44 protein-coding genes (1 of these 44 only partly in view) are annotated in these 57,671 nt (G+C 56.5%); 24 read left to right on the top strand and 20 right to left on the bottom strand.

Annotated elements, in window-relative coordinates:
• The first annotated feature begins 138 nt into the window (after positions 1-138).
• The 4 genes from ACZRN6_RS15905 (at position 139) to ACZRN6_RS15890 (ending at position 5,253) form a co-directional block, all read left to right on the top strand.
• Complete coding sequence (locus ACZRN6_RS15905; protein WP_045060514.1) at positions 139-1,272, top strand: nucleoid-associated protein; 1,134 nt, start codon at positions 139-141, stop codon at positions 1,270-1,272.
• Between the two features lie 2 nt (positions 1,273-1,274).
• Positions 1,275-2,537, top strand: coding sequence for a hypothetical protein (locus ACZRN6_RS15900; RefSeq protein ID WP_115146710.1), 1,263 nt, complete (start codon positions 1,275-1,277; stop codon positions 2,535-2,537).
• 375 nt (positions 2,538-2,912) lie between these two features.
• Positions 2,913-3,215, top strand: coding sequence for a hypothetical protein (locus tag ACZRN6_RS15895; protein ID WP_045061356.1), 303 nt, complete (start codon positions 2,913-2,915; stop codon positions 3,213-3,215).
• A 712-nt stretch (positions 3,216-3,927) separates the two neighbouring features.
• Positions 3,928-5,253 carry an OprD family porin gene (locus tag ACZRN6_RS15890; RefSeq protein ID WP_045061357.1) on the top strand — a complete coding sequence of 442 codons (1,326 nt, stop codon included), beginning with the start codon at positions 3,928-3,930 and terminating at the stop codon, positions 5,251-5,253.
• 377 nt (positions 5,254-5,630) lie between these two features.
• Here ACZRN6_RS15890 and ACZRN6_RS15885 read toward each other — a convergent pair whose 3' ends face one another.
• The 5 genes from ACZRN6_RS15885 to ACZRN6_RS15865 form a co-directional block, all read right to left on the bottom strand.
• Positions 5,631-5,963 (bottom strand): DUF2790 domain-containing protein, encoded by a 333-nt coding sequence (locus ACZRN6_RS15885; protein ID WP_017341680.1) that lies wholly within the window; start codon positions 5,961-5,963, stop codon positions 5,631-5,633.
• Positions 5,964-6,105: 142 nt separating this feature from the next.
• A complete protein-coding gene (locus ACZRN6_RS15880) occupies positions 6,106-6,303 on the bottom strand; it encodes a co-regulatory protein PtrA N-terminal domain-containing protein (RefSeq protein WP_017341679.1) in 198 nt (65 codons plus the stop codon).
• A gap of 143 nt (positions 6,304-6,446) precedes the next feature.
• The gene (locus ACZRN6_RS15875) at positions 6,447-9,620 is read right to left on the bottom strand and encodes a CusA/CzcA family heavy metal efflux RND transporter (protein WP_045061358.1); all 3,174 of its coding nucleotides are present in this window, start codon (positions 9,618-9,620) and stop codon (positions 6,447-6,449) included.
• Between the two features lie 26 nt (positions 9,621-9,646).
• Positions 9,647-10,876, bottom strand: a complete 1,230-nt coding sequence (locus ACZRN6_RS15870) for an efflux RND transporter periplasmic adaptor subunit (protein WP_045061359.1) — start codon at positions 10,874-10,876, stop codon at positions 9,647-9,649.
• Positions 10,877-10,964: 88 nt separating this feature from the next.
• Positions 10,965-12,251 carry a TolC family protein gene (locus ACZRN6_RS15865; RefSeq protein ID WP_152644308.1) on the bottom strand — a complete coding sequence of 429 codons (1,287 nt, stop codon included), beginning with the start codon at positions 12,249-12,251 and terminating at the stop codon, positions 10,965-10,967.
• A gap of 365 nt (positions 12,252-12,616) precedes the next feature.
• Here ACZRN6_RS15865 and ACZRN6_RS15860 point away from each other — a divergent pair, with 365 nt between their 5' ends.
• The 4 genes from ACZRN6_RS15860 to ACZRN6_RS15845 all read left to right on the top strand — a co-directional run bounded on the left by ACZRN6_RS15860 (position 12,617) and on the right by ACZRN6_RS15845 (position 17,282).
• Positions 12,617-13,291, top strand: coding sequence for a heavy metal response regulator transcription factor (locus ACZRN6_RS15860; RefSeq protein ID WP_045061360.1), 675 nt, complete (start codon positions 12,617-12,619; stop codon positions 13,289-13,291).
• Positions 13,288-14,715: a heavy metal sensor histidine kinase gene (locus ACZRN6_RS15855; protein WP_045061361.1), complete on the top strand. Its 1,428-nt coding sequence runs from the start codon at positions 13,288-13,290 to the stop codon at positions 14,713-14,715. The genes ACZRN6_RS15860 and ACZRN6_RS15855 overlap by 4 nt, the downstream gene beginning before the upstream one ends.
• A gap of 483 nt (positions 14,716-15,198) precedes the next feature.
• Positions 15,199-15,873 (top strand): heavy metal response regulator transcription factor, encoded by a 675-nt coding sequence (locus ACZRN6_RS15850; protein WP_045061362.1) that lies wholly within the window; start codon positions 15,199-15,201, stop codon positions 15,871-15,873.
• Entirely contained in the window at positions 15,870-17,282 is a 1,413-nt protein-coding gene (locus ACZRN6_RS15845) for a heavy metal sensor histidine kinase (protein WP_115146708.1), read from the top strand. The genes ACZRN6_RS15850 and ACZRN6_RS15845 overlap by 4 nt, the downstream gene beginning before the upstream one ends.
• Before the next feature lie 41 nt (positions 17,283-17,323).
• On the opposite strand, the gene ACZRN6_RS15840 is transcribed toward ACZRN6_RS15845, so the two are convergent.
• Both ACZRN6_RS15840 and ACZRN6_RS15835 read right to left on the bottom strand, forming a co-directional pair.
• Positions 17,324-17,656 carry a DUF2790 domain-containing protein gene (locus ACZRN6_RS15840; protein WP_045061364.1) on the bottom strand — a complete coding sequence of 111 codons (333 nt, stop codon included), beginning with the start codon at positions 17,654-17,656 and terminating at the stop codon, positions 17,324-17,326.
• A gap of 285 nt (positions 17,657-17,941) precedes the next feature.
• Complete coding sequence (locus tag ACZRN6_RS15835; RefSeq protein WP_090470194.1) at positions 17,942-18,619, bottom strand: heavy metal response regulator transcription factor; 678 nt, start codon at positions 18,617-18,619, stop codon at positions 17,942-17,944.
• A gap of 523 nt (positions 18,620-19,142) precedes the next feature.
• On the opposite strand from ACZRN6_RS15835, the gene ACZRN6_RS15830 reads away from it, so the two are divergent.
• Positions 19,143-19,949 carry a hypothetical protein gene (locus ACZRN6_RS15830; RefSeq protein ID WP_147282609.1) on the top strand — a complete coding sequence of 269 codons (807 nt, stop codon included), beginning with the start codon at positions 19,143-19,145 and terminating at the stop codon, positions 19,947-19,949.
• Positions 19,950-20,143: 194 nt separating this feature from the next.
• Positions 20,144-21,844, top strand: a complete 1,701-nt coding sequence (locus ACZRN6_RS15825) for a phosphoethanolamine transferase (protein ID WP_045057964.1) — start codon at positions 20,144-20,146, stop codon at positions 21,842-21,844.
• Between the two features lie 249 nt (positions 21,845-22,093).
• On the opposite strand, the gene rloA3 is transcribed toward ACZRN6_RS15825, so the two are convergent.
• The 4 genes from rloA3 to ACZRN6_RS15805 form a co-directional block, all read right to left on the bottom strand.
• On the bottom strand, positions 22,094-22,609 hold the full coding sequence (rloA3, locus tag ACZRN6_RS15820; RefSeq protein WP_090470184.1) for a retropepsin-like aspartic peptidase RloA3: 516 nt from the start codon (positions 22,607-22,609) through the stop codon (positions 22,094-22,096).
• A gap of 72 nt (positions 22,610-22,681) precedes the next feature.
• Complete coding sequence (locus ACZRN6_RS15815; protein ID WP_045058199.1) at positions 22,682-23,596, bottom strand: cation diffusion facilitator family transporter; 915 nt, start codon at positions 23,594-23,596, stop codon at positions 22,682-22,684.
• A gap of 181 nt (positions 23,597-23,777) precedes the next feature.
• Positions 23,778-24,134: a TFIIB-type zinc ribbon-containing protein gene (locus ACZRN6_RS15810; protein ID WP_232392850.1), complete on the bottom strand. Its 357-nt coding sequence runs from the start codon at positions 24,132-24,134 to the stop codon at positions 23,778-23,780.
• 90 nt (positions 24,135-24,224) lie between these two features.
• Positions 24,225-26,579 carry a heavy metal translocating P-type ATPase gene (locus tag ACZRN6_RS15805; RefSeq protein ID WP_045058201.1) on the bottom strand — a complete coding sequence of 785 codons (2,355 nt, stop codon included), beginning with the start codon at positions 26,577-26,579 and terminating at the stop codon, positions 24,225-24,227.
• 361 nt (positions 26,580-26,940) lie between these two features.
• On the opposite strand from ACZRN6_RS15805, the gene ACZRN6_RS15800 reads away from it, so the two are divergent.
• From ACZRN6_RS15800 to ACZRN6_RS15760, 9 genes are all read left to right on the top strand, one after another.
• A complete protein-coding gene (locus ACZRN6_RS15800) occupies positions 26,941-27,282 on the top strand; it encodes a hypothetical protein (RefSeq protein WP_045058202.1) in 342 nt (113 codons plus the stop codon).
• A 99-nt stretch (positions 27,283-27,381) separates the two neighbouring features.
• Positions 27,382-28,638 carry a TolC family protein gene (locus ACZRN6_RS15795; protein ID WP_090470168.1) on the top strand — a complete coding sequence of 419 codons (1,257 nt, stop codon included), beginning with the start codon at positions 27,382-27,384 and terminating at the stop codon, positions 28,636-28,638.
• Positions 28,635-30,119 carry an efflux RND transporter periplasmic adaptor subunit gene (locus ACZRN6_RS15790; protein ID WP_045058204.1) on the top strand — a complete coding sequence of 495 codons (1,485 nt, stop codon included), beginning with the start codon at positions 28,635-28,637 and terminating at the stop codon, positions 30,117-30,119. The genes ACZRN6_RS15795 and ACZRN6_RS15790 overlap by 4 nt, the downstream gene beginning before the upstream one ends.
• Positions 30,116-33,274 (top strand): efflux RND transporter permease subunit, encoded by a 3,159-nt coding sequence (locus ACZRN6_RS15785; protein WP_115146705.1) that lies wholly within the window; start codon positions 30,116-30,118, stop codon positions 33,272-33,274. Before ACZRN6_RS15790 ends, ACZRN6_RS15785 begins: the two co-directional genes overlap by 4 nt.
• The gene (locus ACZRN6_RS15780; RefSeq protein WP_045058206.1) at positions 33,271-33,621 is read left to right on the top strand and encodes a copper-binding protein; all 351 of its coding nucleotides are present in this window, start codon (positions 33,271-33,273) and stop codon (positions 33,619-33,621) included. The genes ACZRN6_RS15785 and ACZRN6_RS15780 overlap by 4 nt, the downstream gene beginning before the upstream one ends.
• A 409-nt stretch (positions 33,622-34,030) precedes the next feature.
• Positions 34,031-34,684 carry an antitoxin Xre/MbcA/ParS toxin-binding domain-containing protein gene (locus tag ACZRN6_RS15775; protein WP_082069125.1) on the top strand — a complete coding sequence of 218 codons (654 nt, stop codon included), beginning with the start codon at positions 34,031-34,033 and terminating at the stop codon, positions 34,682-34,684.
• A 446-nt stretch (positions 34,685-35,130) separates the two neighbouring features.
• A complete protein-coding gene (locus tag ACZRN6_RS15770; protein ID WP_464008376.1) occupies positions 35,131-36,369 on the top strand; it encodes a class I adenylate-forming enzyme family protein in 1,239 nt (412 codons plus the stop codon).
• A gap of 71 nt (positions 36,370-36,440) precedes the next feature.
• On the top strand, positions 36,441-37,022 hold the full coding sequence (locus ACZRN6_RS15765; RefSeq protein ID WP_010168443.1) for a LemA family protein: 582 nt from the start codon (positions 36,441-36,443) through the stop codon (positions 37,020-37,022).
• Positions 37,019-38,185, top strand: coding sequence for a hypothetical protein (locus tag ACZRN6_RS15760; RefSeq protein ID WP_464008375.1), 1,167 nt, complete (start codon positions 37,019-37,021; stop codon positions 38,183-38,185). Before ACZRN6_RS15765 ends, ACZRN6_RS15760 begins: the two co-directional genes overlap by 4 nt.
• Here ACZRN6_RS15760 and pbpC read toward each other — a convergent pair whose 3' ends face one another.
• From pbpC to ACZRN6_RS15745, 3 genes are all read right to left on the bottom strand, one after another.
• Positions 38,186-40,483: a penicillin-binding protein 1C gene (gene pbpC, locus ACZRN6_RS15755; RefSeq protein ID WP_464008374.1), complete on the bottom strand. Its 2,298-nt coding sequence runs from the start codon at positions 40,481-40,483 to the stop codon at positions 38,186-38,188.
• Positions 40,464-46,307, bottom strand: a complete 5,844-nt coding sequence (locus ACZRN6_RS15750; protein ID WP_464008373.1) for an alpha-2-macroglobulin — start codon at positions 46,305-46,307, stop codon at positions 40,464-40,466. Before ACZRN6_RS15750 ends, pbpC begins: the two co-directional genes overlap by 20 nt.
• 79 nt (positions 46,308-46,386) lie before the next feature.
• The gene (locus ACZRN6_RS15745; protein ID WP_464008372.1) at positions 46,387-47,016 is read right to left on the bottom strand and encodes a LysE family translocator; all 630 of its coding nucleotides are present in this window, start codon (positions 47,014-47,016) and stop codon (positions 46,387-46,389) included.
• A gap of 145 nt (positions 47,017-47,161) precedes the next feature.
• Here ACZRN6_RS15745 and ACZRN6_RS15740 point away from each other — a divergent pair, with 145 nt between their 5' ends.
• A complete protein-coding gene (locus ACZRN6_RS15740) occupies positions 47,162-47,635 on the top strand; it encodes an Lrp/AsnC family transcriptional regulator (protein ID WP_322148778.1) in 474 nt (157 codons plus the stop codon).
• Between the two features lie 142 nt (positions 47,636-47,777).
• Here the strand turns inward: ACZRN6_RS15740 and ACZRN6_RS15735 are convergent, their stop codons facing one another.
• The 6 genes from ACZRN6_RS15735 to ACZRN6_RS15710 are packed head-to-tail and all read right to left on the bottom strand — an operon-like array spanning position 47,778 to position 53,462.
• On the bottom strand, positions 47,778-48,710 hold the full coding sequence (locus ACZRN6_RS15735) for a phosphatidate cytidylyltransferase (RefSeq protein WP_063033761.1): 933 nt from the start codon (positions 48,708-48,710) through the stop codon (positions 47,778-47,780).
• Position 48,711: 1 nt separating this feature from the next.
• Positions 48,712-49,332 (bottom strand): lysophospholipid acyltransferase family protein, encoded by a 621-nt coding sequence (locus tag ACZRN6_RS15730; RefSeq protein WP_464008371.1) that lies wholly within the window; start codon positions 49,330-49,332, stop codon positions 48,712-48,714.
• Between the two features lie 9 nt (positions 49,333-49,341).
• Positions 49,342-49,785 carry a hypothetical protein gene (locus ACZRN6_RS15725; protein ID WP_322148488.1) on the bottom strand — a complete coding sequence of 148 codons (444 nt, stop codon included), beginning with the start codon at positions 49,783-49,785 and terminating at the stop codon, positions 49,342-49,344.
• Positions 49,775-51,073 (bottom strand): phosphatase PAP2/dual specificity phosphatase family protein, encoded by a 1,299-nt coding sequence (locus tag ACZRN6_RS15720; RefSeq protein ID WP_464008370.1) that lies wholly within the window; start codon positions 51,071-51,073, stop codon positions 49,775-49,777. Before ACZRN6_RS15720 ends, ACZRN6_RS15725 begins: the two co-directional genes overlap by 11 nt.
• Before the next feature lie 3 nt (positions 51,074-51,076).
• The gene (locus tag ACZRN6_RS15715) at positions 51,077-52,831 is read right to left on the bottom strand and encodes a bifunctional alpha/beta hydrolase/class I SAM-dependent methyltransferase (protein WP_464008369.1); all 1,755 of its coding nucleotides are present in this window, start codon (positions 52,829-52,831) and stop codon (positions 51,077-51,079) included.
• 10 nt (positions 52,832-52,841) lie between these two features.
• Entirely contained in the window at positions 52,842-53,462 is a 621-nt protein-coding gene (locus tag ACZRN6_RS15710) for a CDP-alcohol phosphatidyltransferase family protein (RefSeq protein ID WP_464008368.1), read from the bottom strand.
• Positions 53,463-53,645: 183 nt separating this feature from the next.
• On the opposite strand from ACZRN6_RS15710, the gene hflK (ACZRN6_RS15705) reads away from it, so the two are divergent.
• The 4 genes in view from hflK (ACZRN6_RS15705) to ACZRN6_RS15690 are tightly spaced (at most 9 nt apart) and all read left to right on the top strand, a layout consistent with a single transcriptional unit that may run on beyond the window.
• Positions 53,646-55,577, top strand: a complete 1,932-nt coding sequence (hflK, locus tag ACZRN6_RS15705; RefSeq protein ID WP_464008367.1) for a protease modulator HflK — start codon at positions 53,646-53,648, stop codon at positions 55,575-55,577.
• Between the two features lie 9 nt (positions 55,578-55,586).
• Positions 55,587-56,585, top strand: coding sequence for a protease modulator HflC (gene hflC / locus ACZRN6_RS15700; RefSeq protein ID WP_322148777.1), 999 nt, complete (start codon positions 55,587-55,589; stop codon positions 56,583-56,585).
• The gene (gene hflK / locus ACZRN6_RS15695) at positions 56,582-57,616 is read left to right on the top strand and encodes a protease modulator HflK (RefSeq protein ID WP_464008366.1); all 1,035 of its coding nucleotides are present in this window, start codon (positions 56,582-56,584) and stop codon (positions 57,614-57,616) included. Before hflC ends, hflK (ACZRN6_RS15695) begins: the two co-directional genes overlap by 4 nt.
• A protein-coding gene (locus ACZRN6_RS15690) for a cation-translocating P-type ATPase (protein WP_464008365.1) crosses the window boundary here: on the top strand, positions 57,613-57,671 show its start. The gene runs 1,837 nt beyond the window's last position; only the first 59 of its 1,896 coding nucleotides appear in the window; the start codon lies at positions 57,613-57,615; its stop codon lies beyond the right edge, outside the window. The genes hflK (ACZRN6_RS15695) and ACZRN6_RS15690 overlap by 4 nt, the downstream gene beginning before the upstream one ends.

The raw sequence follows: 57,671 nt of genomic DNA, 5'->3' as shown, positions 1-57,671 counted from the left end.
GTTCTTGCGGCCTTACTCATTGCCTAAGTGTTGAAGCCCTTAGGCGGTGTCATGTGCCGAGATAAGCCCTGAAGTTTGTTGGGTAAGGTGTTATTTTCAGTGATTCCATATTGATACTATCGGAACGGAATTCGACCTATGATCACACTGAAAACTGCCATTATTCACAGCTTCAAGAAGCTGGCCAAGACCAGCTTTATCTCCGAGGTGGTCAAGAAGGATGTGGCGCTCGATACTGAAAATCCTGCGTTGCATTTTCTGGTCAATGGCATCCACGGCCTCATCGGCAAAGAAGGCAACAGCGTGGTCTATGGACAGTTTGCCAATGATGACCGTCAGGGGCCGTTTCCAGAGCGCTTCACCGCGTTCGTAGAAGTACAAGATGATGAAGCGCAATTTATCGACTTGACCCACTTGGCAATGGACCAACTGGTGGAGCAAGCCGGTAATCAAGTCTTGTCGACTGGTGGACACATCCTTTGCGCCCAGTACACCTCGGGCGCAACCGACTTTTTCCTGGTCGCCAGCATGAAGGAGCGCGGTGGTATTCAGCTGGACGAAAACTATGTGCCGAAGGAAATTCAAGAGGTCGATCTCAACAAGGTTCAGCAGGCCGCCAGGATCAACTTGGCTAGCTTCGTGGCCATAAAGGCTATGGCTGCTGCGGCCGCTGCTGCGCCTGAGCAGGATGAGGATGACGCGGAGGATGAAGTGGATTCAACCTACCTGTGCTTCATCAGCCGCGGCCGTGATAGTCAGGCATCTGACTATTTCATTTCTGCACTGGGTTGTGCGAAAGGAGTGGCCTCCGGACGCGCTACCAAAAATGCCATTGATAACGTTGCCCGGTTTTTTCGCGACAACAAAGCGTTAAAAAGCTTTGGTTATAAGGCCAAAGAGGCGGTGATCAAATATCTGGAGGAGCAGTTGGCCGCAGGTAAGTCCGCACGCCTGGACGCCATCTGCCACGTCGCTGTCGCACACGTACCCGCTGACTTAGTGGATGAAATCGTTGGGCTGAAAGACTATTTGAATAGTGAGAAACATAAGGTGCCGGACGACTTTACGGTCAATGCGAAATCGCTGAAAGAGAAGACCCGTATCAAGGGGGACGCTGCTAACTGGTCGTTGCAATTCGAGCGTGGAGCGTTAGGTAAGGATCCGGCCGCAGACGTTTACTATGATGAGGGACGGAAGAAGTTGACCCTGTCCAATCTGACTGCCGAACTGGTTGGTGTGATCGAGAAAGAATTGCTGGCTAGGGCTGGCTAAGAATGTTTTCCAATGTGGTAGCTCTCTACCGTACCCTCGGAGCGCCCACCATTGAGGATGGGGTCATCCGCTATGAGGGGAGGCCAACGCCCGACATTATCGGTGCGTTGCGAATGTGTGATGACCTGCCCGCAGCTTATGGCAAGTTCGAGCATTGCTCTGAAGAAGCTGACTCTCTCGATATTGAGTTTCGCTTGCCATCGAACGAGTCGGGCCGGTTCTACGCGAACTTAGGCGAGTTTGTCGCTCGCAATGGCTCATTGGGCAAGGGCCAATTTCCGAGCAACGTGTACATTGTTGAGCTCAGTTGGGCGGATAGTGATGACACCGAACCTTCGGCGATTAAGGCGCTCAGGCGCGTCTGCCGGATGATCGAGCTGCTTGCACTGCTAGCGATCGGCGTCGACAAAGACAGCAGTCCAGATGGTTATAACCTGTTTTTTGCCTTGCCTCCCGATGGGGCTAAGCCTCCGAGAACTTTTCTGTTGCCTACCCAGGTTGACGTCAAGGTTCTTGACTATGAGCTCAACCACCTGAGTTTGTTGGAAGAAATACTCAATCGAAAAAACGAAAACAAGGCGCACCTCTCCGAACGAAAATTGATGATTCGGATGGCGGTGGCGAGCGTCATCGAGAAGTTTGAGAGCGAGCCGAATCTGTTCTTGGTGATCGTGCGGGAGTGGCGGGAGGTCCTCGCCACGTACCGTGCGAATCTGCAAACCTACGTCTATAGCTTCTCGTTTGAGCGGGCCCGGCGCGAGGTGGCCCAGGCTGAAATCGACTATGGCACTAAGCTTAGTGGAGTACTGGGCGACATCGCGGGCAAGATGCTTGCCCTGCCGATATCGTTAGCGGGTCTGGTCGTGCTGGAGAAAACAACCTCAAAATTCGAAGGTTTTATTCTTGTCCTTGGGCTAGCAGTGGTCTCTGTGGTTCTGCTTGCGATCCTGCACAATCAAATGCTGCAAACAGAGCGCCTGCTACACAGTTTCAATGTCATCTTCGATGATTTTAAGGACAAGATAAAAACCTATCCCCCAAAACTTCAGGGCTTGCTCAGGATCACCATCGACCAGGTCGACAAGCAGGGCCGAACGCTAACCAGGACCTTTCGCTTGCTGAAGGGGCTGTCCTTGCTGCCAATCGTCGGGGCCTTGCTGCTGGCCGCGATAAAATACTGGGATGGTTTCGTATGGCTATTGATGACCATCCTGTCGATCGTGTTTTCCGCGCTCAACGTAGCCCCGAACTTTCTCAGCCCGTAAAGGCTTTGCCTCATTTCTATGGAAAATTTTAAGGTGAAATAGGATTAGTAAGTTCAAACTGTTGAATAATGATCCACGCTGCCTACAATTGATCGAGGAAAAAATTTATGCTCGCAACAAACAGATGGCAGCTGAGCACGCAGCATCCTCAACGGAGCTGGAGCGTGCGGCGGTTTTCATAAAGGCTGCGCTTTGCAGGAAATCTGGCTTATCCCTCGGCCACGTCGTTTTCAATCGCTCAGTGATGAACGTTAAGAGATGAAAACCCACCATTTGAAACTCCTGAGGCCATCACAGTTGGCAGTCAGCAGGAGCTTGCCACGTAGTCTACGTAATGAAGGTCCCGCGTCTTACATTAGCGACGAGAAATCCCAGATGAGCGTTGAACTGAATGAGGAGGATATGCGCTTGGCGCTATTCGGCTCCCCAAAACAATCCGACCCCGTAGTACTCGCAAAGCCGCAGCCGAGTCCAACGTCCCGACTAAACTCTAAACCGCTATCACTGAAGCTGAGGGTGACACTGCACGTTACCAAGGACTTCGAAGGCGACGTGAGCGTGTTCATTTATGATGCGAACACGCTGAGTACTCTTATCGCGGAACAAGAGGCTAAAAAAGAAGCTAAAAAAAAGAAATTCAAATATTTCGATGTGGTCTCGGTCAAACCCATCCAGTAACTATCGTGTCGTTAAAGAGCGTGCTTCATTGCACTGCTCTTGCTCCCTATGCAATACCACTGACCAGCCAGTTGTTTTCTTGCAGACATTCGTTTGCATGTAACTTGACCAGTATGCGCCGTAATAGGGACTGGCTGATAAAGTCCAAAAGCAACAACTCCAGCAGTATTAAAAAATACTCGGTTTTTTGAACAAGCGGATGGGGAACTCCACAACACTACATCCGGAATATTTCCGCTATTGCTATCCCATTTTGGTTAGCGGCCACCGCCTTCCGGGTACAGCTATTACCGCATCCCAACTTGACCGCGGTCACTGCTTGAATCATATAAAGCTGTGTGATGGTCAGATTGGTCAGGTGAGCCAAAAATCTAAACGATCTCGGTTCGACTTCACTGTGACGATGCATCGAGAACTGATTTCAGCTCCTGAGCATGCGCACTTTCAGGTGTGGATTCGTGCTGCTGGTTAAGAGAATTCCTGAGAAAAGCCCTAGTAAAGGTAGAGCCACCCATCGGTTGGGGGCATGCCGCAAAAGTTAATTTTGAAAAAACAGGCGAACATTACAGAATTGTAATTTTTCAATCATCTCCCCGTTATCTTCAAATTGCAACGATACAAGTCGGCGACGATACGGGAGCAGAAACTGCTCCCGTAAACAATAATTCCAGCCGAAGAGCTTTCTAGTTCTGCCGAACCTAAGGAGTGATTAATGGATAACAATACGAAATTTTCGATGGCCGCTTTGGCGTTGGTTGTCAGTTCTGGGCCTTCTATAGTGTTTGCGGAGGAAAAGACTGGGGGGTTTATCGAAGACAGCAGCCTTACCGTGCTCAATCGAAATTTCTACTTCAATCGTGATCATCGTAACGGTCAATCAAGCCCCACGGGCAATGGCTACTCCGAAGCTTGGTCGCATGCGATTATCAGTAAGTTCGAATCCGGGTTTACCCAAGGCACTGTAGGCGTGGGCGTCGACGCTTTCGCGATGATCGGTTTGAAGCTTGATACGGGTGACGGTCGTAACGGCGGTCGTAGTTCATTCGATGTGCTACCTGTCAATGGCGACGGCGAAGCTCGAGATGAATACACGAAAGTCGGTGGCGCGGCAAAAGTTCGCGCTTTTGACACTGTGGTGAAAGTAGGTGATGTATTTCCCGCCAACCCTGTCGTGGCTTCTGGCGACTCAAGGCTTTTACCGGAAAGTTTCCGTGGTGTGACCGCTACCAATACCAGCATCGAAGGGCTGACAGTTCAGGGTGGTCGCCTGCATGCTATGAGTCAACCAGTCTCCAGCAATATGCGCGACAACTTCGCAACCTTCTATGCAGGCCCAGTTAACTCACCTTGGGTCGGCTATTTTGGTGGCGACTACAATGTGAATAAGAATATTATCGTTAGTCTTTACTCCAGTCGTCTCAAAGACGCCTGGAATCAATACTATGCTGGCACCGGGTTGAACTACTCCTTCTCTGATGAGCTTTCCGTATTCGGCGGTGTGAATTACTACAAGGCCGTTGACGAAGGGAAAAAACTGCTGGGCGAGTTCGACAACAATATTTGGAGCGCTAAGGTTGGCGTGAAGTATGGCGCACACTCACTTGCACTTTCTCACCAGCGAAATAATGGTAACGACGACTTCGACTATCTGCGTCAGTCGGATTCCATCTTTCTCGACAACTCAATCCAGTACAGCGACTTCAACTCGCCAAAAGAACGTTCATGGATGGTGCGTTACGACCTCGACATGAGCTCGTATGGTGTACCTGGCTTGTCGTTTATGACACGTTATGGTCGTGGCACCGACGCCGACTACTCCAACGCCAACGCCACATACATGCGGCGCGATGCGGATGGAAACCCGTTGACCGATCAGAAACGTTGGGAGCGCGACATCGAAGTAAAATACGTCGTTCAGACAGGCTCCTTGAAAGATATGTCCTTCCGCTTGCGACAAATGAACACCCGTGCAACCGCGTTTGAGTCTGATTTGGATGAAGTCCGTGTGATCGTTGAGTACCCACTAGCGATTCTGTAATACCTGAACGGGATAATTCGTTCTTCACGAATATCCCGTTTTCGCTAGAAAGATTTCAAAAATGTAATTTTTCAATCATCTTCATGTTAACTTGAATTGCTTATAGTGAGTGGGAGTTAATAGGAATCTAGCTAGCGCATCTGGTTGGAGTCCTATAGACAAGTAGCTAGTATGTGAAAATCTGAAACTCATCGCTGTTCAGTTAAAAGCTCCAAGCTCACCTTTAGAAGCTCCTTTGGAAAAAGGTGAATTTTTAAGACGTCCCTCGGGGCGTCTTTTTTATGACCGTTAAAACACGAGCATATAAAAAACGCCCGATACCTCTAAGTATTGAGGTTAATCGAGCGTTATAAATCCCTCTGACAGCAGCATAGCTGCTAGCCGCCTCGTTTACGACACTCTCCAGCCACAGTGTACCTAATTGTATTTAGCTGTCCTTTTGAATCTTCATAGGTCATTGCGGCGGGCACCACTGCGCAGACTTTTGCAGGCCGCACCACACTGATAACCTTCACAACATCCACCTTCATCCCGTACTCGTATTCTTTCGACACAGGGGCGCTTTTCCCCTGGCTAATTGCATACTGCTCCATGGCTTTAGCATTCGCCACCATCATCTTTTCAAAGGCTTTGTCTCCTCCCCCTTCCGCCAGTACGAGAGAGGATAACGTCAGAGCTCCAGCGAAAGTAATAATACTCATGAACTTCATATTTAGTACCTCATATATTAACTGTTACAAGGATATCAATTCGAACATTGCGATGGCGTGGCGGCTAGGTTACGAATGTGTAATAAAGCCGTAAAAAAAACCGCCGCCGGAAACCGGAAGCGGTTTTTTATACGCAGTACTACTACATTTTACCTGTCTCATCTTTAGCATCACTTGAAACCACGGGAACGCTCTTCCCTTCTCTAGCAACATATGCCTCCATTGCCACATCTCGCGCCGCCATCATTTTTTCGAAGGTTCTGTCCCCCCCACCTTCGGCTAAAGCAACTGAAGAAAGGATTAAAGCACCCGCAAGAGCGCAGATTTGAGCAATTTTCATACTGACACCTCATATAGTTAACGCTAGTAGGGTATCAATTCGAACCTATCAACACGGTGGCGCCAAGATTACAGATTCGTTATGTAGCTCACATAAAAAAGCCCACTATCGAATCTCGATAGTGGGCTTTTAAAACTAAAGAATTATACGGCTTCTATTTTATCGTCTTCGTCTTCGGCTTCTTCCTCGTCTCGGCGGTGCGCCCATTGATAAAGCGCAGGCAATATCAGCAGGGTCAACGCAGTTGAGGATAGGATGCCCCCGATCACCACGGTAGCCAGGGGTCTCTGGACCTCTGCCCCCGTTCCGGTGGCCAGTGCCATCGGAATAAAGCCAAGAGAGGCCACCAGAGCTGTCATCAACACTGGGCGCAAACGGGTAAGAGCCCCTTCATTGATTGCGGAACTCAACGAATGTCCTTCCTCCCGAAGATTGCGGATGAACGCAATCATCACCAGACCATTCAGCACCGCCACGCCCGACAACGCGATGAAACCAACACCTGCCGAGATCGACAGCGGGATGTCTCGGAGCCATAAAGCCATGACTCCCCCCGTCAATGCGAATGGAATACCGGTGAACACCAATAGGCCATCCTTGAGGTTGTTGAACATCATGAACAAGAGTGCGAACACCAAGAGCAGGGCCACCGGGACTACAATCTGTAGTCGCTTGGCAGCGGATTGGAGCTGCTCGAACTGTCCTCCCCAGTTGGTCCAGTAACCGGCCGGGATCTGCACTTCTTTATCAATGGCGCTACTGGCCTCCTGTACAAATGAGCCGATATCACGCCCACGCACGTTGGCGCTGACGATCACCAGACGTTTGCCGTTTTCACGACTGACCTGGTTAGGTCCCAACACTAGATCGAGGCTAGCCACCTCTGAAAGAGCAATAAACCCGATCTGATCGGCATTGGTGTTAAGCAGCGCCGGTACCGGGATTAGCAGTGTGGACAATCCCTCGAGATCCTTACGCATGGCGTCGGATAAACGCACCACCATGTCGAATCGGCGGTCTCCCTCATACATCGTACCGGCTTGACGACCACCGACCGCCACCGCAATGGTGTCTTGTACGTCGCCAACGTTCAGTCCGTAACGGGCGGCTTTGTCACGGTCGATGTTGATGGTCAGTACCGGCAGTCCCGACGTTTGCTCGACTTTGACCTCGGAGGCACCATTGATCTTCTGCATGGACGCGGCAATTTTTGCAGCGGTGCTGTTAAGCACCGCCATGTCATCACCGAAGACCTTGACCGCCACATCACTGCGCACGCCTGAAATCAGCTCGTTAAAACGCAATTGAATAGGCTGAGAAAGCTCATAGTTGCTTCCGGGCATTCCGGCTGTAGCTTTTTGGATATCAGCTACCAACGCCTCTCTGGATTTATTCGGATCAGGCCATTGATTCTTCGGCTTGAGCATCACGTAGCTGTCAGAGATGTTTGGTGGCATTGGGTCTGAGGCAATTTCTGCTGTACCAGTACGAGCAAACATCCGCTTGACCTCCGGTACCTTTGCTAACACAAGTCTTTCCAGACGTTGCTGCATTTCTACCGATTGCGTCAGGCTGGTACCTGGTACACGCAGTGCTTGTAACGCGAAATCCCCTTCACTGAGGCTCGGCACAAACTCGCTGCCCATTCGACTGGCGACCACACCGCACACCGCGATAACGGCTAGTGCTATGGCGAATGCCATTGATCGATGGCCCATGACCCATTCTAGCGCTGGCGCATACACCCGACGGGCGCCACGCATGATGATGTTCTCTTCTTCCTTGACCTTACCGGTGACGAACATCGCAATCGCCGCCGGGACAAAGGTCACCGACAACAGCATCGCGCCGAGCAAGGCAATCACCACAGTAAACGCCATCGGGTGAAACATTTTTCCTTCGACGCCGGTGAGGGCAAAAATCGGTAGGTACACGACCATGATGATCAACTGGCCGAAAATCAGCGGTCGGCGTGCTTCCTTGGCCGCCGCGAACACTTCGTGAAAGCGTTCGGAGCGGGTGAGGATGCGTCCGTGGTGTTGCTGTGCATGGGCCAGACGACGGATGGCGTTTTCGACAATGACCACCGCGCCATCAACGATGATGCCAAAGTCCAACGCTCCGAGGCTCATCAGGTTGGCGCTGACCTTGTTGGTGAACATGCCAGTGAATGTGAATAGCATCGCGAGCGGGATCACCATGGCAGTGATCAGAGCGGCGCGAATGTTGCCAAGGAACAGGAACAGAATCGCGATTACCAGAATCGCACCTTCAATCAAGTTCTTCTTAACGGTGGCAATCGCCTTGTCCACCAAATTGGTACGGTCATAGACGGTGACTGCCACCACCCCTTTTGGCAGTGAGCGGTTGATTTGCTCAAGCTTGCTGGCAACGGCCTGGGCCACGGTGCGGCTGTTCTCACCGATCAGCATGAACACTGTGCCGAGCACCACTTCACGACCGTTTTCGGTCGCGGCCCCCGTGCGCAATTCACGGCCGATGTCCACGGTTGCGACGTTCTTGACGCGGATGGGCGTACCGTCGACGTTGGCCATGACGATATTGGCGATATCGTCGGTGGTCGCTACTTGGCCGGGTGCGCGAATCAGTAACTGTTCGCCACTGTGTTCGATGTAACCGGCACCGACGTTAGCGTTGTTGCGCTCCAGCGCTGTAACAAGGTCAGTCAGCGTAAGCTTGTAAGCCGCCAAGCGTTTTGGATCAGGCGCAATCTGGTACTCCTTGGCGAACCCGCCAATGGTATTGATTTCGGCGACCCCGGGAACATTGCGCAGCTGAGGTTTTATGATCCAGTCTTGGATCACCCTCAGGTCGGTCGGCGTATAGGGGTTGCCGTCCTCCTTGACAGCACCTTCTTCAGCCTCGACCGTCCACAGGAAAATTTCACCCAGACCGGTTGAGATCGGCCCCATGACGGCTTCCACACCCTCGGGCAGTTGCTCCTTGGCCACCTGCAACCGTTCGTTGACCAATTGTCGGGCGAAGAACAGGTCAGTGCCTTCCTTGAAGATCACTGTGACTTGCGACAAACCCGAGCGTGACAGCGAGCGAGTTTGTTCTAGAGCCGGCAAACCAGCCATTGCAGTTTCGATGGGGAACGTGATGCGCTGCTCGGTTTCCAGTGGTGAAAAACCTGCTGCCCCTGTGTTGATTTGCACCTGGACGTTGGTGATATCGGGAACGGCGTCGATCGGCAGCTTCTGGTAGCTGGCTATACCGAGGCCGGCCATGAGGAGAACCGCGAGCAGCACGATGATGCGCTGCTCGATGGCAAATTGGATCAGGCGTTCGAACATGAGAACCTTCTCGTGGAAGTGGCGGATCAGTGGGCGTGTTCAGCCGAGGCTTTACCCAGTTCTGATTTCAGAATGAAACTGCCGGCAGCGGCGACTTGAACACCGGGCTCCAGGCCCTCCGTGATCTCGACCAGACCCGCCGAACGGCCACCTGTCTCCACTGGCTGAGCTTTAAACCCGTCGTCCGTTCGAACGAAAACAGTTTGCTTGTCCTCGACCGTCTGGATAGCCGCTTCTGGTACTGCGACCTTTGTTTGCCGAGTATCAGTGTCAACCTGCACGGTCACGAATAGCCCGGGACGCCATGCACCTTGTGGATTGGCCAAGGTCACGCGGACCGTGGCTGTACGAGTTTGCTCGCCCAACAAACTGCCGACATAGGCCACGGTTCCAGTGACTTCGGCATTCAGTTCCGGCGCACTGACCGTGACCGACTTGCCCACCAGTACCTTGTTTAAATCCTTTGGCGAGACACCAAAGGTCACCCACACACGCGACAAGTCGGAGAGGGTGAAGGCATTAGTGGTTTCGCTGACAACCTCACCGAGGCCCAAGTGTTTCTCAACGACAACCCCGTCAAACGGCGCACGCAATTCATATCGGTTACCCCCGCTGGTGACCGAGCTGCCACTGAGTACGCTGATTTTTTGTCGAGCATTGCTGAGGGCGATTTCGGCTTCTTGCAAAGCCTGGCGGGCTTGCAGGAAATCCTGTTCGGCAGAGATTTTGTCCTGCCATAACTGTCGCTCTCGCTCGTAGGTAGTACGGGCCAACTCAAGACGACGTTGCGCCGCGGCTTGTTCACTACGCTGATCAGAAATTTGTTGGCTGGCGATCACGGCCAGCAACTGGCCTTTTTTCACCGGTTGACCAAGATTGACATGGACCGACTCGACGACACCGGGTACGCGGGGCACCACATGCGCAGTGCGGTCTTCATCAAAACGGATTTCTCCAGGAAAGGGCAATGAAAGGCTAATACTCTGCGCCTTGGCTTCGACCAACTGGATGCCGGCTGAGCTGATCTGCTCTTCGCTCAGAGTCAAGTGACCTTCTTCCGCTTCGCCTTCGGCGTGTTCGCCCTCGGCCGATTTCTTGCCAGTAGTTTCATCGCCGTGATCGTCATGGCCTTTGCCCTCCTGAGCCTGAGCCTGAGCTTCGGCTGAGGGCACCGATGGGCTGCCCATCCACAACGAGCCGATGCCTATACCCACCGTCAAGGTCAGTGCAGTGACGAGAATTAGTTTTTTATCCATGGAAACTCCCTGCGCAGCCCAGTCGGCAGTCACGGATTACCGTGGTATTGCGATGCTGAGCAGCGGTAAAAAAAGCGTTATATGAAATTCACGGAGTACGAGTGAGAAGGGCGACATCTCCGAAAATTCGCTCGATGCGCACCCAGGCGTCTGTCGCCTCGGCGATAGCCTGGATGTATTGCGTGCGGGCGCTAATCAAGGTGCGCTGAGCATCGAGTACGTCGAGGAAGTTAAACTTGCCCATTTCGAAACCTCGGGTAGCGGTGTCGACGGCACTTTGCGCGGCAGGCAGGATGGTTTGATTGAACGACGCGACTTCAGTGTTAGCCGTCATCCACTGATCCAGGGTGGTCTGGATTTCTGTGCGCAGGCGTAACTCACTGGCGTTACGAAGGTCGCGGGCTTGATCGGTACGGCGGGCAGCGGCTAGTACGTTGCCCTGGTTACGGTTAAACAATGGGATGGGCATAGACAGCCCCACAACATTCACCCGCTCGCGCTCGCGCTCGTCGTATTGGCTCCCGATACTCACGGTGAGGTCGGGAATTCGCTGAGCCTTCTCCAGGCCAAGGGAGGCTTCCCGCTGATCTATTTGCAGTTTTGCCAATCGTAGCTCCGCGGTTTCACCTATGCGATTAAGCAGCAGTGACGAATCCGGTACGGTTGGCATCGACCGGCCTGGATCACCCACAGACACGAATGCAGGCAAAGGCGCGCCCATGACCTGAGCGAGTCGCTGGTAGGCACTGGCCTCATCCCGCTCAGCCCGCCTCAGCTCCAGACGCACTTCTGATAGCTGAACCTCTGCGCGAGTACCTTCAACGGGTGAGGATTTACCACTCTTGATGCGACCTTGAGCTACACGCAAACCGCGCTCGGCGAGCTCAAGTGATTGACGTGATAACAGCAGCCTTTGCTGAGCCGTCGAGGAGCTGTAAAACGCCTGAATGACATCGGCACGCAGAACATTGCGTTTGCGTTCCAATTCAATCCCGGCCGCGTCTTGAGCTCGACTGGCCACCTCGATCCTAGCCCCGCGCTTACCGCCAAGCTCGATCGGCTGGTTGATCATTACCGTCGTAGTGCGCGAGTTTCGCCGAGTATCTTCAGCCTCCCAGGAAACCTCAGGGTTAGGGATCAACCCTGCCTGCTGTCGCTCTCCCTGAGCAATACCAGTCTCCCATTGAGCGGCCGCCAGATCAGGGTTATTGGCAAAAGCAGTTTCAAGCGCCTGATCCATTGTGAGCATTTGAGCGGTCGCCGCAAACAAAGGACTAGTAAAAAGCGCAAGGATCGAAATGAGACCTGCTCTTAGCATGGTCTTATGCGTGATTGGGTGAGCAATAAACTTTCTACACCGAAGTAATTCCATCATTCCTTAAACCTTTAAAACAAAAAGAATTTCCCATGAGGCAAATGTAATTCTCCGCACCTATCAACAAGGTGACTGAAAAATTACAAATACGTTATCCAGCGGAAAAACCTCAATTAATGCATTAGGATGAAGTCAATAAGTGCTCGCGCCAAGAAACAACCCGAAACAAAAAAGGGGCGCCGAACCTAATACTTTGGGAGGTAAAGGAAACATGACGAACCTTGCAAAGCTTTAAAAAGACCATATTGCGAATAAAATTAAAGATGTAGCCAGAATCGAAACGTTTATACAGATTAATAATGCCCTTAAACCATGTTTAACGAGCATCAAATCATTCCGATACATTTACCAGAGGGTGAAATCCTATGCGAATCCTTGTGATAGAGGACGAGCTGAAGACTGCTGAGTACTTACATCAAGGCCTGACTGAAAGTGGCTATATTGTAGACTGCGCATCGACCGGGGCTGATGGACTCCATCTAGCACGTCAGCAAGCTTATGATCTGGTAATACTAGACGTAAATCTACCTGAAATTGACGGTTGGGACGTTCTTGAAAATATTCGGCAGACTAGTAGCACTCGGGTAATGATGCTGACTGCAAGAGGGCGTCTGGCAGACAAAATCAAAGGATTGGATTTGGGAGCCGATGATTACCTGGTCAAGCCATTTGAATTCCCTGAGTTGCTTGCAAGAGTACGCACTTTAATGCGTCGCAGCGAACATATTCCAGTTCCGGAGGTATTAAAAGTCGCTGACCTTGAACTTGATCAAGGCAGACATCGCGCATTCCGCGGAAAGCAACGCATAGATCTGACGACAAAGGAGTTCGCGCTGCTTCATCTGTTGATGCGTCAATCAGGAGAGGTGTTATCTCGCACTCAAATTATCTCTTTAGTGTGGGATATGAACTTTGACTGCGACACAAACGTTGTCGAAGTTTCGATACGAAGATTGAGAGCAAAAATAGATGATCCATTTGAAACAAAATTAATACATACCCTTCGTGGCGTAGGCTATGTATTGGAGGCGAGGAAATGAAACCGGTCAGCCTATCGATGCGGCTGGGGTTGACAGTTAGCATTATGGGAGCGGTACTAGTAGTGCTTTTAGCGATACTAGCTTTTTTAGCGCTTACTCACGAACTTGATTCGCGCGCAAAAAATAGCTTAGAGAAGAAGATGAGTCAGATTGAGCACAGTCTACTGATGGATATTAGTACCCGCGACATGAGTTTAAAACCACACGTGCTATTAGATCAAGTGCTGGGACACGACAATCTTAACCTGACCATCTTTGATGATGACAACATGAGTGAACCTCTGCTGAGTTTTGGAGCAGATATACCTGAAGTATCTACGAATCAAGCCGGAACAGCCGCCAGTAATAAGCTGTCGTACTATTCCCCAGCCGAAGAGTCCGGAATCCACATCCTCACCGCCTCTAAGCTCATGAAATTAAAGGATGGTGAGTTCGTATCGGTCCTACTGTCTATTGATCGCTCGAATGATGAAACGCTATTGAGCGCCTACCTGAGTTCGACCATTGTAGCGGTTCCACTGTTGCTGATTCTGATTGGTATCAGCGCCTGGGCTATTGTGCAACGTGGCTTATCCCCCCTTCGGGAATTCCGGAAAGTTGCAGCAATGGTGTCGGCCCAGGATTTAAGTCATCGACTCTCAGTTGTCAAGATGCCCCAAGAACTCAGTGAGCTTGCTCACGGTATAAACTTCATGCTGCACCGTCTTGACGGCGGAGTTCAACAACTATCGCAATTCTCTGATGACTTGGCGCATGAGCTGCGGTCACCGATTACGAACCTTATGGGGAAAGCTCAGGTAACACTTTCTCGAGAACGCCCGGCAAAAGAGTACAAGGCTGTTTTAGAGTCATGCACCGAGGAACTAGGACGAGTCACCAGAATTGTTTCAGACATGCTTTTCTTGGCCCAAGTTAGTCATCCGGCCGCACTCGTGCCGTTTGAAAGCATTTTACTAGAGGATGAAGCCCTAAAAGTCATCGACCTTTTTTCGCTATCGGCTGAGGAAAAGAGCGTTGGTATAACTGTCAGCGGATGGGGTAAAGTTTTAGGTGATCGGCTCATGATTCAACGGGCTATTTCCAATCTTTTATCAAATGCCATTCGTCACTGCCCAGCAGGGCAGTCCATTGCTATAGCGATTGAAACGCAATCTGAAAAAGTCTCCCTATCAATAAGCAATCCTGGGGTAGGAATTGAGCACCAGCACTTGTTTCACATTTTCGATCGCTTCTATCGTGTGGATAACAGTCGCTCACGAGCTGAAGGTGGTACTGGATTAGGGTTGGCCATTGTCCGATCCATCATGAGCCTGCACCAGGGAATGGCAGAGGTCCAAAGTATGCCGGGCCATCTGACAGTTTTTCAACTTACATTTCCAAAATATAATGCACAAAGCAACTTAAAAGCCCAAAAACAAAAGTAGTGATTTTAGTAAAGCCGTAACTAAAATCACGATAAACAATAGTCCAAAAACGCGAATCCGAAAATGCATAGAGCATAGATAGCGCGGGGTACTTAAAAATCGCAAAGCGAGATCAACTCCCCTTGGTACATCCTGCCAGTCTCCCCAAAAAATGCGTGCAGCATTAAATTGACTATCTGCGCCGTAACACTTCGAAACGATTCCCCATAGATATCAGCCGAGCGGAGCTTGGCTTCTGGCTGAAATAAATGTACGGGAGTCGCGCATTAACATGCCTGCGACATATAGTCGCAAATACTTTTATCGTAAAATGTCCTCCTCCTGTTGACCCTGTAGCAGCTTCAGGCTTGATACTGATCACTTGAGCAATGCGCGGTTTTGAGATTTTTATGATCGAATAGTTCTACATCATTTCTTAGTCGGGCACTTAAATAAACTTCGAAATTTTATTATTCAATTCATATTACATAGGGCGGCACTACCATGCGAATGCTTGTAGTTGAGGATGAGCTTAAAACTGCCGAATACCTGCATCAGGGTTTGACTGAAAGCGGCTATATAGTAGACCGCGCGGCGAATGGTACGGATGGACTTCACCTTGCGCGTCAACAAACCTACGACTTGGTAATACTTGACGTCGATCTACCACAACTTGATGGCTGGGGTGTGCTCGAGCGACTGCGCCAAAGCAGTAACACCCGGGTCATGATGCTAACCGCTCGCGGGCGCCTGGCGGACAAGATCCGCGGCCTGGACCTGGGTGCCGATGACTATCTGGTCAAGCCATTCGAATTTCCGGAACTGTTGGCCCGGGTACGAACTTTAATGCGTCGCAGCGAACAAGTTTCCGTCCCTGAGGTCTTGAAAGTCGCCGATCTGGAACTCGACCAGGGCCGCCATAGGGCCTTCCGGGGCGAGCAGCGTATCGACCTGACGACCAAGGAATTTGCTTTGCTGCACCTTTTGATGCGCCAGTCGGGTGAGGTGCTTTCCCGCACTCAGATCATTTCATTGGTCTGGGACATGAACTTCGACTGCGACACCAATGTGGTCGAGGTTTCAATCCGCCGCCTGAGGGCCAAGATTGATGATCCTTTTGACAAGAAGCTAATCCATACCCTGCGCGGCGTTGGCTATGTACTGGAGGCCCGGGAATGAAGTCGGCAAGCCTGTCGATGCGGCTGGGTTTGGCGGTGAGTATCATGGGCGCATTGTTGGTGTTATTTCTGGCGGTTCTTGCGTTCCTCGCGCTAACGCATGAGTTAGATAAACTGTCAAAAGACAACTTGAGCGAGAAAATGCGGCAAATCGAGCACAGTCTTTCGCTGTATGAAAAACCTGTCGACATCAACATTAAACCGCACGTTTTGCTGGATCAGGTGATGGGGCATGACCACCTCAACCTTACCATTTATGACCTGATAAATATGAGGACGCCGCTCTTGAAGTCAGGCTTTGGCTTGACGGACCCCAGGGCGGAGTTGAAGGCGGCAGGGGCTGCCACCGACAAGGTGTCGTACTCCCGAAGCACCGATGATCAGGGCCGGCACTTCCTGACTGCATCCAGACTGATCCGCTTGCCGAACGGTACGAATGTCGCCGTATTGCTGTCGCTTGATTGCGCCAACGATGAAGCGCTGCTCAGCACATATCTAAGCTCGACGATCATGGCCTTGCCGTTGCTGCTGCTACTTATCGGCCTCAGTGCCTGGGCAGTGGTAAAACGGGGGCTCGCGCCGCTGCGGGAGTTTCGCAAGGTGGCCGCCATGATCTCTGCTCAGGACCTCAGCCATCGACTCTCGGTGGTCAAGATGCCGCAGGAGCTCAGCGAACTGGCCCATGGCATCAACTTCATGCTGCACCGACTAGACAGCGATGTTCAGCAGTTGTCGCAGTTCTCCGATGACTTGGCCCACGAACTACGAGCACCCATTTCCAACCTGATGGGCAAAGCCCAGGTGACGTTGTCCCGGGAGAGGCCGGCCGAGGAGTACAAAGCGGTTTTGGAGTCCTCCACCGAAGAGCTTGGGCGCGTAGCCCGGATTGTCTCGGACATGCTTTTCCTGGCACAGGTCAGTCATCCCGCTGCGCTGGTCCCGTTTGAGACCATTGCTCTGGAGGATGAAGCCTTGAAGGTCATCAATCTGTTTTCACTGTCGGCGGAAGATAAACAGATCAGCGTGAGCGTTACTGGCAGGGGGTCGACCATTGGTGATCGGTTGATGATTCAGCGGGCAATTTCCAACCTGATGTCCAATGCAATCCGCCATTGCCCAGTAGGCCAAGCCATCACAATCACCATCGAAGTCCATGCCACAGAAGTCTCGCTACATGTAGCCAACCGAGGCGCAGGTATTGAACCTCAACACCTACCGCACTTATTCGATCGCTTTTATCGAGTTGACACTCATCATTCGCGCGCTGGAGGAAGTACCGGGCTTGGTTTAGCCATTGTGAAATCAATCATGAGTTTGCATCAGGGAGTCGCAGAAGTTAATAGCCGCCCGGGTAAGATCACGACCTTCAAGCTGGGTTTTCCAAACATCCATGGACACACCAACTGGTGATACCAACCATTGAAAAAACAGCCCTTATTCACGTCATTCGTTCATTCGTGCGTGTTACGACACACACCAATAATTTGGTATTCAATAGTGTGAAGCTTTCCAGCTGAGTCCTCATAGGTCATTCGAAAAGGTACAATGTTGCAAGAGCGAATTGGTGGGGTCATACTCACCACTTTTGCGATATCAAACTTCATTCTATAGTGATATTTCTGAATTTCCGGAGCGGTCTTGCCTTTTTGCGCAGCGTAGGCGGCCATTGCTTTCTGATTTGCTTCCATGGCGTTGACAACGTTGCGATCACCACGGCTTTCAGCGAATTCTATCGAAGGCAATGATTGCGTCAGTGCAACAATACTTAGTTTTAACAGACTCATAGCAGAGTCTCTTTGAAGTAGTTACAAAGCTGTTAAACTTAAGTACGTTAACGAGGTAAATCTTTATTAATTGTCTAATGAGAATTACTTATTTGTAATTTCCAACCGTTATCCTCACAAGCTCAGTGAAGTAACATAATCAGCCAAGCACAGTGCTTCCCCACCCCGAAGACGATTTTCGTAATCTAATAGAACTGTGATTTTAGAGTGGCATTTGTGTGTTCTGTTTATAAAGTTGTTGCCGATTATTTCACATAACTTCAAAATTCGAGGGATTAAGAGGGCTCATTGATCACGCTTTTCGAGAACATATCCAACACCGCGCAAGGTATGGATTAGCTTGTTGTTGAAAGGATCATCAATCTTGGCCCGAAGCCTTCTCATCGACACTTCAACAACATTGGTGTCGCAATCAGCACTCCGCCCCCAGACAGAGGACATGATTTGCGTGCGCGACAGCGCCGTACCAGTCTGGCGCATCAAGAGGTATAGCAGGGCGAACTCCTTGGTGGTCAGCTCAATCCGCTGCTCGCCTCGGAAGGTCCGGTGTCTACCAAGATCGAGTTCCAGGTCCCCGACACACAGCACGTCGGGCAATGCCGACAATACAGCGCGACGCATCAGAGTGCGTACTCGGGCCAGCAGCTCTGGAAACTCAATTGGTTTGACCATGTAATCGTCCGCGCCTAGGTCGAAACCCTTGATTTTTTCCTCCAGACTACCTTTAACGGTAAGTATCATGATGGGCGAAATAGTGACCTTGCGAATACTTACAAGTAGGCCCCAATCGTCACGTTGCGGTAGGTTTGCGTCAAGCACTACAAGATCATAAGCCTGTTGGCAGACCAAGCGTAAGCCATCGATTCCGCTGGCGACGCAATCAACGATAAATCCGCTTTCGGTCAGCCCCTGGTGCAAATAATGGGCAGTTTTCGGCTCGTCTTCTATTATCAAAATACGCATTTTTCATAAAGTCTCGACACTAAATAATAAATCATCCTTACACACGTATAGAAAATTTTATTTACCGATAAACTTCAACATATTTGCGTTGTACGATTTTAGTCAGTAAGGAGCTATTGCGCGCTGTTGTGGCTCCGTTATGTTATCGACGTCAAACATACAAATATACAAATATACAAATATGCAAATATACAAACATACAAACCTACACACTAAGTAGATCTTAGACTAATTGTCCGCGGCAGAGGGGGGATAACAAATTTGTAATTCTTCTGTCACCCTTCTGATAACTGTTCAGCAGTACATTGAGCCTGCAAAAAATCTATGCGTCATAGGATCCTGCGGTCGTGTCGACTTCTGATCGAATTCAGCCGGCAGAAATCGATCAGAAGTCTTTTAGACCATCAAATATTTATGAGTTAACAAAGAAACTGCGCACTTTGGGGGCGTAAATCTCGTTATGCCATCTCGCATTAGAAAAATGTTGTGGGCGGCTGGCCCACCGTCTCGTGTTTCGTCGTTGATGACGGCGTTGCTTCGGGCAACCCACGCCGAGGCTGTGACCAAACCTCAAATAGCATTGACCAATAACCCAAGCCTCGCAGATGCACAGTGGGAAATCCAAACTGCCCAAGCCGGGCAGCAACAGACTGATTTGATCCCCAATCCAGTACTAATAATAGATGCCCAAGCCTTCCGCGAAAATTCGAACACTACCAACGTTAAGCTCCGCCGGACACCGAAAAGGTGCCGCAAAAGTCACGCATGGATTGAGGTCGCATCTAAGAGTAAAGGCATAGTGGCGCTGGAGTCTAAACACTGCCGTAATGACTTGCGCCCCGATGATCGAAGTTTTTTACGGCGTCATGCTTGCACAGCAAGGTCTGATTTCAGCTCAGAGTTCGCACTGTCTGGCGGAACGATGACCAGCATCCGGAAGCGGTTGAACCTGGTGGGCGCTTCAACGCCGATTTTGTTTTTCGGCCGCAAACTAAAAAGCATTTCGTCGGAGGCTAGCCGCACCTATCAGTCTCGTGATATGCACAACGTCGCCGAACCGCGCCTGCGGTACGAAATCCATCTTGCTGTAGACAAGCGCTCGATGGCCCACAGAGAAAAGAAGTTCTTCAGTCAAGTGATCCTTCCCGCCGCACGAAGCGCCAAGGACTCCAACACTAATTTCTTTGAAATATCCAACCGCAAGTTTACGGGTGTTCTGGGCCCTCCGCGCACCCGTATCCAATACCTCGCTTCAGCACAACTACTGGCGTTCAAGGACGAATCGAGCGGATCTACAGCCACGTCACTTACTTGGGGTGCTACCTCATGAAAAAGATTTTCATCAGCGTGGGGTGTCTGGCGGTTTGGCTAGTCGCAGATCGCCAACTAGCTGACGAGAACGTTCAGGGTCACTGGTGCATCCACGAGTTGCACCGCGCTATTGGCGATTTTTTCTTACCTAAAATGTAGTGACACTCCAGTGGCAGTTCGCGCCTGGATACGTCGAGATTTTCCGGAGTACCCATGAATAACAAAGTACCAATTCGCAGTTGGGAAATCACACTCGGCAGCAATCAGTTAATTCTTGCAGTTTCGACTTGGCTTCTATTGTTTAGTAACTGGCCATTTTGGCGTGCTGTCTGGCAAGGCGTGGGAGGCCTACAAGACGGAAACACCATATTCGTGCTTAGCCTGCCTTGGTTCGTGTTGATTTGGCTCTACGTATTACTCAGCGTGATGGCTTGGGGACGATTGATAAAACCTGTGCTAGCTATCGTGTTGCTGGTTGCGGCAGCAACGAGTTACTTTATGAATAGCTATGGCATAGTAATTGATTACAGCATGCTAACGAATGTGATGCAGACGGACAGCTCCGAAGCCACGGAGCTGTTGAACTCGGATCTACTGCTGTGGATGCTGGGCTTTGGTGTTATGCCGGTGCTGGTTATCACTCGAGTCCGTTTGATTCAAAGATCGTGGTCCCGCGCACTTGCTCATCGATTCATGGGGGTGGCGGTAGCGCTCACCTGCTTGGCGATCGTCGTATTTACGCTTTATCAATCCTATGCATCGCTGATGCGTAATCATCGCGAACTCAGGTTGATGTTGGTTCCGTCGAATGTGGTTTCGGCAATTCATGGGTACACGCGTCGCCAGCTAGCAGTTCCCGCCGAATTAAAAACCATTGGTGCTGATGCCCGCCGTGAAGAAGCTACTGCTGGTGTACGCAAACCACGGCTAACGGTACTGATGGTGGGTGAAACCGCCAGGTCCGCGAATTTCTCCCTCAATGGCTATTCCCGGGATACCAATCCGGAATTGGCCAGTCGTGGTGTCTTAAGTTTTACCAATGTCAGCTCATGTGGAACAGCTACGGCCGTTTCCTTACCCTGCATGTTTCTGGATGTGGGTAAAGAAGGCTACAAAGACGGTATGGCGTTGCGCAGAGAAGGACTATTAGACGTGTTGCAGCGGGCCGGCGTATCGGTCCTGTGGAGAGACAATAATTCGGGTTGCAAAGGCATTTGCGACCGAGTACCAAATGAAAAATTGAACAATCAGAAATCGACGGGATTATGTAGAGCTGACGAGTGTTACGACGAAGTCTTATTGCAAGATTTACAAGCCTACTTGGATCAACAGCAGCGGGATTCAATCGTGGTGCTACACATGAAAGGCAGTCACGGCCCATCCTATTCCAAGCGCTATCCACCGGCGTTCGAACGATTCGGTCCCGTTTGCGATAATAATCAACTTGAACGTTGTACGCGCGAAAGCATTGTCAGTGCCTATGATAACAGCCTCGGTTATACGGACTATGTACTTGGGCAAACGATCGACCTGCTAAAGCGTAACGCTGAGCGTTTTGATACGGCGATGCTTTATGTCTCTGATCACGGTGAGTCCCTCGGCGAGAATGGGCTTTACTTGCACGGACTTCCTTATGCCATGGCTCCCAGCGAGCAGACTAGTATCCCCATGGTAATCTGGATCTCCAAAAACATGCAGTCGCGTCAAACCCTCGACTCCCAATGTTTGAAGGATCAGCGAGACGTATCACTGTCCCATGACAACTTATTCCATTCTATATTGGGGTTGATGGGTATTCAAACTACAGCATATCGCCCAGAGCTTGATCTGTTCAGTACCTGCCAGTCCAAAGCGTCAACACCGTTAAAGCTCGCGCAGACATTTGAGCGTCAATCAATGAAAACACCGAAATAAGTGGAGCTGCGAGAAAGATCTAAAATGACCCTATAGTATGAGCATACTTTGATTAGAAGCCATGCAACTAAATACTAATCGTTGCATGGCGCCACTTCTAACTCTTCCTAAAAATCGGCATCCGGGTGAGCTTTTTTTAAGACTATTTAGTCAGCCACATCAAGCATCAAAAAAGCTGCAAAATTCTGCCGAGCTATTTTCTCAATACATTCACCCTGCACGTATAGATAAAATGTATAATTCAGGTGTTTAATTACAGTTTGGTTCGTTAGTGAATGTGCGTGAAACATCGACCGCGCCCAAGACCCCCAAAGTTTTGCGACCAATCAATACGGGGTAGTTCATGTCGCCTCGATCCTTCAGTGAAAACTCTTCCTTATAAATTTTATCACCTATGCACATCGTCATCATGACTACTGGACGATGTTCAGCGCCACCGGCGCCTCGAACCTTTACATTTCTTTCGACGCGTCGCTCGAAGAGTGCGTTACTCACCTTCTTAGTTTTTGTGTCTTTTACTTTAACGTTGAAACGAACCCATTCCTCTCCATTTTTACGGAATCGTTCTAAGTCTTTCGCATCCATCGAGGATGTAAGAGCCCCTGTATCTAACTTTACTTTCACAGCAATATTTTCTGGTAAAAGTATTCCTTCCTCAATCCACCCGTATACCCTTTCTGGATTAGCAGGTGTTGAAAAAGCTGGCTGCGCAACAAAAGCCAAAAACAAAGCCAGCCCAGAATAACTTAAAATATTTCTGACCATTTTAATCGACCCTTTTGATCTGTATCACGACGTATAAACGTTCATCCAGCTTAAATAAATACCACGACTCAGTTAGTGGACCATACCCTCATGATCGTCAGCCAGTTGATCGTGAAAATCAGATCCTTCCATTTGGACGGTAGTATGGCTGATGTGGAACTTATCACTCATAAGGCTGGTTACTTCAGCCAAGATAGCTTGCTCGCTGCGGGAAGCCGAGTCAGCGACAAGATGGACGCTCATAACACTTTTACCACTGGTCAAAGCCCAGATATGCAAATCGTGGATATTCTTGACCCCCTCAATGCCATAAAGCGTTGCCTCTACCTTCTCAATATCGATGCCCTCTGGAACCCCTTGCAGCAATATGTTCATGCTTTCCTTGAGCAATGACCAAGTCCTGGGCAGCACCCAGAACCCGATGCCAGCCGCGACAAGTGAATCAACCCAAGTCCAGCCGGTGAAACGGATCAAAAGAGCTGCGATGATGACGCCAATAGACCCCACCATATCGCTCCAGACCTCTAAATAAGCGCCCTTCACATTGAGGCTTTCCCCACTGGCAGCACTCAGTAGGCGCATTGAAACAAGGTTGACGATGAGCCCGAACACCGCAATGACCAACATGCCAGTCGACTGGATTTCCGCCGGGACTTTAAGTCGCAGATACGCTTCATAAACGATGTACATAGCGACTAAAAACAGCAAGACCGCATTGAAGGTGGCTGCAAGTATTTCAAATCGTGCGTACCCGAAGGTCCGCTTCCTATCCGCAGAGCGTTTGGCTATATGAATAGCGACCAAGGATATCGCCAAAGCCGCAACGTCCGTCAGCATGTGGGCCGCGTCGGATAATAAGGCCAGGCTGCCGGTGACAAAAGCTCCAATGACCTCCGCGACCATAAAGCTTGTCGTCAGGGTGAGTGCGATCCACAGCAACTTTTCGTGACCGGCGCGTACTTGGCCGTGACTGTGTCCTGAACTCATAACCTTTTCCTCAAACGCCGCTCGCTGAAACTCCAACCACCCAGGTAGCACCCTTGCTACGAGTCGATTGCAGGATATAAAGACCAGCTAATACCCAAAACCGTTCCATCTCATGAAACACCCTATTTCAGAATTGGTGCTGGTTCGAGGTATATCCCGATCAAAGCGCGAAATCGCAGCCTTAATCGAACATCTCCTGCAAAAATGATTTTTTGCGGTACGACTGTTGCCCCTGATGCCCACTCTGGTTTTGATGTCCACCATGACTTTGATGGCCGCTCTGGTGGCCACCTTCTCTCCAACCGCCACCGTGACTTCCTCGCTGATCTCCATGAGCTTGGCTATCTCCATGCTGGCTGTAACCGGGTTGTACTGCTGGAGGAGCATTCTGTACGGGTGGAATTGGGTTCTGTGGAAGAAACCTAACGGCCTCCTGTTGTTGGCTGCGCTCGATGATCTTGTCGAGTTCACCTCGGTCGAGCCAAACGCCACGGCATTGAGGGCAATAATCAATTTCGATGCTTTGGCGCTCAGTCATTACGAGGGCAGTATCTTTGCAGATCGGACATTGCATGATTTGATTTCCTTGTGTGGGCATGTAATTGAACACGAAGTCGCAGCTTTCGTATCACCGACGCAGTAGCCGCAGTCCGTTGAATACGACCAGCAGGCTCGCTCCCATATCGGCGAAAACAGCCATCCACAACGTAGCGTGGCCGGACAATGCAAGCGCCAAAAATACAACTTTGATACCCAAGGCCAGTCCGATGTTTTGCTTCAAAACAGAGGCACATCGACGACTCAGGCTAATAAAATCAGCAATCTTGCGTGGGTCGTCATCCATGATGGCGACATCAGCCGTTTCAAGGGCTGTGGCAGTCCCTGCGGCCCCCATCGCAAAACCAATGTCGGCTTGCGCCAATGCTGGAGCATCGTTCACACCATCGCCCACCATGCCAACAGTACCAAAGCGGCGTTTGAGTTCAGCGACGGCGGCTTGTTTATCCTCCGGCATGAGGTTTCCGCGTGCATCCTGTATGCCGAGCTGAGCGGCGATGGACTTGGCGGTTGCAGGGTTGTCACCCGTGAGCATCACCGGTACGACATTCAACGCTTTCAGAGCAGTTACGGCAGCAAAGCTTTCAGGCCTTACGGTGTCAGCCACAGCAAAAATCGCTACTGGACCGCTGGCCGCGCAGAGCACGATTACAGTTTTTCCTGCGTTTTCCAGTAGCGACAATCGGGCCTCAAGGGCCGGCGAGCATACGCCCAACTCTTCAACCAAGCGGTGGTTACCCAGGTGCCACGATTGACCGTCGATATTGCCTTTGACGCCACGACCGTTGAGTACGCCGAAGTCCTCAACCGGCAGAGTCGCCGCATCCGGTTGCTGTAATTTCCATCCGCTGACCAAGGCCTTCGCCACTGGGTGTGTACTGTGTTCGTCGAGGCTAGCTGCGATCTGCAAAGCCATCTCGATGGGCAGATCACCAAACGGCTCGTTATCGGTCAGTACCGGCTTGCCTTGGGTCAAGGTGCCGGTCTTGTCGAGCGCCACAACCTTAAGTAGTCGGCCGCTTTCAAGGTATGCACCGCCTTTAATCAAAATGCCATGCTTGGCAGCCGCGGCTAGCCCACTGACGACGGTAATTGGCGTTGAAACCACCAAGGCACATGGGCAGGCGATCACTAACAGGACCAGGGCCTGATAAAGCCAATCGCCCCAGGTTCCACCGATCAGTACAGGGCCCAAGACAGCGACCAAGAGGGCAAGAACCACTACAGCCGGGGTGTAATAACGTGCAAACTCATCTACAAATCGCTGAGTAGGGGCTCGTTGAGACTGCGCGTCTTGTATGGCTGCCGCGATACGAGCAAGAGTACTTTCTCCTGCTACGGCCGTCACAGTCGCTTCAACCACGCCGTCGGTAACGATACTGCCAGCGTAAAGTGGGTCCCCGACCTGCTTATCAACAGGTAGGCTTTCGCCGGTAATTGGAGCTTGGTCCAGTGCGGCGCGACCTGAGTCTATGCGGGCATCCAAGGGTACTCGCGAACCCGTGCGAACCCGAATACGACTACCAAGTAATACACTCGCCACCGGATGGTCTTTCCAGCCGCCATCAGTCATGACTTCAGCGGTTTCTGGCGCCAACGCGGTCAGCGACTTGATCGCGTTCCGCGCGCGCTCCAGAGAAAGTGCTTCGATAGCCTCAGCAACGGCGAAAAGGAAAACCACCATCGCGGCTTCGGGCCATTTACCGATGATGAGAGCACCAACGACAGCCAACGACATCAGAAAATAGATGTTCAGAGTGAGGTTCTTAACTGCAATCCAACCCTTTTTGAGGGTGGGCAAACCAGCGCTCAGAATGGAAAGAGCCGCAAGCACCATAACCGGCCAAGAACCTTCTTGTCCGGTTGTCCACGCGATGACTTCAGCGGCGATAGCAGCCAGGCCACTGATGGCCAGCAATCCTTTTAGTTTTGCGCTCAGGGCCGGGGGAACCGCCGATGGCGCGGCACCGGCTTCGATCAGGCTCGGCCCCATGTCCAACGCGACTAATGCGGTGACGATTGGCTGCGGATCATCCAAGCGGTGATGCACGGTCAACTCACGATTCAGGAGGTTGAAGTCGAGCCGAACAATTCCGGCCATCGGCTCCAGTCGGTTGCGGATCAAGCGCTCCTCTGTAGGGCAATCCATTTTATCGATGCGGTAGCGAACTCTACTGGTCCCTTTCGGGGCAGGGCTACTCTTAGTAATCGCAACACCATCAGTAGCTTGCGTGCCATGAGCACAGCACGCATCGGCATGATCGTGAGCATGCTCATGCTCATGCTCATGGTCGTGACCATGTTCTTTGTGATGCTTGGGTTCAGCAGCATTAACAGACCCATGTTGATGGTCAGATCCGCAACACTCTTCTTTCTTCTGTACGTGAAGACGGAGGACCGGCTTGAGCTTGTTTTCCTGGTTCATGGTGCTTCTACCGCTTGGGATAATTTCACCATTCAACAGCCTGTACCTACTACAGGGTCAAGCGCCCAATGAAGTTATTTGAAGCTGCTTTCGTGTGCGGATAGCTTGGTCCTCCATGGACATCACCTAATCCTCGGAAGGCAGAAGAGGGTTCAAAAACTTGATTTGAGGTCTCCTATTCGCCTATTTTTGGCTGCAATCTGTCCACAAACTCAGGTAAAAGATGAGATGTGGCCAGATAAAAATTGACTCAGATTTATAAACCAGCTCCGGTGTTATCACCTGACTTAGGCCTCTCGGCAGGCCGTTTATGCCCTGCATCCAATTGTAAGGGCCATTTGCACCGTCTACACTCCAGTCCATGAAACGCTATCTGCGGTTTTGCATCGTCTTCATGATTAGCTTGGCGCTTCCCCTCAGCGGGATGGCGGGCGTTCAGGCACCGACAGAACCATGCCCAATGAAGACGATGGGCATGGCGATAATGGACGACATGGGGATGGACTGCTGCAACGATATGAAAAGCCCTTCCGAGCACGGCAAACCTTGTAAGCCGGGCCAGGAATGCAAGACAGGCGGCATGCTGCAAGTCTCGATCCTCAAGCCTCCTGTAACCGTATTCAGCCCCGTAGTGCTTTACTTCTTCAGCGATTCCCTACCCGTACAGACCCCGTCCGGGGTATGGCGACCGCCTCGCGTTTGATTCCTGTCCCACATTGAGCCTCATTCCGCGTTAGCGGGATGGACTAGCTGCGCGCATGTCTTTTGACGCGTGCAGTGGATGATCACAGGAATCGTAAACATGAACTCCAAGTGCTATTGCACAGGCTGGTCCCTCGTGGCCGGTCTGGCGGCAAGCGTACTGGCATTGCCGAGCTTCGCTGCCGCATTGACACTCGATGAAGCGTTGCGGCTGGCCGAAAACAATGCACCGTCGCTGACCGCACAAGACGCCAAAATTCAAGCTGCCAGCAGCGCGGCTATTCCAGCCGGTGAACTACCTGACCCCAGGCTACTGTTGGGTGTGCAGAACTACCCCATTGGCGGTCCGGATCGCTGGAGCATCGATCAGGACTTCATGACCATGCAAGTGGTCGGGGTCAGGCAAGAAATGCCCAACAGCGACAAGCGCAAAGCGCGCATAGAAGTGGCCGATGCGGCCATTGATCGCGCCGCTGCGGAGCGTCGAGTCGAACGTCTGAAAGTACGCCAGTCCACGGCGTTGGCCTGGATCAATAGCTACTCGGTTGAGCGCAAAGATGCGCTGTTCCAGGACTTCTACAAAGAAAACCGCCTGTTGACCGATACCGTCAGGGCCCAGATTGCCGGTGGCCGCGCTCAACCCGCCGATGCGGTGACGCCTAAGCAAGAAGCGGCTCAACTGGCGGAGCAACAGGACGATCTGATTCTCCAGAGAGCGCAGGCCCGAGCAGCCCTCAAACGCTGGATTGGCTCCGCCGCCAACGACAAGCCTGTGGGCAGCTTGCCGCATTGGCCCGTCGATACCTCCGGCTACGCCCATAAACTGCAACACCACCCCGAGTTGGCAGCGTTTGCGCCGATGACCCGCGAAGCGCAAGCCAAGGTTCGTGAAGCCGTGTCGGAGAAGCAGTCGGACTGGAGCTGGGAGCTGGATTATCAGCGTCGCGGCCGTGAGTTTGGCGATATGGTCAGCGTGCAATTTTCCTGGGAGCTGCCGCTGTTTCCTGACTCGCGCCAAAACCCCAAAATCGCAGCCAAACAGGCTGAACTCAGTCAGCTTGAGGCCGAGCGCGAAGCTCTGTCACGCGAGCACACTCAGCAACTAGAGAGCGAACTGGCCGACTATGAGCGCCTGAATCGTGCCGTGCGCCGAAACCAGGAAAGCCTGTTGCCGCTGGCCAAGGAAAAGGTCGAACTCAGCATGGCCAGTTATCGCTCGGGCAAAGGCGATTTAAACGCCGTTGTTGCTGCCCGACGTGAACTCATCGAGGCCCGCCTCAAACAGATCGACGTGGAAGAGCAGCGAGCGCTGACCAGTGCGCGGTTGTATTTTGCTTATGGGGAGTCCAGCCAATGAGCCTTAAAAAAGGGAACGGGGCATTGCTGGTTGGCATCTCGCTGGCCTTAGGTGTTGCCGGTGGTTACTGGTTGGCGCATCAGCGTATGAGTGGACTACCAAATACCACACAAGAGCAGAGCCTCAATTCACCGGGCGAACGCAAAGCACTTTATTGGTACGACCCCATGTACCCGCAACAAAAGTTCGATAAGCCGGGTAAGTCTCCCTTCATGGACATGCAACTGGTCCCGCAGTACACCAGCAGCGCAGGGGACCGAGCGACCGTCAGTATCGATCCAAGTCTGACCCAAAATCTCGGCCTGCGTTTTGCGACAGTCAGCCGTGCGATCTTTGATTCCAGCCTCGACGTGACAGGTGTGTTGGGATTCAACGAACGTGATGTCGCTGTGATTCAGGCGCGCACCCCTGGCTTTGTGGAGCGGGTCTATGCCCATGCTCCCGGCGATGTACTCAAAGCCAACGCGGCGCTGGCGGATGTTCTGGTGCCTGAGTGGGCCGCTGCCCAGACAGAGTTCCTTGCCCTGAAACGCAACGGGGATGCTGCCCTGTTGGATGCGGCCCGACAACGACTGCGGCTCACAGGGATGCCGGCAGCACTGATTACCGATGTAGAGCGTGGCGGTAAGGTTCAGCCCTACCTGACGCTGACCAGCCCCATTGCCGGTGTACTGCAAGAATTGAACGTACGTGCGGGAATGACCGTGGCGACTGGCGATACTCTGGCACGCGTCAATGGCTTGAGCAGTGTCTGGCTAGCCGTGGCCGTTCCAGAATCGGATGCCGGATCAATCACCGTGGGGCAGGCGGTCGAAGCGCGCCTGCCAGCTTTCCCAGGGACAATACTCAACGGCAGGGTCAGCGCGATTTTGCCCGAGACCAATCCGGACAGCCGCACTCTTCGCGTACGTGTCGAGTTACCCAATCCGGACGGACGCCTCAGACCGGGTTTGACAGCGCAGGTACACCTGAATCGTTCGACCGAGCAAAGTGTGTTGTGGGTGCCGAGCGAAGCGGTGATTCGCACGGGCCGACGTGCCTTGGTGATGCTCGCCGCAGACGCCGGCCGCTACCGTCCCGTGGCGGTGCAACTCGGGCAGGAAAGCGATGGCAAGACGGCGATATTGAAAGGTCTGGAAGAAGGCCAGAAAGTGGTTACCTCTGGCCAGTTCCTGCTCGACTCGGAGGCCAGTCTTAAGGGCATCGTTGCAAGCTCGGAGGAAGAGTCACCACCCAGCGCAGCAGCCTCCAGCTTTCATGAAGCGGATGGGCAGATCGTTGAGATCAACGACAAAGAAGTCACGCTCGCCCATGGTCCTTTCAAAACGCTGGGTATGCCTGGCATGACGATGACGTTCCCACTCGCCAACCCGGCGCTGATGCAGGGCTTCAAAACGGGTGACAAGGTTCGGGTTGCGGTGAGTCAGACCGACGATGGCCTGCGTGTTGAGCGCCTGGAAAAATCGGGGAGCCAGCCATGATCGCTGCCCTGATTCGTTGGTCAGTGGCCAACCGATTCCTGGTGCTACTGGCGACGCTGTTTGTCACGGCGTGGGGCATTTGGTCGGTGCAGAGCACGCCCATCGATGCACTGCCAGATCTCTCGGATGTTCAGGTGATCATCCGCACCCCTTTTCCGGGACAAGCGCCGCAGATTGTCGAGAACCAGGTGACCTATCCGTTGGCCACCACCATGCTCTCGGTGCCGGGTGCCAAGACGGTGCGTGGCTATTCCTTCTTCGGTGACAGCTTCGTTTACGTGCTGTTCGAAGACGGCACTGACTTGTACTGGGCGCGCTCGCGGGTGTTGGAGTATCTGAGCCAAATACAAAGTCGGTTGCCGGCCAGCGCCAAGCCGGCGTTGGGACCGGATGCGACGGGGGTGGGCTGGATCTATCAGTACGCACTGGTGGATCGCAGTGGAGGACACGATCTGGCGCAGCTACGCGCACTTCAGGACTGGTTCCTCAAGTTCGAACTCAAGACCCTGCCCAACGTTGCAGAAGTAGCCACCGTGGGTGGCATGGTCAAGCAGTACCAGGTCCAGCTTGATCCGCTCAAACTGGCCAGCCTCGGTATTACTCAGGCTGAGGTGACCGAAGCCATCGGCAAGGCCAACCAGGAAACCGGTGGCGCGGTGCTGGAGATGGCAGAGACCGAGTTCATCGTGCGTGCTTCCGGCTACCTGAAGACGCTCAATGACTTTCGGGCGATCCCGCTCAAGCTGGCTTCGGGAGGAGTGCCAGTAACCCTTGGCGATGTCGCCACGATCCAGTTGGGACCGGAAATGCGGCGTGGCATTACTGAACTCGACGGCGAAGGCGAGACCGTCGGCGGCGTGGTGATTTTGCGCAGCGGCAAGAATGCTCGCGAGACCATTGCCGCGGTCAAGACCAAACTCGACGAACTGAAAAGCAGTCTGCCGGCCGGGGTGGATATCGTCACCACCTACGACCGCAGTAAGCTGATCGACCGCGCCGTGGAAAACCTCAGCCACAAGCTCATCGAAGAGTTCATCGTTGTCGCGTTGGTGTGTGGGATCTTCCTCTGGCACCTGCGCTCATCTCTGGTGGCGATCATTTCGCTGCCGGTGGGGGTGCTGATTGCCTTCATCGTCATGCGCTACCAGGGCATCAACGCCAACATCATGTCCTTGGGCGGGATAGCCATCGCCATCGGCGCCATGGTCGATGCCGCCGTGGTGATGATCGAGAACGCCCACAAGAAGATCGAGGCATGGCACGCGGCCAATCCGGGGGAAGAACTGAAGGGTGAACGTCATTGGCATGTAATGACCGAAGCGGCGGCAGAGGTAGGCCCGGCGCTGTTCTTCTGTTTGTTGATCATCACTCTGTCTTTCATTCCGGTGTTCACCCTGGAAGCTCAGGAAGGACGGCTGTTCGGTCCTTTGGCTTTCACCAAGACCTACGCCATGGCCGCAGCGGCGGGATTGTCAGTGACCTTGGTGCCGGTGCTGATGGGCTACTGGATTCGTGGACGAATTCCCAGTGAACATCAGAACCCGTTGAACCGGTGGTTGATTCGGATCTATCAGCCAGCCCTGGACGCAGTCTTGCGTCGACCAAAGATCACGCTGCTGGTGGCACTATTGGTTTTTGTCAGTGCGCTATGGCCAATGTCTCGCTTGGGTGGCGAGTTTCTCCCCCCGTTGGACGAGGGCGACCTGCTCTATATGCCTTCAGCTCTGCCGGGATTGTCAGCGCAGAAAGCGGCACAACTGCTGCAACAGACTGACCGTCTGATCAAGACCGTGCCTGAAGTCGAACACGTCTTCGGTAAGGCGGGGCGCGCTGAAACCGCCACCGACCCCGCACCGCTGGAGATGTTCGAAACCACGATCCAGTTCAAGCCGCACGAGCAATGGCGTCCAGGCATGACCCAGGAAAAGTTGGTGGAAGAACTGGATCGAGTGGTACGAGTCCCTGGGCTGACGAATATCTGGATACCACCGATTCGTAACCGTATCGACATGCTGGCTACGGGGATCAAGAGTCCCATCGGAGTGAAAGTTGCCGGCACCAACCTGACGGAGATCGATGCCGCGACTCAGGCGGTTGAGCGAGTGGCCAAGGACGTGCCCGGCGTCAGTTCGGCTCTGGCCGAGCGTCTGACCGGTGGTCGCTATATCGATGTGGATATCGACCGCAAAGCCGCCGCCCGCTACGGACTGAATATCGCCGATGTGCAGTCCATCGTGGCCGGCGCTATCGGCGGTGAAAACGTCGGCGAGACCATTGAAGGGCTCGCACGCTTCCCGATCAACGTGCGCTATCCACGGGAGTGGCGTGACTCGCTCGGCGCCCTGGAGCAATTGCCGATCTATACCCCGCTAGGTAGCCAGATCACCCTCGGCACAGTGGCGAAGGTCAAAGTCACGGACGGTCCACCGATGCTCAAGAGCGAGAACGCACGACCTTCGGGCTGGGTGTACGTCGATGTGCGGGGGAGGGACATTGCGTCGGTGGTCGCTGATCTACGACGGGTCGTCAATGAGCAGGTCAAGTTGCAGCCCGGCATGAGCCTGAGCTACTCAGGGCAGTTCGAGTTTCTCGAAAGGGCCAACGCACGACTCAAACTGGTGGTGCCTGCCACGCTGTTGATCATCTTCGTGCTGCTCTACCTGACTTTTGCCCGCTTCGATGAGGCCTTGCTGATCATGGCCACTCTGCCATTCGCTCTCACGGGCGGGGCATGGTTCCTCTATCTGTTGGGGTTCAACCTGTCAGTCGCCACCGGGGTCGGCTTTATCGCCTTGGCCGGTGTTTCCGCCGAGTTTGGCGTGATCATGTTGCTCTACCTGAAGAACGCCTGGGCCGAACGTGAAGACCTCGGCGACAGCACTGAGCTCGGTCTGGTTGCGGCGATTCGTGAAGGCGCCGTGCAGCGTGTTCGACCCAAGGCCATGACCGTGGCCGTCATCATTGCCGGCTTGTTACCCATCTTGCTGGGCAGCGGGACCGGCAGCGAGGTGATGAGCCGCATTGCTGCGCCCATGGTAGGCGGCATGGTCACGGCACCCTTGCTTTCCCTGTTTGTCATTCCGGCAGCCTATCGCCTGATGCGTCGCCGGCACCTCTCCGTTGAAACCGTCAAACCTGAAGGAAGTGTCGTATGAAACTGACCCTGATTGCAGTTGCCAGCACCGTAGTAGCGTTGTCTTTTTCTGCCCTGGCAGAGGACATGCCGGGTATGAAGATGGACGGTATGGAGAGCAAGCAGATGACTGAGGAAACAAAGCAGGCTCCAGTCGCGAATGCCGATGGAACGATCAAGGCTATCGATACTGTGAAGCATACGGTGACTATCTCTCACGGCGCTGTGCCTGCCGTGCGATGGCCGCCGATGACCATGGTCTTTTCCGTAACGCAAGATAAGTTGACAGGGCTGACGGCCGGAGACCGTGTATCTTTTTCCTTCCTGATAGAGGGTGGTAGAGCTACGATTGTGTCCATTCAAAAGTGAAACAGCGGTGGTGAAAGTGGCCGGCGCGCTTGTCGAGCCGACCATTATCACTAAATCTGCAGGTCAGAAAAATGTACGCCTCGTTTTGAGTCGCGAGCAGTCGAGATGCGACGAAGTTGAGGCCGGTCTCTGTTGGGCTTCTTTTCCTTCCCTTTGGCGAATATCTTTCTGACCAGACCAATGGCTGCCGTTGACCCATTTCCGTCCGATGTGGTGCTCGAACGTGAAACAGCGGGCGTGTAGTCGAGCTTTTAGCTGACATCTTTGCCGATGCGCCGGAGAGTGCAGCCGCTCGTCGCAATAACCGGCAGGAATGGCCTCTATGCACGGTTATCCAGTGACTGGATCTGCTCTGCGCGCGAGCATAATGATGCGTCTTCTCTAATTACGAAATGAGAACCGGACGATCATGAGTGGGAGCGAGCGCTGGATAGTCAAATGCCAGGATACTGAGGATGGTAGCGGTGATGTCATCGTTGATTTACCCCCAGAACTGCTTGCCAAAATGGGAGTAGGTGTGGGGGACGATCTGACGATTACGGTAGCGGACGGCGCAATAGTGCTGAAGCCTACGCATGGAACAACATCAGTGCAGCCCGTGTTTGCTGGAGTCCTGCTTGATGAAGCTTATCATGCCTACCGCATCCGGCTGGAGGCGTCTCTTAATATCCCCTCAAACGCCTCTGACCAGGACATTCACGACATTATCGTAGCTGGCTTCTCGGCCAGCCTGATCCAGTCGCTTTGCGACGTTGGAACTATAAGTCCGGAAGAACGCGACAGAATTATTCCACTCAAAATGCTCAAAACAAAATTGGTCAGCAATCAGCTTTTAACGGTGGATGAGAGTGATCGCCTGTTCCGCTTTGCACATATTACCGCCATGGCCGATGTGATCTTCGGGGACGCAGAGAAGGCCAAACAATGGCTTTCCAAACCGAAATCCCGGTTTTCGGGTAAAAGTCCAACAGCGATGCTCACTACAACTCACGGCACACATCGGGTCGAACAAATGCTGATTGAGGTAAATGAGGGCATGTCATTTCGATCTAACCGCAGCTAAGTAGAACCATCACAATTGGGTACGCGCCCCCAAGGGCATTTTTGTCAAAATATTCATTCAGCTGGCATGCTCCGTTAAGCCGTTTACCCCTGAGTTCACTGAGCCGGTGGTGTCACAATATTTTGTTCGGCTGCAATCTCGACTTTAAAAAGGCTCCCGCGGGTAGTGTCAAACTATGTTGTTATAAACTCATCCCGTCATTCGGATATCGTTATGCGTTGTGTCAATCTATGTTGTAAAAATGGCATCGCGGCAGGTTCCGTAAACGACTGATTTTATTGGTTTCCGTGTGTCAAACTATGATGTTGGGCACCACCCCCGATCTTCGGGGGTTTTGCTTTTTCAGGGGCCAGGAATTTCACGGAATAAACCGCCAGCACCGCGTGTTCCCTTGTGGAGTCCGCGCACCGTTGCGCGGCCCCTGACCTGGCCCCTGGAAAACGTCCATGCTGACCTGCTTCGCTGCTGCGCAAACCCTGTCGCCTTCTGAAACACCGCTGCAAGCGCTGTTCCGCCATGCTGCCGAGCGCCCCAACGCGGTGGCCTTGATTGCCGACGGTGACGTCTGGTCCTATCACCGCCTTGCCAGCGAAGTCGCGTGCCTGAGCACCGGGTTACGCCGTGCGGGCATTGTTCCGGGCGAGCGTATTGTGCTGTCTGTCAGAACTTCACCGGTGTACGCGGTGTTCCTGTTTGCCGCGATGATCACGGGCGCGATCGTGGTGCCGTTGAAGATCGAGTTCAAGGCCCATGAGTTGAATGAGTTCCTGGGCTGGCTGCGCCCTGCGTTGTTTATCCATGAAATGGAACTGCAGCAGGTTGTCTCCCTACTCAAGACAACGCACATTCGCACCTTCGATGCCAGCGACCGAGGCCCGCGCTCCTGGCGTCATCTACAGGGCTACGCCTCGCGCACAGAGGTTTCGCTGCCTGTGGATATCGACTCCACCTTCCTGCTGCTCGCCACCTCCGGGACCACGGGCATGCCAAAGCTGGTGGCGTATAACCAGCGCGTGGTTTCCCACGTGATTGGCGCCCTGACGGCCTGGCCCCTTGGGCCTGAAGCGAGCGTCATCGGCTGCACCTCGGTGGCCTATGTCTCGGGAACACTGCTGATGCTGGCGTCGATGATTCACGGCTGCCAGGAAGTGTTGATCAGCCATTTTGATGCCGACACCGTACTCGATGCCGTCGAACAGCACAGCGGCACCACCCTGTTTGTCGCGCCGTTTACCTGCATGCCGCTGGTGCAGGCGCAGTGTAAGCGGCCTCGCGATATCAGCTCACTGCGCACCTGCGGTGTGGGCGGTGATACTTGCCGACCGCAGGTTGCCGAAGCCTTCGAAAACACTTTCAACCTCCCGCTGGGCAATACCTACGGTTTGACCGAGTGCATTGGCAGCACGGTCTTTGGCGAGGATTTTGGCGCCTTGCGTGGAGTGTCTGGCCGTACACGGCTGGTGGATGCCACAGGCGAGGACGTCGCCCAAGGCACGGTGGGCGAGCTGCACCTGCGCGGCCCGAACCTGAGCCTCGGCTACTGGACCGGCCCCGGAGACATCATCAGCCACACCCGAAACGGCTGGTTTGCCACCGGCGACCTGATGCAACAGGACGCCAACGGTGACTATCGGTTCGTCGGGCGCAACTACCGGGCATCGGCTCTTGCCGTTTCTGTGGACTAATTCCGGGAGTATTGCTCCGCTTTGGCCCTAGAATGCGCCCTGTGGATAACTAGCCAGGGAATGCCTTCACCATGAACATAGAACTGCTGATCGCCGGTATCGTCGTGCTGATTATTGTCGTCGGCCTGGTCGGCTGGCTGGTGGGGGTCTACAACGGCCTGGTGATGCGGCGCAACGATGTGGATAAAGCCTTCGCCAACATCGACGTATTGCTCAAGCAACGGGCCGACCAGATTCCCGACCTGATGCGCGTGGTGCAAACCGCCATGAACCATGAGAACGCGCTGTTCACCCGCCTCAGCGACGCCCGCACCGCCTACCTCAACGCCAGCAGCCTGACCGATAAGGTCGATGCCTCCAACCAGCTCAATACCGCGCTCAAGTCGGTGATTGCGGTGGCAGAGAATTACCCGACGCTGATCTCCGGCCCCAATATGGTCGAGTTGCAGCAGGCGATCTCGGCGGTGGAGGAACGCATCGCCGACCGCCGCGAATTCTTCAACGAGTCGGTAAACCTCTACAACATTGCCATCGCGATTTTCCCCGACCTGTTCTTCGCAAAGATGCTCGGCTACCAGCGCATCCCGCTGCTGGCTATCAGCGCCGAAGAAACCCGCTACGAGGGCGTGAAGCTTGAGGTGCCGGGCGCATGAAAACTACCCAGGCGGGCGTTGTCGCGAAAAAGCCAGCGTGGAAAACCCTGGTGGCGCTAGTCTTTCTCGCGGGCTTCATCGGCCTGATGGTCTATGCCCCGACGATCCTGGTGGCGCTGTTTTTCCCGGTTTGCATCTTGATCGGCCTGCTGGCCAGCTTCGGCCCCAACTTCTATCGCACCGAACAGCGTCTGGCCACCAGCCAGATACGCGCATTGGCCATGGGCCTGGTGGAAGTGAACGGCAAGGTGATCGTCGACACGCCGCTGGTTTCCCCGGTCAACGGCAAGCCTTGCGCCGGTTACGTGTGGATCGTCGAGGAAGGCACCAAGGACAAGGACGGCGATTGGAGCTGGAGCCAGGTTTCGGCCGAAGCTCGCTGCAATGACTTCCGCCTGCAGGATGCCACGGGGGAAGTGTCGGTGATTGCCGAAGGCATCGACCTGTTCGGCAAGAAGTCCCCTGACGAACATGAATTGATCGGTAGCTCACGCCGTCAGGGCGAACTGCTGCTCACCCAGGATATGCAGGTAATGCTGATTGGCGATGCCTGCGAGCGCGAAGGCAAGACGGTGATTGCCCAGGGCCGGCAACGTGATGCGGTGTTCGGCCTGGCCGAGACCAAGGATGTGGAGAATCGCCGCGTGCTGGCGCCGCTGTGGCGCGCCGGTGGTTTTTACGCGGTGGTGGTGGGTTTGATCGGCGTCGGCATCATGGCCATGACCCCGGAGCATTTTGCCCAGTTGCATTTGCCGGGCCCCGCCACCTACCAGCAAATGGCGGCACTGAACCCGGCCTATCGCTTTTTGGCCTGGTTGTACCGTGACAACGGCTTCGTGATTCCCTTCATGGCCGCGTTCGGGTTCTTGCTGTCGATGTTTGTGGTGTTGCTCGCACTGCGGCTCTTGCTGCCCAAGGGCATGCGCCTGGCGGTAGGCCGGGTGCTGGGTGCCTGGATGGGCCTGGGCATGGTGATTGGCGGCGTGGTGACCTTGCTGCTGGTGGTAGCCCAGGTGGACACCATGAAGGTGTTCCTGGTGTGGATGATGATTCTGCTGGGCACCCTGGTGTTCTCGATCTTTGAGCAGCGCAAGCTGGGCGCGGCGTACAAGCATTTTACAAAAGACGCCGGCACCGCCAGTTTCGGCGACGAAGATGCCTGATCAGGGCACAAACTCCACTTTCAAGCCCCGGCTGGCGCTACGGCCCTGATCATCAGTCACCCGCAACCGATATTCCCCCGACTTGCCCGGGCGCCAGTTCAGCGTGGTTTGCGGCGGGCCCTGGCCAATCAATGTCTGGTCGGCGAACCAATACAGCGTCTGCGCATCACTGGCCGCGTTGGCGTTCAGCGGAATGCTTTCCTGGGGCTGTGACAGGCGCAGATGGTAGCTGACCTGGGTCAGTGGCGAACGAATCTGCGGCGCTTCGCTCTGGTCGCCGATGCGATTGGGTTGGCAGCTTTTCTGCACATTGGGCGGCGTGCGTCGCGGCAGCCCGGCGGCGCGAAACAGCCGCTGCACATCGCTGGGCCAGAATTCGAAGACTTCTTCGCGAGTGTACTGCGGGTCGAAGGGCGGGCACGCGGCCTTGCCGGTGCGGGTGTCGATCAGCACCGGGCGGTGCAGGTTGGACACGCGAATCGGTGACACGCCGGGGATGTACCACGTCTTGCGAGTGCGCGGGCACCAGCGGTTGGGCAACTCGCCGGAGGCGGCGCAGACGTCGATGCGGATCAACCCGGCGGGCGGCTTGTCGGGTTTGATCACCACATTGGGCAAGGCCAGCGGCAGGGCGTCGGCGATACGGAAGAACAGCGGTGCGGCGGTTTTCGCGCCGATAAACTCAGGGTTCGGACGGCCGTCGAAGTTGCCCACCCACACCACCAGCACGTACGGGCCTACGAGGCCTGCGCTCCAGGCATCGTGAAAACCCCAGGACGTGCCGGTCTTCCAGGCCGTGCGCCAATGGCGTCCCGGCAGGCCGTCCGGGCGCGGGTTGCGCCGCAGCATGTCGCGCACCATAAACGCGGCCTGCGGTGTGAGTAACTGGGCGCCGGTGGTTTGCGGCTGCTCCTGCAAATAGCGCAGGGGGCGCAAATGCCCGTCACCTGCCAGCATCACATACAGCCGCGCCAGTTCCTCGGGCGTCATCTCGCCGCCGCCCAAGGCCAGCGCCAAGCCGTAATGGCTTTCGCCTCGAAGGCCCTTGATCCCGGCGCGTTGTAGCAATCCGTAGAGTGACGGCGAGCGGGTTTGGCTGGCCAGCCAGACAGCCGGGATATTGCGGCTGCGAATAAGCGCGTCGCGGGCCGTCACCGGGCCGACAAAACTGCCGTCGAAATTTTCCGGCTGGAAGTAGCCGAAGTTACTCGGCATGTCCTTGAGGATGCTCATGGGGTGGATCACCCCTTGGTCCAGCGCCAGCCCATACAGGAATGGCTTGAGGGTCGAGCCCGGCGAACGCCGCGACAGCACGCCGTTGACCTGGCCGTGAATGCCCGTGGATGAGTAGTCTGCCGAGCCCACCAGGGCTTTTACGCTCTGGTCGCGGCTGTCGATCAGGATCGCCGTGGCGTTTTCCACACCGCTGCTGCGGCGCTCGGCGATAAAGCCGTTGATCAGGCGCTCCAGCAATTGTTGCAGTGGCAGGTTGAGGGTGCTGTTCAGCTCGTTGCCGGTCTGCGAGGCCAGCAGTTGTTCGCTCAGGTGCGGCGCCAGAAACGGGATTTGCTGGCGGGTGCGGGCTTCCAGTGGCAGGTCCAACAAACTGTCGTTGCGCGGGTCCTGTGGATAAGTCTCCCGCCAATCGACCATCAGCCGCTGCCGGGCAGTTTGCAACGACGGCCCGAAGCGCGCGCGGCGGCCGGGTTGCTGGGGAATCACGGCCAGGGCGAGGGCTTCAGACAAAGACAATTGCGCTGCGGACTTGCCAAAGTAAATCCGGCTGGCCGCTTCGGCGCCTTCGATATTACCGCCCATGGGTGCCAGGTTGAGATAGGCCTCCAGGATGTCATGCTTGCTGTAGCGCGCCTCCAGCCACAACGCCAAGGCCATTTGCTCGAGCTTGCCGGGCACCTGGCGGGTATTCAGATCCCACAGGCGCCTGGCCAACTGCATGCTCAACGTCGAACCGCCCTGGCGCTGGCCGCCGCTGTAGGTGGCCATGGCCGCCCGCAGTAACGCCGGGGGATTGATTCCCGGGTGCCAATAGAAGTTGCGGTCTTCCTTGAGCAGCAGCGCCTCCACCAGTGACGGAGAAATCCGCTCCAGCGGTAGCCACAGGCGATATTGCCCGTCAGCCGCCAGGGTCATGCGCAGCAGCGAACCGTCGTCGGCCAGCACCACCCGTGAGGAGGTGGCAGCGTGTTCCAGCGGTGCATGGGGCCACAACCGCAGCCCCGCCAGAATCAGCGCCGCTGCCAGCAGCGGCGTCAGGCGTTTAAGGCTTGGTAATTTCAAGCTGGCCTACTTTGCCGCGTCCTTGCAGGGTGGTTTCGTACATGCCCTCGGCGTAGGCCGGTGGCGTGTTGAAGGTACCGGCGTTGGTGGCGCGCACGCGGTACACGAAGGTGCCTACATCCCGCAGCGCGGTGCCGTACAACACCACTCGGTCATCACGCACATCGACATAGTCCGGCTGCCAGTTGCTCAGGTCGGTCTCGCCGATCGGCGCTTGCCAGGCGTCGGCTTCCTCGGTGTCTTCGCTGGTTTCAACGTACTCCGAATCGTCGCCTTCGCTTTCCTCGCTGCTGGCCGCTTCCGGCTCCGGCGGCAAGTTATACACAGGCTCGACACCACCCGGCAGCAAGTCGACCACGGCCACTTGCTGCACCTGGTCACGGTCGGTGGCCCGCAAGCGCAGGCGCACCAGGAACTCATCACCCACCGCGACCTTGCTGACCGGGTTGCCTTTGAGGTCGAGGTATTCGTGGATGATTTCCAGGCCGTTGTTGATCGGTTTCAGCGTAGCGCCCTTGTCATAGCCGGCTTCGCTCAGCATGTAGAACGCCGCCGGGCCGTCGGATTTTTCCATTTGCAGTTTTTGCGTGCCGGCCGGTACCGCCGCACGTGGCGGCTGGCCGGCCATCTGCAACAACTGTTGCTGCTTGTCGCCGAGCCAAGCAGTCGCCTTGAGCGTCATGTCGCTTTGCGCGCGCTGGCCGTAGTTGTCCAGGGCCCGCAGCAAAAGCGCCGCCGACAGCGAGTTGTAGCGCTGCTCGTTGAGGCGCTTGCCGAGTTTATCCAGCAGGCTGGCCGGCACATCGTCGAGCATTTGGGGGAAGTGCCGGGCGAGCAAATGCAGGTGCTCGGCGTCGTGCACCAGCGGGTCGTAATACAGGCCGTCGCTGTTCCACTTATCCACAAGGGAAAGCCATGGGACTTTGCGGAACACTGCATCGGCCTGGCGATCCTGCTTGAGCAACTTGTAGCTGGCGGCCAGGTACGCGGCGCCAATGTCGTTCTGCCAGGTGTCCTTGAAGTAGCTTTCATAGCGTTCGCGGATATCGCTCAAGGCGCCGCTTACCAGAATCCCCTGACGGCTCAACAGGTAACTGGCGTAGGCGCGGTTACGCAATTCCGACAGGCCTTCGCTCGGGCCGTTGGCCAGGTCGGTGAGGTATGCGTTGGAGCGTTGCAACAGGTCTTCCGGTACCGGCAGCCCGCGCTCCCGGGCCTCGATCAGGAAATCGGTGGCGTACAGGCTGGCGTACGGCGCCACGTCCGGGTTGGCCGCCCACAAGCCGAAACCACCGGCCTGGTTCTGCCGCTGACGCAGCATGCGCACCGCGCCGCTGAAGGCCTGCTCGGCCTCGGGCGCGTTGCCGCCCCAGATCAACGCAGGCATTGCCTTGGACACCAACTGTTCGGTGCAGGCGTAGCCGTAGTCATCCAGGTAATGCTTGAGGCCGTTGGCCCAAACCAGCGGCGACGCGGCGACGCCCAACTGCACATCGCGCAACTGGCTGAACAGCTCACGGGTCGGTTTCAACTCTTTGCTGGCGCTGTCGAAACGGCCCAGGCTCAGGGCAACGCGATGCTCGCTCAATGGCCGGATCGAGGTGGTTTCCGCTACCTGGATACGCTTGCCATCCGGCAGCACCGCGACAAAGCGCAAGTCGGCCGAGCCGAGGTTTTCGCCTACCTTGATCTTGAACTCGGCAACGCCTTCCTTGCGCGGTTGCAACGCCAGGGTGCTGGCCTTGTCGCCTTGCACCTGCAGGCCATCGCTGGTCTGCACTTCAAACTTCACGTCCGCCGCGGCGTCCAGGTTGCTGAACACCCCGGCGCTGACGCTGAACACATCCCCCGGTGCGACAAAGGCCGGCACGTTCGGCGTGATCACCAGCGGCCCGCGCACTTCGGTGTTGGCTTCGCTGACGCCCACGCTGTCACTGTCCACGGCCACCGCAAACAGGTGCAGCTTGCCGTTGAAGCTGTCCGGGACCTGGTAATGCAGCACGGTTTCACCGGCCGGCAAGTCCACCAGGCCAGACCACCAGGCCACAGGCGGCTGGTGTTTGCGCTTGAACGGGTTGAGGTGGTTGGCCAGGGCACCCTCGGTATCACCACCGGGCGCTGCCCCACTGAGCAGACGGCTGAATTCCGGCAGGATCAGGTCAAGGATCTGACTGGTACCAACCTCCAACGCGCGCTTCTGGAAGAAGAAGCCCAGCGGGTCCGGCGCCTGGTAGCGCGCCACTTGCAGGATGCCTTCGTCCACCGCGTAGACCACTGCGCGGCCAGGGCGGTCGGCGTTGACCTTGATATCCAGGGTCTGCCCCGGCTCGATCTTCGCCGGGCCTTCGACTTTCAACGCCATGCGCCGCGCATCGAGGTTGATGCTGAACGGCACCACGCCGTAGGACAGCGGGCTCATGTAGACCTCGGACGAGCCGATGTCCCGCACGAACTGCACGTTGACGTAGGCATTGCCCTCAAGCCCCGCAGGAACGCGGATGTGTTGCACGCTGTTGGTGCTGTCGGCCTTGAACCATTGCTGGGTGTAGACCTTGTCCCGCTCGATGGTGATCAACCCGGCACCGGTGTACGGCGCACGAATACTGATGGCGATCTCATCACCGGTGGCGTAGCTGCGTTTATCCAGGCGCAGTTGCAACTCGGCGTTGCGTTCCAGGGAGCGCGAGGTGTTGCCCCGGCCGGCCACGCTGTAGTCGATCTGGTTCAGCAGGTTGCCGTTGGCGTCCTTGAGTTGCAGGGTGAAATCGCCCGGGGTGCCGGTGTTCAGGGTTTGCTTGGCGCCATCCTTGGTCATCACCACCGGCGAGGCCGGCTGGCTGATGTTCTTGATGCGCGACTCGTACTTGTAGGTGCCGTTGGATTGCTTCACCAGCACCGAGACGTAGCGGTGCTCCACCACTTCACTGGTCAGGCCGTCCACGGCGACCGGCGTGAGGTCTGGCGCGACGGCCAGCCATTGCACCTGGCGCGGCGCGTCCTTGGCGACGAACGACAGCGAATCCTGGCTCTTCACACCTACCAGGTAGTGCGCCGCCGAGACCAGCAACGCGCTTTGTGCGGCGACGTTGCGGCCGCCTTCGGCTTCGTACACCTGGGTCATCACTTGCAGGCGGTAGGTGCTGTTGGCGAAGCGTTGCAGGTTGAGGTCCAGCACCGCCTGGCCATTGTCGTCGACGGTGGTTTCGGCCAGGTCTTCGGAGCTGGCTTCTTCCAGCGAGTCGTTCAGGCGGAAACGGTAATCGGGGTAGCGATCAAAGGCCGCGAGCGTTGGGCTCAGGGACATTTTGGCCGTAACGCGACGGCCGGCCGCCGGAGCGCCGAACAAGTGCATCGCGGTGACCTTGGCCACCACTTGGTCTGGCGGGATCCAGCCCAGCACCGGGGTGTCGTGCAGGCTGAGGCTGACTTTCATTCGGTCCGGTTCGAAGTCGCGGACCTTGAAGCTGACGCTGCCCAGGTCAGTGCGTCGCTGCTTCTCGCCGATCAGTTGCAAGGTGGCGGTGTAATCCCCGGAAGGCGCGACTTCGCTGCTCGGGAAATCAAAGGTTTCAAAACCGCTGGCGGAAAGCTTCAGCGGCTGGCGAATCACCTCCAGGCCCCGTGGGTCGGTGATTTGCAGCTCAACGGGCAAGCCTTGCAGCGCGCCTTTCCAGTCGCCGCTGCGCACGATCATGCCCAGGTGCGCGGTTTCGCCGGGGCGGTACAGGCCACGGTCGGTAAACAGGTAGGCACTGAGGCGATTGATCGCACCGTCCTCTTCCAGGCCGCCGACATCAAAGCGCGACAAATCCAGCTGCTGGGACTGACGGGCAATCGGCAGGAAGGATTGGTCATTGCCGCGACTGACCACATACATCAGCGGGGTTTTCTCGCGGCGCAGTTCATCCAGCTTGGCAAAATGCGCGTGGCCTTCGGTGTCGGTACGGCCACTGGCCACCGGCAAACCGTTGCGGCCGATGATATCGACCTGGGCGTCGGCTACCGGCGAGCCGTTGCCGATGGACTGCACGTAGACATCATGGCTGCCGTCGCTGGAGCGCTTGGCGATGATGCCCAAGTCGGTGACCACGATGAAGCGCAGGTCGCTGGTGGAGTCGTGGGAATACTCAAAGGTGCGATCGGCCGGGTCGTCCTGTGGGCTCAACTTGAGCACAAAAATGCCGCGGCGGCCGCCGTTGGCCGTCAGGTAATTGCTCAGGTCAACATTGTCATAGAGCGTTTTGGACGGGTCGCCAGCCGACAGCGGAATGTCCAGGCTCTGACGCTCCACCATCCGGTCGAAGTAGTCATTTGCAAAATTCGGTCGAGCAAAACTGCCGCTGCTCTGGTCCACCAGGTGCTGCAACTGGTTGGGCAGCAGGCGGGCAATTTCCACGTGGGCACCGGGTACGCCGCGGGCCATGAAGCCCAGGCGTTTTTCGCCGGTAAGACTGAGCAGGGCGCCGTCAGACAGGAACTGCAGCGTGCGCGGATAGGCCGGCATGCTCACCAGGGAAGCTGTCGGATTTTTCGCCAGGTAGCCGCCGATGGCTTCCAGGTTGGCCGGTACCCGCACATACAGGGCGCGGCCAGGCGGGGCCTTGAACTTGAAGGCGTGCAGGGTATTCAGCGGTTCGACGCTCGGCACGTGGGTCAGCTTGACCTTGGTGCTGCTGGCCAACAGCTTGTCGTCGATGTCTTGCAGGTTCCAGGGGCGGGTGTCGTCCTGGGCTTTTTCCGGCAGCATCCAGGCCTGCACTTTGTTGGCGATGGTTTCATCGGCCACGGCGCTGGAGCTGCTGAACATCAATACCGGCTCGGGCTCGGCGCGTTCGTTGTCGACAAAGCTGACTTCGGCCCCGGTAAAATTCAGGCGATAGCGCCCGGGTACGGTAACTTCGGCCACCAATGGCGCCGGGCTGGCGTTGCCGCCGTCACGTGCCTTGAGGCCTTCATCAAGCTTGGCGCTGACCGGGGTGCTTTCCAGCGGAGTGGCCAGGGCGGCGGAGCGCACGAAGGCATTGAGCTTGTGCTCGTCGAAGCTGATTTCCGGGCGGTTGGGCAGTTGCGCGTCGCGGTAGGCCAGGCCTTTGCCGAGGGTGACCGTGGCACGCTTGCGTACGCTGTCTTCATCTACCGGGTGGGAAAAATGGAAGGTCGCTACCAACTGTTTCTGCGTCGGGTTGCTTGGGTCCTGGTACAACTCGTTTTGCGCCAAGGTGGCGCGGAACGGTTGGGTGGAAAATTGGCTGCTGTATTGGCCAAGTAGCACGCCGTCGGCCAACAGGTTCTTCTTGGCCAGGTCGATGGTGTAGTGGGCGTCGACGGGCCAGTCTTTTTCCGGGGTGAACACCAGGCTGTGGTCATCCGACCAGCGCCAGGCTCCAGCGATGGCCGGCTTGAGGGTGATGCCTTCGGTGACCGGTTTGCCAATCGCTGCCAGCGGTGCCACGGATTCGGCGAAGCGCACCTGCAAGTTATCCACAACGGGCTGCGGCTGGGTGTAATCCGTCAGGTTGGGCTTGTGCAGCGAATAGCCCACGGTGTGGGGCTGCGGCAGGTGGGAATACCAATGCCAGCCATAAAAGCCTGCGGCCACCAGCAACACCAGGGCCAGTACGCCGCCAGCGGCCTGGCGCGGATACGCCCGGGCCTTATGGCCGACATTGACCACGCCGGTGCCTGCGGCGTGCAACCAGCGCGGCGGTTGCCATTGGCCGAACAGGCTGCGCGCCAGCCATCGCACGGCGTGCAACAGAACACTCACCACTGAGATCAAGGCGCCGAAAAAACGGCGGCTGGTCGCTTTTAACGAATCAAACATGGTGAGCATCCCTGGCAATGTGTCGCGTATCTTACACGTCTCTTTAATACAAAAGATGACGGCAAATACGCCGTACAGCTCAGGCGTGCTGCACGAAAGTGAGGCGTATCGCAAAACCGATCAAAAGGCTGCCAAACAGCCATTGTTGGAGGCGTTGGGCCGATGGGCTGCGCTCCAGCCAGCGGCCGACTCTTGCGCCAGCCAGGCCGTAGCAACTGTCGAATGCCAGGCCGACGACCACCAGAATCACGCCCAACGATGCAAACTGCGCCGTTACCGAAGGGCCAAGTGGATCGATAAATTGCGGCAGCAATACGGAGCAGAACAGCAACGCCTTGGGGTTGAGCAGGTTGGTCAGCAGGCCGCGCTGGAAGGCTTCGCGCCAGGCGTGCGCCGGTGCTGTGCCGCCTAGCGCATTCAGGTTGGGCAGCAGGTTGGCGCGCAGGCACTGCACGCCGATCCACAGTAGATACGCCGCACCGCCCAGGCGCACCACATCGAACGTCCATGGCGCAACCTTGAACAACGTTGCCAGGCCCATCCCTGCCAGCGCCACGTGGCAGCCTCGGGCCAGCCCCAAACCGGCTGCCGTTGCCAGCGCCATCGCCTTTCCCTGGCGGGCGCCGGTTTGCAGCAGCAGGATCATGTCCGGGCCGGGCAACAGGTACACCACCGCCAGTGCAAGTAAAAACAACCAGAGTTCTGCCATGTGCCTGCCCCTTGCGGTACGTGATTCGTAGGGCAATTTTAGGGGCGAAGGCCGGGGCAGGTGCTTGCGTAGTCAGCCCAAAAAGCGTCTAGTCTTGGCACACTCTGCCACTTCTGCCGGGCGAAACACTTCACTTATGCCAAATCTGAAACTGGATGCGTTTGACCGCAAGATTCTTGAAGCCCTGCAACGCGATGGCCGCCTGAGTAATGTGCAACTGGCAGATGAGATTGGCCTGTCGGCTTCACCCTGCTTGCGGCGCGTGCGCCTTCTGGAAGAAGCGGGCGTGATTCGTGGTTATCAGGCGAGTCTTGACCGGGATGAAGTCGGCTTGGGGCTGACGGTGTTTGTCGGGGTAAAAGTGGAGCGGCATAACGACGAACAGGCGCAGGCGTTCAGGCTGGCGGTGACGGCGTTGCCCCAGGTGATTTCGGCGTTTTTGGTGTCGGGGGAATCTGACTTCCTGCTGCAAGTGGTGGTGCCGGACTTGCGTGGGTATGAGCGATTCCTGACCGGGAGCTTGTTGAAGTTGCCGGGGGTGAGTGATATCCGCAGCAACTTTGCGATTCAGACGGTGAAGACGCCGGGGGCTTTGCCGCTGAGTCACCTCCCCACCTGAAAACTCCCCTCCCTTCGTAGCAGCTGTCGAGCTTTAGCGAGGCTGCGTAGGGCGCGACTCGGTCTGAGGTCGGTGGTGCGGCCGACGCAGCCTCGCTAGAGCTCGACAGCTGCTACGGGGGGGAAGGTAATTGAGTGAGGTTTCAGGTCCACCAGTAGCGTACGAGATGGAAGAAGATCGGCGCGGCAAAACACACCGAATCCAACCGGTCCAGCATTCCGCCGTGCCCTTCGATCATGTGCCCCCAATCCTTCACGCCCCGGTCGCGCTTGATTGCTGACATCACGATCCCGCCGGCAAACCCCAGCAGGTTGATCAACAGCGCAATCAGGAACGACTGCCAGGGATTGAACGGCGTGGTCCACCATAACGCCGCGCCGATCAGCGAGGACAACAGAATCCCGCCAACAAACCCTTCCACCGTCTTTGACGGCGACAGGTTGGGGGCGATTTTGTGTTTGCCGAACAGCTTGCCGCACACGTACTGCAATACGTCCGACAGTTGCACCACGATCACCAGGTAGGCGATCAGCAGCAGGTTGCGGCCTTCGTAGCCGACGATATCCAGGGTCAGCAGCGCCGGCACGAAAGACACGCAGAACACCGCGATCATCAGCCCCCATTGCACCTTCGACGCCCGCTCCAGGAAGTGCGTGCTGTCGCCGCCCAATGAAGCAAGGATCGGCAGCAGTAAAAACACGTACACCGGGATAAAGATCGAGAACAGTCCATACCAGTCGAAGTAGATCAGCAGGTATTGCAGCGGCAAGGCCAGGTAAAACGCTGCCACCAGTGCCGGGTAGTCGCTGCGCCGGGTGGGCGTGAGCGTGAGGAATTCGCGCAGGGCATAGAACGACACCGCGTAAAACAGCAGGATCACCGCGCCGGTGCCAAGCCAGAAGGCCACGCCGATTACCACCACCATCACCCACCACGCATTGATGCGGGCATTGAGGTTGTCGATCACCGCGTTGGGCGTGCCACGGGTGCGCAGTTTGAGGATCAGGCCGATCAGCGAGGCGAGCACCAGGATCGCGCCGATCCCGCCGAACAACATCAGGGTTTGGCTATCCATCTCAGGAGTGCTCCGGGGCGAGGGCGAGCAAGGCGTCGCGGGTGCGGGCGAGGAACAGCGCCTTGTCTTCGCCGTCCTCCAGTTGCAGCGGTGCGCCGAAGCTGGTGGTGCACAGCAATGGCAGCGGCAACACGCGGCCCTTGGGCATGACCCGGTTGAGGTTGGCGATCCACACCGGGATCAATTCGGCTTGTGGATAACTTTTTGCCAGGTGATACAGCCCGCTTTTGAAGGGCAGAAGGCCGTCTTCGAGGTTGCGCGTGCCCTCGGGGAAGATGATCAATGAGTCGCCATTCTCCAGGGCTTCGAGCATCGGCTGAAGCGGGTTATCCACAGGGTCCTTGCGCTCGCGGTCGATCAATACGCCATTGAATACCCGGTTGATGACGTAGCGGCGCAGGGCGCTGGTGTTCCAGTAGTCGCTGCCGGCCACCGGGCGGGTGAATTTACGCAGGTTCTGGGGCAACGACGCCCACAGCAGCACGAAATCCCCGTGGCTGCTGTGGTTGGCGTAATAGATGCGCTGCACCGGCACGGGTGCGCAGCCAAGCCACAGGCTGCGGGCGCCGGTGACGGTGCGGGCCATGGAGGTAATCAGGGTGGCGACCACGGGTTCGAACATGAGGATTCCTTATCCGGCGAAGGGCAGCCAGGGGCTGGCCAGGATGACGACCACGGTCAGCAGCACTTGCGCCGCCAGCAGATAGGCTTGCTTGCGCAACAGTTTCAGGGCGCCGCGACGGCGTTCGGCCCAGGGCCGGCCCGCGCGTTTGGCGGATTGCAGGCCGAGGGTGTGCATCGCCTGGTCAAAGTCGGGCGTGCGCTCGGTGTCGCGGGCCAGCAGGGCGAACAGGTCGGCGTCGAAGGCCACCCGCAGCGCCCAGTATTTTTGCAGCAGCCCGAGCACAATCATCCACAGGCTGAGGATCAGGCAGATTGGCGTGATGCTGGCCATCAGCAGTTGCGCGAGGCCGAACAGCACGCCGAGTAAAGTCAGGCCTGTGGATAACTGATCCAGCGAACGGCCCCGGCGCAGCAGGCTGGCGACCACCTGTAATTCCATATCAGCGGGCATGGGCTAAACCCTCCAAGGCTTCACGGTGAGCGGCGTGCAGGACTACACGTGGGCGTGCTGTACGAATGATAGCCACCGCATCGTCGATGTTGCCTGCGCGCCCGGTGTGCAGCAGCCATGCAGCCACGGCGGTCGCGCTGCGCGAGTAACCGAGGGCGCAGCACACCAGTAATGGGCCGGTTGAGCGCAGCCGTTCAATGGCTTGAGCGCCTTCCAGGCACTGCGCCGCAGTGGGCGCTGTGAGGTCGAGCACCGGCAGGCTGTAATAGGCACGGCCCTGTGGATTAATCGGCAATTCGGCGCACAGATCGACCACCGCCGTGAAAGAGCCTAGTTCGTTGGCTGTGGGAATTCGCCCCAGCCAAACGTTATCCACAATCTGATCGGGCTGTGGATGCTTACGTGTCCACAGGCGGGAATTGATCCAGGCGGCTACCAGGTAAGGCGCAAACAACCAGCGCGCTGCCGGAGTGAGTCGCCCATAAGTACGTTTCTGAAAGCCCGAAACGCCCAACACCCAGTAATTCGCCTTCATCAACCCGAGGGAGACCGCCGGCCATAGCAGCCATAACCAAGCGCCGCCGAGGGTCAGTGCCAGGATCAAACACGCTAACGACCCGAAGCCATACCGCAACCCAAGCCGCCAGCGCTGCCGGTCTCTGGTCAGGTGCGCGTTCAGCAGCGGGCTCGGATGCTCCAGCGGCCACAGCCACACGCACAGCCAGCCGGCGAGGGCGCCTGTGGGTAAGTCAATAAAGTGATGTTGATAAGTCGTCAGGACCGAAAGGCCGATCAACCCGAACCAGCCGTGCACCACCCAGCGCCACACGCCTTGGCTATGCCGCTGGTACATTATCCACAGCACCACCAGCAGGGCGATGTGCAGCGAGGGTGCCTGATTGAATGGCTTGTCGAACCCGGCGAGCACCGCAAACAACCAGCCGAACACGCCATCCAGCTCCGGCCGTTCGAAGGTGAAGCGCAACGGCCAGATCAGGAAACACGTGACAGCGATCACCTGGGCCGTCAGCAGGCGCAAGGCGTGTTGTTTCAACTCGTGGCGCGTACTGGGCAGCAGCAGCGAGAAACCGTAGAGCAAGTCGATCGACCAGTAGGGCACGATGGTCCAGGCCCAGAATGGGATATGGGTTTCCCAGCCGAACACCATGGTGCCCACATCACTGCGCTGGCTGGTGACCCACGTGGCAAAGCCGTAGGTGCTGAAAAACAGCGGCGCCAACAGCAGCAGCCACAGCACCGCCGGTTTTAACAGGCCCGGTTCACGCATGGGTCAGACCCTTTGTGCCAGGGACACGCTGAAAATCCCCCACTCATCCACACGCTGGGTAATCTTGCGGAAACCGGCGGCCTCCACCAGTTGGTCCATTTCCGCCTGGCTGCGCCGGCGCATCACCCAGGCCTGGCCCTGACGGTGGCTGGTGAGTGCGCGGGCGATCAGTTCCAGTTGCGGGTGCCACGGTTGGCCGGTGTACACCAGGTAGCCACCGGGCTCTACGGCTTCGGCCAAACCGGCGAGCGAACCGCCGACCATCGCGTTATCCGCGAACAGTTCGTACAAGCCGGAGACCACCGCCAATGTCGGCTTGGGCTCCAGCGCTGCCAGGTCTGCCCGGTCAAACGCATCGCCTTTGACGAACTGGGCGATGTCTCCCAGACCTTTTTCACGAATCAGCGCGCCACCGTCGCGCACGTTGATGTCGCTGTAGTCGCGCAGCAGGATCGATTCCGGCAACGGCGAAACGCCCTGCAAGGCTTCCAGAATGTACCGACCATGGCCGGCGGCGATGTCGACGATGCGTACTTCCCGCTGCTCGTCCCGCAGTTTGGCCATCGCCAGGCGCAACAACTCTTCCACGTTCAACTTGCGCTGACGAATGCCGCGCCAGCCGATGGAGTTCAGGTAGTTTGTGTCGATCATCCGCCCCAGCGCGCTTTTGCCGGTGGGTGTGTTGCGGTACACGTAGTCCAGGGTGCTGCCGGAGTCGAAACCGGTGTCGAAACCGAGCTTCACGCCATCCGACAGTTTGCTGCCCAGGCCCATGCTGGCGCGGGTCATGCGCCAGTAGAGGTCGCGCAGGGAGTTGCGTGGCAACGGCGCGGCGAGGGATTCGGATTCGGCGCAGGTCAGGCCGATCTTGTCCGCATCCAGCAAGGTGGCGCGGTCCAGCGGGTGTTCGAAGTTTTGCAGGATAAAACGTCGGGCACTGTTCAAGGCCACGGCGCGGTCCCGTTCACCAAGGGTGTCGTGGAAAAAGCCGGGGAGGATGTGCAGTTCTTTCTTCAAGCTGCCGAGGCGGTCGAAAAACTGCTGCTGGGGTTTGCGGTGCACCACAAAGTCCGAGCCGGAGATCAGCAGTTGGGTCGGCACCTGAATCGCCTGGGCATCGGCTACCACCCGGTCGGCGGCTTCGTACAGGCCCAGCAGCACATTCACCGAGATGGCCTTGGTGATCAATGGATCGCTGTCGTAGGACGCCACGCGCTCCGGGTCATGGCTCAGGAACTTGGCCTTGACGTAGCTGTTGACGAAAAAGTTGCCGCGAAACTTGCGCATCAACCCCAGGCCCGGCCGGGCGAAGGGCACGTAGAGCTTGACCTTGAACGCGGGGGAGGCGAGTACCAGCGAGCGAATCTTCGGCGCGTAGTCGTGCACCCAGGTCGCCGCGATCACCGCGCCCACGCTTTGGGCGATCACCGCGAGGTTCTCTTCCTCGATGCTGTAAGTGGCGCCGATATGGTCAACGAAGGTCTGCACGTCCCGGGCACTGGTGGCGAAGCTGGGGCTGTCACCCCGTGCGCCGGGGGACTGGCCATGGCCGCGGGCGTCCCAGGCGAAGAAGTCGAATTCCGGCAGGTTCAGCTCGTCCACCAGGTGGGCGATGCGCCCGGAATGTTCGTGGCCGCGATGGAACAGCACGATCGCCTTGCGCGGCGCAAAGCCTGCGGGTGCGGTGGCGGGCCAATGACGGTAGAAAAGGTCCACCCCGTCATGGGTGCTGAAGGTGTGCTCTTGCTGTTCACGCATCGCAAAATCCTTATGCAGAAGGGGAGGTTTGTTCTTCTTTGAGGCCTTGGCGCACGCGGTTGACCAGGGTGTAGGCCAGCAAGGCCGCGACCAGCCACATCACCGCCTCGACCCAAGCTGCACCCGGCCAGCCCAGCGCCACGCCGGTGGCCAGCACACCGAGCACAAACGCCCGGTCACTCTTGCCCATGGGCCCGTCATAGCGCCGTGAAGCCCCGACCATCGGCCCAAGCACGCCGGCGTATTCGCTGAACACCGCCAGCAGCGTCACCAGCAACACCGGCGCCAGGCTGACCTCGGGCAGCAGCGCAAACGGCAGGATCAGCGCGCTGTCGGCGATCACGTCACACAGTTCATTGAGGTAGGCGCCGAGCCGCGACTGCTGGCCGAACTCCCGGGCGAGCATGCCGTCGATGGCGTTGAGGGCCATGCGCAGGATCATCCACAGCGGGATCAGCGCAAACAGCCACACATGATGGGCGAAGCCGGCAATCAGCAATCCCACCAGCAGCGAAACCACCCCGGCCAGCACGGTAATCTGGTTGGCGGTAGTGCCGTTGTCGTACAGGCGCTGCACTAAAGGCCGCAGCAGGTTCTGAAAACGCGGTTTAAGCTGATAGATCGAAATCATGGGAGTGACGCTTCCTTGTCCGTAAGCCCGCGAAAAACTGTGGGGAGTGTGCCGATTTATCACACCGGACACTAGTGATGGCTCGTGTTTCTGGGGCTTTCATTACTATCACGGTGAAACCAAACAAAAATTTCACGCCCGGTGTTATAGGGTAACTAATTGTTTCTGGGTGGGCGTTTGGGGATGCGAGTGGATCTAGACGCTGATGACGTGGCCATTGAAGGGCTGCCGCGTTTTCAGCAAGGGTTGTTTCATGCCCGCCGGTTAAGGCAGGCCGGCATCGGCCTGACGGTGCTCGCGGTTAGCGGGTGGATGCTGGCGCTGTTTGTGGCACTGTTCGCCCCGCTGTCGATCTGGCCGGTGGTGCTGATCAACTGTGCCTCGGCGTTGCTGGTGCTGGTGGCCGGTGTGCAATCGGCATGGTGGGTCGCGGATTGGCGAGCCATGGCGCTGGAGGCGCCGGCGGCACTGCTGATCGAGGCGCCGCTGGCGGAAGAAAATCCTGGTTGGCTCAACCGCCTGTTCGGCCGCGTCGGTAGCGGCTTGCTGGTGCAGATTGGCGCGCCGGTGTTTTGGCTGTGTGGCTGGTCGTTGCTGGCGCTGTTCAGCGTGCTGGAGTTCTGGAGCCTGGCCTTGCCTGCTGCCGCAGTGGGCCAGGCTGCCAGTGTGGGCGCGGCTATCGCATTGGCACTGGCGTTTGGCTTGCTGGTGTTTGAACGGCGCATGGCCCAGGAAAGCACCGCCCAATGGCCGGAAGCCGCGCAACTGGCGCAACTGAGCCGGGTGGCGATTATCTGCCTGGTGATCAGTGCGATTTGCCTGCTGTTTGCCGGTGAAGAAACCGTGTGGCCATTGCGCCTGGCCGTGTTGATCGGCTTGTTGCCGGCCCTGGTGGCGCTGGAGTTTCTGTTACGAGGCGTGCTGTCGCTGTTCAGCCCGCGCCAGGAACGCCTTGAACCACGGCTGATGGCGCAAAGTTTTATCGCCGGGATGCTGCGCTGGCCGCCGCAACCGTTGCTCGCCTTGCAGCACGAACTGCACAACCGTTTCGGCATCGACCTGCGGCAAATCTGGGCCTTTACCTACATGCGCCGGGCCTTCCTGCCGGTGTTGGTGGTGGTGCTGGCGGTCGGTTGGTTGCTGACCGGCGTGCATGAAGTCGCCCTGCAAAGCCGTGGGATTTATGAACGTTTTGGCAAACCGGTAGAAGTCTTCGGGCCTGGCCTGCATGCCGGTTTGCCTTGGCCGCTGGGCCGCGTGTTGAACGTGGAAAACGGCGTGGTTCATGAGCTGGCCACCAGTGTTGGCGAAGCGGCTACCACCGATGTCGCCTCCGCTGAAGGCCCGGCGCCGTTGATCGCCAACCGCCTGTGGGACGCCACCCATGTGAATGACAAAGCCCAGGTGATCGCCAGCAGCAGCGGCGACAAGCAGAGCTTCCAGATCGTCAATATGGATGTGCGCTTCGTGTACCGCATCGGCCTGACTGATCAGGCGGCACTGGCCGCCACCTATAACAGCGCGGATGTGCCCACGCTGATCCGCAGTACCGCCAGCCGCATCCTGGTTCACGAGTTTGCCTCGCGAACCCTCGACGAATTGCTCGGCGAACAACGCAACAGCCTCGCGGATGAAATTGGCCGGGCAGTACAAGCGGACCTGAAGAAACTCAACAGCGGCGTGGAAATTCTCGCCACGGTGGTGGAAGCCATTCATCCGCCTTCCGGTGCAGCGAATGCCTACCACGCGGTGCAAGCCGCGCAGATCGGGGCCCAGGCGCTGATCTCGCGGGAGCGCGGCGCCGCCAGCGAGCAGACCAACCAGGCGTTGCTGCAAGCCAGCACCGCCCGCGACCAGGCCCAGGCCACGGCCCGTGAGGTCAGTGCTGGCGCCCAGGCGGCAGACCTGCGTTTCAGCGCCGAACAAAAGGCCTATCAGCAAGCTGGCCAGGCCTTTGTGCTGGAGCAGTACCTGAGCCAACTGAGCCAGGGCCTGGCCCACGCCAAATTACTCATTCTTGATCATCGCCTGGGCGCCAGTGGCGCACCGACCATCGATCTGCGTTCCTTTACCTTACCGGCCGACCCTGCGGTGCCGCGTAAAGCCGTTCAATAAGGAGTTCATCTGTTGAGCGCTCATTCTCACGATCACGCAGGCCATGGTCACCACCACGGCCATCATCATCACCATCACGGCGATGAACAGCAAGCCGGCCCGTTCCCTTGGCGGCGCATGGGCTGGGCGGTGTTGCTGGTGCTGTTCGCCATCGCCGCTGCCAGCCTGGTGCAGGTGCGTTCCGGTGAAGCCACGGTGATTACCCGCTTCGGCAACCCGTCGCGGGTACTGCTGGAGCCGGGCCTCGGCTGGCGCTGGCCGGCGCCGTTCGAAGCGGCGATTCCGGTAGACCTGCGCCTGCGCACCACCTCCAGCGGTTTGCAGGATGTTGGCACCCGCGATGGCCTGCGGATCATCGTGCAGGCCTACGTGGCCTGGCAGGTGCAGGGCGATGCCGACAATGTGCAGCGCTTTATGCGCGCGGTGCAGAACCAGCCGGATGAAGCGGCGCGGCAGATTCGCACCTTTGTGGGCTCGGCGCTGGAAACCACCGCTGCCAGTTTCGACTTGGCCAACCTGGTGAACACCGATGCCAGCCAGGTGCGGATCGCTGATTTTGAAGCGCAACTGCGCCAGCAGATCGATCAACAATTGCTCACCACCTATGGTGTGCGTGTGGTGCAGGTCGGCGTTGAACGGCTGACCTTGCCCTCGGTGACCCTGGCCGCCACGGTCGACCGCATGCGTGCCGAGCGCGAAACCATCGCCACCGAACGCACCGCCGTGGGCAAGCGTGAAGCGGCGCAGATTCGTTCGGCTGCCGAGCGTGATGCGCGAATCGTCCAGGCCGACGCCACCGTGAAAGCCGCCGATATCGAAGCGCAATCCCGGGTCGAAGCCGCGCAGATTTATGGCCGTGCCTACGCCGGCAATCCGCAGCTGTATAACCTGCTGCGCTCTCTCGACACCCTCGGCACGGTGGTCACGCCGGGCACCAAAATCATCCTGCGCACCGACGCGGCGCCATTTCGCGCATTGGTGGATGGGCCCAAGGATGTCCAGCCATGAGTGAGCGGGAAAGCCTCGACAGCCCGTGGATCCAGGCTGGACGGCTGACGTTCCTGGCGCTGTATGCGGTGACGGTATTGGCCGCGCTGGCGTGGGCGTTTTCCAACGTGCGCCAGATCGACCCGCAGAACCGCGCCGTGGTGTTGCACTTCGGCGCGCTGGACCGGATTCAGAATGCCGGGCTGCTGTTGGCCTGGCCAAGGCCGTTCGAGCAAGTCGTGCTGTTGCCCGCCGCAGACCGGGTGATCGAACGCCGGGTAGAAAACCTGCTGCGTTCCGATGCCGCCACTCAAGCCGACCGCGTGGCCAGTTTTGCCACGCCACTCAGCGATGCCCTGGCCGGCTCCGGCTACCTGCTGACCGGCGATGCCGGCGTGGTGCAACTGGATGTGCGGGTGTTTTATAAGGTCACCGAGCCTTACGCCTTTGTATTGCAGGGTGACCATGTGCTGCCGGCCCTGGATCGGCTGGTCACCCGCAGCGCCGTGGCCCTGACCGCCGCGCGGGATTTGGACACCATTCTGGTGGCGCGCCCCGAGCTGATCGGCGCCGACAACCAGGCCGCCGAACGCCGCGAACGGCTGCGCGGGGATCTGGTGCGCGGCATCAACCAACGCTTGGCCGACCTGGCGTCCACCGGCCTTGGGCTGGGCATCGAAGCCACCCGTGTCGACGTGCAATCGAGCCTGCCGGGCCCGGCGGTCAACGCGTTCAACGCGGTACTGACCGCCAGCCAGCAAGCCGACAAGGCGGTGGCCAACGCCCGCACAGACGCTGAAAAACTCACCCAGACCGCCAATCAGGACGCCGACCGCGCCATACAAGTGGCCCACGCCCAGGCCAGCGAGCGCCTGGCCAACGCCCAAGCGCAAACTGCCACCGTCGCCAGCCTGGCCCAAGTCAAAGACCCCGGCCTGCTGCTGCGCCTGTACCGCGAGCGCCTGCCGAAGATTCTCGGCCAGGCCGGCTCCGTGACTACGGTCGACCCTAAAGACGATTCCCACCTGATCATTCAGGGAGCCGAACAATGACCGCCCCCGCCGCCCCGATGCTTTCATCGGCCGAACAACGCAGCGCCGCCCGGCA

Source organism: Pseudomonas sp. A125 (assembly GCF_055409485.1).
This window is presented reverse-complemented; position numbering and strand designations above follow the sequence as displayed.

Excerpts from the sequence above, each read along its gene's own strand:
- ACZRN6_RS15875 (WP_045061358.1), bottom strand. The coding sequence starts at position 9,620 with ATGTTCGAACGCCTGATCCAATTTGCCATCGAGCAGCGCATCATCGTG.
- ACZRN6_RS15780 (WP_045058206.1), top strand. The coding sequence starts at position 33,271 with ATGAAACTGACCCTGATTGCAGTTGCCAGCACCGTAGTAGCGTTGTCT.
- ACZRN6_RS15800 (WP_045058202.1), top strand. The coding sequence starts at position 26,941 with ATGAAACGCTATCTGCGGTTTTGCATCGTCTTCATGATTAGCTTGGCG.
- ACZRN6_RS15805 (WP_045058201.1), bottom strand. The coding sequence starts at position 26,579 with ATGAACCAGGAAAACAAGCTCAAGCCGGTCCTCCGTCTTCACGTACAG.
- ACZRN6_RS15830 (WP_147282609.1), top strand. The coding sequence starts at position 19,143 with ATGACGGCGTTGCTTCGGGCAACCCACGCCGAGGCTGTGACCAAACCT.
- ACZRN6_RS15900 (WP_115146710.1), top strand. The coding sequence starts at position 1,275 with ATGTTTTCCAATGTGGTAGCTCTCTACCGTACCCTCGGAGCGCCCACC.
- ACZRN6_RS15835 (WP_090470194.1), bottom strand. The coding sequence starts at position 18,619 with ATGCGTATTTTGATAATAGAAGACGAGCCGAAAACTGCCCATTATTTG.
- ACZRN6_RS15730 (WP_464008371.1), bottom strand. The coding sequence starts at position 49,332 with ATGTTCGAACCCGTGGTCGCCACCCTGATTACCTCCATGGCCCGCACC.
- ACZRN6_RS15860 (WP_045061360.1), top strand. The coding sequence starts at position 12,617 with ATGCGAATCCTTGTGATAGAGGACGAGCTGAAGACTGCTGAGTACTTA.
- ACZRN6_RS15770 (WP_464008376.1), top strand. The coding sequence starts at position 35,131 with ATGCTGACCTGCTTCGCTGCTGCGCAAACCCTGTCGCCTTCTGAAACA.
- ACZRN6_RS15840 (WP_045061364.1), bottom strand. The coding sequence starts at position 17,656 with ATGAGTCTGTTAAAACTAAGTATTGTTGCACTGACGCAATCATTGCCT.
- ACZRN6_RS15735 (WP_063033761.1), bottom strand. The coding sequence starts at position 48,710 with ATGGATAGCCAAACCCTGATGTTGTTCGGCGGGATCGGCGCGATCCTG.
- ACZRN6_RS15775 (WP_082069125.1), top strand. The coding sequence starts at position 34,031 with ATGAGTGGGAGCGAGCGCTGGATAGTCAAATGCCAGGATACTGAGGAT.
- ACZRN6_RS15905 (WP_045060514.1), top strand. The coding sequence starts at position 139 with ATGATCACACTGAAAACTGCCATTATTCACAGCTTCAAGAAGCTGGCC.
- ACZRN6_RS15870 (WP_045061359.1), bottom strand. The coding sequence starts at position 10,876 with ATGGATAAAAAACTAATTCTCGTCACTGCACTGACCTTGACGGTGGGT.
- ACZRN6_RS15850 (WP_045061362.1), top strand. The coding sequence starts at position 15,199 with ATGCGAATGCTTGTAGTTGAGGATGAGCTTAAAACTGCCGAATACCTG.
- ACZRN6_RS15790 (WP_045058204.1), top strand. The coding sequence starts at position 28,635 with ATGAGCCTTAAAAAAGGGAACGGGGCATTGCTGGTTGGCATCTCGCTG.
- ACZRN6_RS15880 (WP_017341679.1), bottom strand. The coding sequence starts at position 6,303 with ATGAAAATTGCTCAAATCTGCGCTCTTGCGGGTGCTTTAATCCTTTCT.
- ACZRN6_RS15895 (WP_045061356.1), top strand. The coding sequence starts at position 2,913 with ATGAGCGTTGAACTGAATGAGGAGGATATGCGCTTGGCGCTATTCGGC.
- ACZRN6_RS15855 (WP_045061361.1), top strand. The coding sequence starts at position 13,288 with ATGAAACCGGTCAGCCTATCGATGCGGCTGGGGTTGACAGTTAGCATT.
- ACZRN6_RS15720 (WP_464008370.1), bottom strand. The coding sequence starts at position 51,073 with ATGCGTGAACCGGGCCTGTTAAAACCGGCGGTGCTGTGGCTGCTGCTG.
- hflK (WP_464008366.1), top strand. The coding sequence starts at position 56,582 with ATGAGTGAGCGGGAAAGCCTCGACAGCCCGTGGATCCAGGCTGGACGG.
- ACZRN6_RS15890 (WP_045061357.1), top strand. The coding sequence starts at position 3,928 with ATGGATAACAATACGAAATTTTCGATGGCCGCTTTGGCGTTGGTTGTC.
- ACZRN6_RS15760 (WP_464008375.1), top strand. The coding sequence starts at position 37,019 with ATGAAAACTACCCAGGCGGGCGTTGTCGCGAAAAAGCCAGCGTGGAAA.
- ACZRN6_RS15715 (WP_464008369.1), bottom strand. The coding sequence starts at position 52,831 with ATGCGTGAACAGCAAGAGCACACCTTCAGCACCCATGACGGGGTGGAC.
- ACZRN6_RS15710 (WP_464008368.1), bottom strand. The coding sequence starts at position 53,462 with ATGATTTCGATCTATCAGCTTAAACCGCGTTTTCAGAACCTGCTGCGG.
- ACZRN6_RS15885 (WP_017341680.1), bottom strand. The coding sequence starts at position 5,963 with ATGAAGTTCATGAGTATTATTACTTTCGCTGGAGCTCTGACGTTATCC.
- ACZRN6_RS15825 (WP_045057964.1), top strand. The coding sequence starts at position 20,144 with ATGAATAACAAAGTACCAATTCGCAGTTGGGAAATCACACTCGGCAGC.
- rloA3 (WP_090470184.1), bottom strand. The coding sequence starts at position 22,609 with ATGGTCAGAAATATTTTAAGTTATTCTGGGCTGGCTTTGTTTTTGGCT.
- ACZRN6_RS15815 (WP_045058199.1), bottom strand. The coding sequence starts at position 23,596 with ATGAGTTCAGGACACAGTCACGGCCAAGTACGCGCCGGTCACGAAAAG.
- ACZRN6_RS15865 (WP_152644308.1), bottom strand. The coding sequence starts at position 12,251 with ATGATGGAATTACTTCGGTGTAGAAAGTTTATTGCTCACCCAATCACG.
- ACZRN6_RS15785 (WP_115146705.1), top strand. The coding sequence starts at position 30,116 with ATGATCGCTGCCCTGATTCGTTGGTCAGTGGCCAACCGATTCCTGGTG.
- ACZRN6_RS15795 (WP_090470168.1), top strand. The coding sequence starts at position 27,382 with ATGAACTCCAAGTGCTATTGCACAGGCTGGTCCCTCGTGGCCGGTCTG.
- ACZRN6_RS15750 (WP_464008373.1), bottom strand. The coding sequence starts at position 46,307 with ATGTTTGATTCGTTAAAAGCGACCAGCCGCCGTTTTTTCGGCGCCTTG.
- ACZRN6_RS15845 (WP_115146708.1), top strand. The coding sequence starts at position 15,870 with ATGAAGTCGGCAAGCCTGTCGATGCGGCTGGGTTTGGCGGTGAGTATC.
- hflK (WP_464008367.1), top strand. The coding sequence starts at position 53,646 with ATGCGAGTGGATCTAGACGCTGATGACGTGGCCATTGAAGGGCTGCCG.
- ACZRN6_RS15725 (WP_322148488.1), bottom strand. The coding sequence starts at position 49,785 with ATGCCCGCTGATATGGAATTACAGGTGGTCGCCAGCCTGCTGCGCCGG.
- ACZRN6_RS15810 (WP_232392850.1), bottom strand. The coding sequence starts at position 24,134 with ATGACTGAGCGCCAAAGCATCGAAATTGATTATTGCCCTCAATGCCGT.
- ACZRN6_RS15765 (WP_010168443.1), top strand. The coding sequence starts at position 36,441 with ATGAACATAGAACTGCTGATCGCCGGTATCGTCGTGCTGATTATTGTC.
- ACZRN6_RS15745 (WP_464008372.1), bottom strand. The coding sequence starts at position 47,016 with ATGGCAGAACTCTGGTTGTTTTTACTTGCACTGGCGGTGGTGTACCTG.